At 64.9% G+C, this 57,459-nt stretch carries 56 protein-coding genes (1 of these 56 only partly in view); 26 read left to right on the top strand and 30 right to left on the bottom strand.

Features of this window, described 5'->3' with window-relative positions; genetic code table 11:
• The 4 genes from CH305_RS15855 to CH305_RS15840 all read left to right on the top strand — a co-directional run.
• Window positions 1-244: the end of an ABC transporter ATP-binding protein gene (locus tag CH305_RS15855; protein WP_094704234.1), read on the top strand. It extends 848 nt beyond the left edge of the window; the window shows 244 of its 1,092 coding nt (coding positions 849-1,092); the start codon falls outside the window, past its left edge; it ends in the stop codon at window positions 242-244.
• Window positions 241-1,011 carry an ABC transporter permease gene (locus CH305_RS15850; protein WP_032403829.1) on the top strand — a complete coding sequence of 257 codons (771 nt, stop codon included), beginning with the start codon at window positions 241-243 and terminating at the stop codon, window positions 1,009-1,011. Before CH305_RS15855 ends, CH305_RS15850 begins: the two co-directional genes overlap by 4 nt.
• A gap of 231 nt (window positions 1,012-1,242) precedes the next feature.
• Window positions 1,243-4,971: an ABC transporter ATP-binding protein gene (locus CH305_RS15845; protein WP_256983799.1), complete on the top strand. Its 3,729-nt coding sequence runs from the start codon at window positions 1,243-1,245 to the stop codon at window positions 4,969-4,971.
• Between the two features lie 110 nt (window positions 4,972-5,081).
• The gene (locus CH305_RS15840; protein ID WP_094704201.1) at window positions 5,082-8,903 is read left to right on the top strand and encodes a multifunctional oxoglutarate decarboxylase/oxoglutarate dehydrogenase thiamine pyrophosphate-binding subunit/dihydrolipoyllysine-residue succinyltransferase subunit; all 3,822 of its coding nucleotides are present in this window, start codon (window positions 5,082-5,084) and stop codon (window positions 8,901-8,903) included.
• A 225-nt stretch (window positions 8,904-9,128) separates the two neighbouring features.
• Here the strand turns inward: CH305_RS15840 and CH305_RS15835 are convergent, their stop codons facing one another.
• Window positions 9,129-9,779, bottom strand: coding sequence for a TetR/AcrR family transcriptional regulator (locus tag CH305_RS15835; RefSeq protein ID WP_037153351.1), 651 nt, complete (start codon window positions 9,777-9,779; stop codon window positions 9,129-9,131).
• Between the two features lie 69 nt (window positions 9,780-9,848).
• On the opposite strand from CH305_RS15835, the gene CH305_RS15830 reads away from it, so the two are divergent.
• Genes CH305_RS15830 through CH305_RS15820 form a run of 3 tightly spaced genes read left to right on the top strand, consistent with a single transcriptional unit; the run spans window position 9,849 to window position 13,216 of the window.
• Complete coding sequence (locus tag CH305_RS15830; protein ID WP_032403041.1) at window positions 9,849-11,420, top strand: NAD(P)/FAD-dependent oxidoreductase; 1,572 nt, start codon at window positions 9,849-9,851, stop codon at window positions 11,418-11,420.
• Window positions 11,417-12,250: an SDR family oxidoreductase gene (locus tag CH305_RS15825; RefSeq protein WP_032403040.1), complete on the top strand. Its 834-nt coding sequence runs from the start codon at window positions 11,417-11,419 to the stop codon at window positions 12,248-12,250. Before CH305_RS15830 ends, CH305_RS15825 begins: the two co-directional genes overlap by 4 nt.
• Window positions 12,251-12,262: 12 nt before the next feature.
• The gene (locus tag CH305_RS15820; protein WP_094704200.1) at window positions 12,263-13,216 is read left to right on the top strand and encodes an alpha/beta hydrolase; all 954 of its coding nucleotides are present in this window, start codon (window positions 12,263-12,265) and stop codon (window positions 13,214-13,216) included.
• On the opposite strand, the gene CH305_RS15815 is transcribed toward CH305_RS15820, so the two are convergent.
• Window positions 13,172-14,059, bottom strand: coding sequence for a glycine betaine ABC transporter substrate-binding protein (locus tag CH305_RS15815; protein WP_094704199.1), 888 nt, complete (start codon window positions 14,057-14,059; stop codon window positions 13,172-13,174). The two genes, CH305_RS15820 and CH305_RS15815, sit on opposite strands and share 45 nt — an antisense overlap.
• Window positions 14,060-14,265: 206 nt before the next feature.
• On the opposite strand from CH305_RS15815, the gene CH305_RS15810 reads away from it, so the two are divergent.
• From CH305_RS15810 to CH305_RS15795, 4 genes are read left to right on the top strand one after another with little or no spacing between them, the layout of a single operon-like run.
• Complete coding sequence (locus CH305_RS15810; RefSeq protein WP_094704198.1) at window positions 14,266-15,240, top strand: ABC transporter substrate-binding protein; 975 nt, start codon at window positions 14,266-14,268, stop codon at window positions 15,238-15,240.
• Entirely contained in the window at window positions 15,240-16,391 is a 1,152-nt protein-coding gene (locus CH305_RS15805; RefSeq protein ID WP_094704197.1) for an ABC transporter ATP-binding protein, read from the top strand. Before CH305_RS15810 ends, CH305_RS15805 begins: the two co-directional genes overlap by 1 nt.
• Entirely contained in the window at window positions 16,388-17,053 is a 666-nt protein-coding gene (locus tag CH305_RS15800) for an ABC transporter permease (protein WP_094704196.1), read from the top strand. Before CH305_RS15805 ends, CH305_RS15800 begins: the two co-directional genes overlap by 4 nt.
• Window positions 17,050-17,742 (top strand): ABC transporter permease, encoded by a 693-nt coding sequence (locus CH305_RS15795; protein WP_032403035.1) that lies wholly within the window; start codon window positions 17,050-17,052, stop codon window positions 17,740-17,742. Before CH305_RS15800 ends, CH305_RS15795 begins: the two co-directional genes overlap by 4 nt.
• Window positions 17,743-17,848: 106 nt before the next feature.
• On the opposite strand, the gene CH305_RS15790 is transcribed toward CH305_RS15795, so the two are convergent.
• The 4 genes from CH305_RS15790 to CH305_RS15770 form a co-directional block, all read right to left on the bottom strand.
• Entirely contained in the window at window positions 17,849-19,054 is a 1,206-nt protein-coding gene (locus tag CH305_RS15790; RefSeq protein ID WP_179278306.1) for an NADP-dependent malic enzyme, read from the bottom strand.
• A 267-nt stretch (window positions 19,055-19,321) separates the two neighbouring features.
• The gene (locus tag CH305_RS15780; RefSeq protein ID WP_094704194.1) at window positions 19,322-19,615 is read right to left on the bottom strand and encodes a hypothetical protein; all 294 of its coding nucleotides are present in this window, start codon (window positions 19,613-19,615) and stop codon (window positions 19,322-19,324) included.
• Complete coding sequence (locus tag CH305_RS15775) at window positions 19,612-20,226, bottom strand: MarC family protein (protein WP_032375910.1); 615 nt, start codon at window positions 20,224-20,226, stop codon at window positions 19,612-19,614. Before CH305_RS15775 ends, CH305_RS15780 begins: the two co-directional genes overlap by 4 nt.
• Window positions 20,223-21,059, bottom strand: coding sequence for a PHP domain-containing protein (locus CH305_RS15770; RefSeq protein ID WP_037153364.1), 837 nt, complete (start codon window positions 21,057-21,059; stop codon window positions 20,223-20,225). Before CH305_RS15770 ends, CH305_RS15775 begins: the two co-directional genes overlap by 4 nt.
• A 57-nt stretch (window positions 21,060-21,116) precedes the next feature.
• On the opposite strand from CH305_RS15770, the gene CH305_RS15765 reads away from it, so the two are divergent.
• Complete coding sequence (locus CH305_RS15765; protein WP_032375912.1) at window positions 21,117-22,205, top strand: magnesium and cobalt transport protein CorA; 1,089 nt, start codon at window positions 21,117-21,119, stop codon at window positions 22,203-22,205.
• A gap of 140 nt (window positions 22,206-22,345) precedes the next feature.
• Window positions 22,346-23,320 carry a lipase gene (locus CH305_RS15760; protein ID WP_094704232.1) on the top strand — a complete coding sequence of 325 codons (975 nt, stop codon included), beginning with the start codon at window positions 22,346-22,348 and terminating at the stop codon, window positions 23,318-23,320.
• A gap of 5 nt (window positions 23,321-23,325) precedes the next feature.
• On the opposite strand, the gene CH305_RS15755 is transcribed toward CH305_RS15760, so the two are convergent.
• The gene (locus tag CH305_RS15755; RefSeq protein ID WP_094704231.1) at window positions 23,326-23,910 is read right to left on the bottom strand and encodes a suppressor of fused domain protein; all 585 of its coding nucleotides are present in this window, start codon (window positions 23,908-23,910) and stop codon (window positions 23,326-23,328) included.
• A gap of 104 nt (window positions 23,911-24,014) precedes the next feature.
• Between CH305_RS15755 and CH305_RS15750 the strand changes: the two genes are divergently transcribed.
• From CH305_RS15750 to CH305_RS15735, 4 genes are all read left to right on the top strand, one after another.
• Window positions 24,015-24,731, top strand: coding sequence for a metallophosphoesterase (locus CH305_RS15750; RefSeq protein WP_032375944.1), 717 nt, complete (start codon window positions 24,015-24,017; stop codon window positions 24,729-24,731).
• Window positions 24,721-25,581: a hypothetical protein gene (locus tag CH305_RS15745; protein WP_032375913.1), complete on the top strand. Its 861-nt coding sequence runs from the start codon at window positions 24,721-24,723 to the stop codon at window positions 25,579-25,581. Before CH305_RS15750 ends, CH305_RS15745 begins: the two co-directional genes overlap by 11 nt.
• Window positions 25,582-25,724: 143 nt before the next feature.
• Window positions 25,725-27,161, top strand: a complete 1,437-nt coding sequence (locus tag CH305_RS15740) for an MFS transporter (protein WP_094609687.1) — start codon at window positions 25,725-25,727, stop codon at window positions 27,159-27,161.
• Window positions 27,162-27,354: 193 nt separating this feature from the next.
• Window positions 27,355-27,642 (top strand): hypothetical protein, encoded by a 288-nt coding sequence (locus CH305_RS15735; protein WP_094704193.1) that lies wholly within the window; start codon window positions 27,355-27,357, stop codon window positions 27,640-27,642.
• Window positions 27,643-27,705: 63 nt separating this feature from the next.
• On the opposite strand, the gene CH305_RS15730 is transcribed toward CH305_RS15735, so the two are convergent.
• The 6 genes from CH305_RS15730 to CH305_RS15705 form a co-directional block, all read right to left on the bottom strand.
• Entirely contained in the window at window positions 27,706-28,875 is a 1,170-nt protein-coding gene (locus CH305_RS15730; RefSeq protein ID WP_032375915.1) for an ABC transporter ATP-binding protein, read from the bottom strand.
• 5 nt (window positions 28,876-28,880) lie between these two features.
• Window positions 28,881-29,714: a carbohydrate ABC transporter permease gene (locus CH305_RS15725; RefSeq protein ID WP_032375916.1), complete on the bottom strand. Its 834-nt coding sequence runs from the start codon at window positions 29,712-29,714 to the stop codon at window positions 28,881-28,883.
• Window positions 29,714-30,664, bottom strand: coding sequence for a carbohydrate ABC transporter permease (locus CH305_RS15720; protein WP_032375917.1), 951 nt, complete (start codon window positions 30,662-30,664; stop codon window positions 29,714-29,716). The genes CH305_RS15725 and CH305_RS15720 overlap by 1 nt, the downstream gene beginning before the upstream one ends.
• Window positions 30,661-31,983 carry an ABC transporter substrate-binding protein gene (locus tag CH305_RS15715; protein WP_032403028.1) on the bottom strand — a complete coding sequence of 441 codons (1,323 nt, stop codon included), beginning with the start codon at window positions 31,981-31,983 and terminating at the stop codon, window positions 30,661-30,663. The genes CH305_RS15720 and CH305_RS15715 overlap by 4 nt, the downstream gene beginning before the upstream one ends.
• A 195-nt stretch (window positions 31,984-32,178) precedes the next feature.
• Entirely contained in the window at window positions 32,179-32,667 is a 489-nt protein-coding gene (locus CH305_RS15710) for a general stress protein (RefSeq protein WP_008714301.1), read from the bottom strand.
• 65 nt (window positions 32,668-32,732) lie between these two features.
• On the bottom strand, window positions 32,733-33,680 hold the full coding sequence (locus CH305_RS15705; protein ID WP_094704192.1) for a CoA ester lyase: 948 nt from the start codon (window positions 33,678-33,680) through the stop codon (window positions 32,733-32,735).
• 59 nt (window positions 33,681-33,739) lie between these two features.
• Here CH305_RS15705 and CH305_RS15700 point away from each other — a divergent pair, with 59 nt between their 5' ends.
• From CH305_RS15700 to CH305_RS15675, 6 genes are all read left to right on the top strand, one after another.
• Complete coding sequence (locus CH305_RS15700) at window positions 33,740-35,014, top strand: magnesium transporter MgtE N-terminal domain-containing protein (protein ID WP_032375920.1); 1,275 nt, start codon at window positions 33,740-33,742, stop codon at window positions 35,012-35,014.
• A gap of 20 nt (window positions 35,015-35,034) precedes the next feature.
• On the top strand, window positions 35,035-35,580 hold the full coding sequence (locus CH305_RS15695; RefSeq protein ID WP_094704191.1) for a DUF1003 domain-containing protein: 546 nt from the start codon (window positions 35,035-35,037) through the stop codon (window positions 35,578-35,580).
• A 122-nt stretch (window positions 35,581-35,702) separates the two neighbouring features.
• Window positions 35,703-36,575: a lytic transglycosylase domain-containing protein gene (locus CH305_RS15690; protein ID WP_179278305.1), complete on the top strand. Its 873-nt coding sequence runs from the start codon at window positions 35,703-35,705 to the stop codon at window positions 36,573-36,575.
• Window positions 36,576-36,636: 61 nt separating this feature from the next.
• Complete coding sequence (locus CH305_RS15685; protein WP_032375923.1) at window positions 36,637-37,773, top strand: Mrp/NBP35 family ATP-binding protein; 1,137 nt, start codon at window positions 36,637-36,639, stop codon at window positions 37,771-37,773.
• Between the two features lie 92 nt (window positions 37,774-37,865).
• On the top strand, window positions 37,866-39,323 hold the full coding sequence (locus CH305_RS15680) for an amino acid ABC transporter substrate-binding protein/permease (protein WP_037153377.1): 1,458 nt from the start codon (window positions 37,866-37,868) through the stop codon (window positions 39,321-39,323).
• A complete protein-coding gene (locus CH305_RS15675) occupies window positions 39,320-40,093 on the top strand; it encodes an amino acid ABC transporter ATP-binding protein (RefSeq protein ID WP_094704189.1) in 774 nt (257 codons plus the stop codon). Before CH305_RS15680 ends, CH305_RS15675 begins: the two co-directional genes overlap by 4 nt.
• Window positions 40,094-40,262: 169 nt before the next feature.
• Here the strand turns inward: CH305_RS15675 and tatB are convergent, their stop codons facing one another.
• The 4 genes from tatB to sigE all read right to left on the bottom strand — a co-directional run bounded on the left by tatB (window position 40,263) and on the right by sigE (window position 43,314).
• A complete protein-coding gene (tatB, locus tag CH305_RS15670) occupies window positions 40,263-40,712 on the bottom strand; it encodes a Sec-independent protein translocase protein TatB (RefSeq protein ID WP_032403023.1) in 450 nt (149 codons plus the stop codon).
• 18 nt (window positions 40,713-40,730) lie between these two features.
• Entirely contained in the window at window positions 40,731-42,263 is a 1,533-nt protein-coding gene (locus tag CH305_RS15665) for a S1C family serine protease (RefSeq protein WP_256983794.1), read from the bottom strand.
• An 81-nt stretch (window positions 42,264-42,344) separates the two neighbouring features.
• Window positions 42,345-42,671 (bottom strand): zf-HC2 domain-containing protein, encoded by a 327-nt coding sequence (locus tag CH305_RS15660; protein WP_032375948.1) that lies wholly within the window; start codon window positions 42,669-42,671, stop codon window positions 42,345-42,347.
• Between the two features lie 16 nt (window positions 42,672-42,687).
• Complete coding sequence (gene sigE / locus CH305_RS15655; protein ID WP_052058682.1) at window positions 42,688-43,314, bottom strand: RNA polymerase sigma factor SigE; 627 nt, start codon at window positions 43,312-43,314, stop codon at window positions 42,688-42,690.
• A gap of 239 nt (window positions 43,315-43,553) precedes the next feature.
• Here sigE and CH305_RS15650 point away from each other — a divergent pair, with 239 nt between their 5' ends.
• Window positions 43,554-44,165 carry an O-methyltransferase gene (locus tag CH305_RS15650; RefSeq protein ID WP_032375949.1) on the top strand — a complete coding sequence of 204 codons (612 nt, stop codon included), beginning with the start codon at window positions 43,554-43,556 and terminating at the stop codon, window positions 44,163-44,165.
• Between the two features lie 67 nt (window positions 44,166-44,232).
• Here CH305_RS15650 and glgC read toward each other — a convergent pair whose 3' ends face one another.
• The gene (glgC, locus tag CH305_RS15645; protein ID WP_037171542.1) at window positions 44,233-45,447 is read right to left on the bottom strand and encodes a glucose-1-phosphate adenylyltransferase; all 1,215 of its coding nucleotides are present in this window, start codon (window positions 45,445-45,447) and stop codon (window positions 44,233-44,235) included.
• A gap of 76 nt (window positions 45,448-45,523) precedes the next feature.
• Between glgC and glgA the strand changes: the two genes are divergently transcribed.
• Window positions 45,524-46,687, top strand: a complete 1,164-nt coding sequence (gene glgA / locus CH305_RS15640) for a glycogen synthase (protein WP_094704188.1) — start codon at window positions 45,524-45,526, stop codon at window positions 46,685-46,687.
• Here glgA and CH305_RS15635 read toward each other — a convergent pair.
• From CH305_RS15635 to CH305_RS29065, 12 genes are all read right to left on the bottom strand, one after another.
• Window positions 46,657-47,520, bottom strand: coding sequence for a methyltransferase domain-containing protein (locus CH305_RS15635; protein WP_094704187.1), 864 nt, complete (start codon window positions 47,518-47,520; stop codon window positions 46,657-46,659). The two genes, glgA and CH305_RS15635, sit on opposite strands and share 31 nt — an antisense overlap.
• Before the next feature lie 118 nt (window positions 47,521-47,638).
• Window positions 47,639-47,806, bottom strand: a complete 168-nt coding sequence (locus CH305_RS15630; RefSeq protein WP_008714277.1) for a DUF3117 domain-containing protein — start codon at window positions 47,804-47,806, stop codon at window positions 47,639-47,641.
• 96 nt (window positions 47,807-47,902) lie between these two features.
• On the bottom strand, window positions 47,903-48,511 hold the full coding sequence (locus CH305_RS15625; protein WP_032375930.1) for a DNA-3-methyladenine glycosylase I: 609 nt from the start codon (window positions 48,509-48,511) through the stop codon (window positions 47,903-47,905).
• Window positions 48,508-48,858 carry a DivIVA domain-containing protein gene (locus tag CH305_RS15620; RefSeq protein WP_094704186.1) on the bottom strand — a complete coding sequence of 117 codons (351 nt, stop codon included), beginning with the start codon at window positions 48,856-48,858 and terminating at the stop codon, window positions 48,508-48,510. Before CH305_RS15620 ends, CH305_RS15625 begins: the two co-directional genes overlap by 4 nt.
• Before the next feature lie 31 nt (window positions 48,859-48,889).
• Window positions 48,890-49,819 carry a glucosyl-3-phosphoglycerate synthase gene (locus tag CH305_RS15615; protein ID WP_032403017.1) on the bottom strand — a complete coding sequence of 310 codons (930 nt, stop codon included), beginning with the start codon at window positions 49,817-49,819 and terminating at the stop codon, window positions 48,890-48,892.
• Window positions 49,816-50,676, bottom strand: a complete 861-nt coding sequence (folP, locus tag CH305_RS15610) for a dihydropteroate synthase (protein ID WP_037153386.1) — start codon at window positions 50,674-50,676, stop codon at window positions 49,816-49,818. The genes CH305_RS15615 and folP overlap by 4 nt, the downstream gene beginning before the upstream one ends.
• 36 nt (window positions 50,677-50,712) lie before the next feature.
• A complete protein-coding gene (locus CH305_RS15605) occupies window positions 50,713-52,488 on the bottom strand; it encodes a long-chain-acyl-CoA synthetase (RefSeq protein ID WP_032403015.1) in 1,776 nt (591 codons plus the stop codon).
• Between the two features lie 92 nt (window positions 52,489-52,580).
• The gene (locus tag CH305_RS15600) at window positions 52,581-53,159 is read right to left on the bottom strand and encodes a TIGR00730 family Rossman fold protein (RefSeq protein WP_052077610.1); all 579 of its coding nucleotides are present in this window, start codon (window positions 53,157-53,159) and stop codon (window positions 52,581-52,583) included.
• A gap of 26 nt (window positions 53,160-53,185) precedes the next feature.
• Window positions 53,186-53,956 (bottom strand): TIGR00730 family Rossman fold protein, encoded by a 771-nt coding sequence (locus tag CH305_RS15595; RefSeq protein WP_094704185.1) that lies wholly within the window; start codon window positions 53,954-53,956, stop codon window positions 53,186-53,188.
• 10 nt (window positions 53,957-53,966) lie between these two features.
• Entirely contained in the window at window positions 53,967-55,052 is a 1,086-nt protein-coding gene (gene dapE, locus CH305_RS15590; protein ID WP_094704184.1) for a succinyl-diaminopimelate desuccinylase, read from the bottom strand.
• Window positions 55,053-55,062: 10 nt separating this feature from the next.
• On the bottom strand, window positions 55,063-56,007 hold the full coding sequence (locus tag CH305_RS15585) for an SMP-30/gluconolactonase/LRE family protein (RefSeq protein ID WP_037153389.1): 945 nt from the start codon (window positions 56,005-56,007) through the stop codon (window positions 55,063-55,065).
• A gap of 44 nt (window positions 56,008-56,051) precedes the next feature.
• A complete protein-coding gene (locus CH305_RS29065; RefSeq protein WP_155289287.1) occupies window positions 56,052-56,195 on the bottom strand; it encodes a hypothetical protein in 144 nt (47 codons plus the stop codon).
• 182 nt (window positions 56,196-56,377) lie between these two features.
• Here CH305_RS29065 and dapD point away from each other — a divergent pair, with 182 nt between their 5' ends.
• A complete protein-coding gene (dapD, locus tag CH305_RS15580; RefSeq protein ID WP_094704183.1) occupies window positions 56,378-57,331 on the top strand; it encodes a 2,3,4,5-tetrahydropyridine-2,6-dicarboxylate N-succinyltransferase in 954 nt (317 codons plus the stop codon).
• The last annotated feature ends 128 nt before the right edge of the window (window positions 57,332-57,459 follow it).

Here is a 57,459-nt window from a genome sequence, read left to right as displayed (position 1 = left end):
CACCGCAGAGCACGTCGATCTCGAGCAGGTGTTCCTGTCGATGACGGCGGGGCAGTACACCGCGGCACCGGTCGGTCAGAATCCGTACGGGCCGCCGCCGGGACAACCGCAGGGTTATGCGCAACCGCAGAACTACGGTCCGCCGCAGAGCTACGGTCCGCCCGGCTACGGCCCGCCTCCGGGTTACGGCCCACCTCCGCCCGAATACGGACCGCCGCAGAACTGGAACGGAGGCCGGCGATGAATGCGCTGCTGACGTCGGAGATCCGCAAGGTCACGACGCTGAAGTTCTGGTGGGCACTCGCGATCGCGCCGATCGTCGTCGGAATCTTCGCGTCCGTCATCACCTCGGTGATCGCGAACCAGTTGGGTCCGTACGAGGAGGACCTCGATATCTCGGGTGGTGTCGCCTCGATCGGCCTGTACGTCGCCGCCGGAGCCGCAATCCTCTTCGCCGGGATCTTCGGTGCCGTCAATGCCGGGACCGAGTTTCGCCACAAGACCATCACCACCAGCTTCTTGACGGCCCGCGGCCGCGACGGGGTGATCGCCGCCAAACTCATCGTCACCGCTCTGTTCGGACTCGGGTACGGCCTGGTCGTACTGCTGGCCAGCCTGATCTGTCTGCTGATCTTCAACGACCGGACCGTGATGCTCGACGGCCCGTTCATCGGTGTGGTCGCGTCGTGCCTACTGGCCGTCGTGCTGTGGTCGATCATCGGTGCGGGGCTGGGCCTGCTGCTGAAATCTCCGACGTGGGCGGCCATCGTGCTCGTCGCCTGGCTGCCGTTCGGCGAGGGTCTGCTCTCGCTGATCCTCTTCGGGGTGGGGTTGGGACCCGTTGCCACCGTGCTGCCGTCGAACCTGACCCTGCCGACGATGGCGGCCACACAATTGGACGACGCGGGCGATCTGGCGTCGTGGCCGTGGGCACCGCTGGGGCTCGCACTGTGGGCCGCGATCCTCACCGGCGGCGGCTGGTTTCTGGCCCGCACCCGCGACATCGACTGAGGTCGGAACCGGTACCCGCGATCTCCGACGAATGCTGTCGGTGATCGGGTCTACTTTGGTTTATCGATGGCACACAGTAATTCGGTGACGAACCGCGGCGCGGCAGTTGATCGCGACGCGGCGAACAACGGCACCCTCGTCGAGTCCGTTCCGCCACGTGATGATGTCCCGGCCGACAGCGCAGCGTCGAGCGCCCCACGTGGTTGGGTCCGCCGCCTGACAGCGCAATGCATGCTGCACCGGCGCACGGCGCTGGGCGCACTGGGTGTGACGATGATCGCCGCCGTCATCGACATCTCGTTCCCGCTGCTCACCAGAGTGGCGATCGACGACGCGACCGCCGGCAAAGGCGACGTGATTCTCACGGTCGCCGTCGCCATCGCACTGTTGGGTCTGGTGCGATTCGCCTGCCAGTTCGGCAGGCGCATGCTCGCCGGCAGGCTCTCGATCGACGTTCAGCACGATCTACGTCTGGATCTGCTTGCATCGTTGCAGCGGCTCGACGGTCGCAAACAGGACGAGATCCGTACCGGCCAGGTCGTGTCGAGATCGATCACCGACCTGCAACTCGTCCAGGGTCTACTGGCCATGGTGCCGCTCTCGGCCGGAGCGATACTGCAGTTCGTCCTCGCCCTGGTGGTGATGGCGTATCTATCGCCGTTGCTCACCGTCGTCGCAATCCTCATCGTTCCCGCGGTGAGCATCGTGGTCTACCGAATGCGGCCGACCCTCTTCGCCGCCACCTGGTCTGCTCAACAGCGTGCCGCCGATCTGGCGCAGCATGTCGAAGAGACCGTCACCGGGGTTCGAGTGGTCAAGGGCTTCGGTCAGGAAGCCCGCGCGGTCGATCGCATCGAACAGCTCGGTCGCACCTTGTTCGCCGAGCGCATGCGGTCGGCGAAGATCAACTCGCGGTTCGCGCCGTCGATGGCCACCATTCCGCAGCTCGGTCTCGTCGGAGTCATCGCCCTCGGCGGATACCTCGCGCTGCAGGGCCACATCACCATCGGCACGTTCCTGGCCTTCGCGACCTACGTCGCCACGCTGTCCGCCGTCACCAGGACCGTCTCGTCCGTGGTGATCATGGCCCAGCTCTCGCGCGCGGCGGTAGAACGCGTCTACGAGGTGGTCGACACCGAGCCGTCCGACCCGGAACCGGCGCGGCCTCTTCCGTTGCCCGACGGGCCTCTCGGGGTTCGAATCCGTGAGGTGACGTTCGGGTTCGAGCCCGAGCGGGACGTACTCACCGATCTGAGCCTGACCATCTCGCCCGGGGAGACCGTTGCCGTCGTCGGACATGCGGGTTCCGGGAAAACCGCACTCGCCCTCCTGCTGCCCCGCTTCTACCGCCCCGCCGAGGGGCACATCGAGCTGACGTCCGACGGCACTTCGATCGATATCGACGACCTCGACTCCACGTCACTGCGCGAGGCGGTGTCACTGGTGTTCGACGAGCCGTTTCTGTTCTCCGACACCATCGCCGCCAATATCGCCCTCGGCAGGCCCGACGCCACTGCCGACGACATCGAGCGCGCGGCGCGCCTGGCGCAGGCCTCCACCTTCATCGACGCATTGCCCGAGGGATACGACAGCCTGGTCGGCGAACGCGGGCTCACACTCTCCGGAGGACAGCGCCAGCGCATCGCCCTGGCGCGCGCATTGCTCGTGGAACCGCGAATTCTGATTCTCGACGACGCCACGTCCGCCGTCGACGCGGAAACCGAAGCTGCGATCTTCGACGCGTTGCGTGGTATCCGGACGCGGGCGACTCTCGTTCTCGCTCATCGCCGCTCGACCCTGACACTGGCCGACCGCGTCGCCGTGCTCGACAACGGTCGGATCATCGACACCGGGACGGTCGACGAACTCGACCGGCGCTGTCCGTTGTTCCGCGCACTCCTGGCCGGTGGCGACGACGAACCGGGCACCGAGCCGGCCCACGACCCGATCGAGCAGCCCTCTGCCGAGACGCTGTGGCCCGAGACCGCGCCTGAATCGTCGGCCGAGCCCAACAGCGTCGCAGCGCCCGGAGGCGGCGGTGGGCACGGAACTGCGATGGCGGGGGCGTTCGGCTCGCTGGCACCGACACCCGCCATATCCGCGGCCGTCGCGGCCCTGCCTCCGGCAACCGAGGACCCGGACGCATCGGGATCCGATCTCCGTCGACCCGACCCGGGATTCCGATTGTCGAGACTGCTCGGCCCGGTCCGGATGTTGCTCGCCGCCGTGGTCGTTCTGCTTGCACTCGACTCGTTGGCCTCCATCGCCTTTCCCTCACTCGTTCGCTACGCGGTGGACAGTGGAGTGGCGCGCGGAGACTCGAACACGCTGTGGATCGCCACGTCGATCGGCGTCGTACTGGCAGCGGCGAGTTGGTTCGTCGTCTGTTGGACGACGGTCATCACTGCGCGGGCAGGCGAGCGAGTGCTGTTCGGCCTCCGAGTTCGCAGCTACGCGCACATTCAGCGACTCGGCCTCGACTACTACGAGCGTGAGCTCTCGGGCCGCATCATGACTCGGATGACCACCGACGTCGATGCACTGTCGTCGTTCATCCAGACCGGGGCATCGACCGCTGTGGTGAGCGTGTTGACCGTCGTCGGTATCGCGGCCGCCCTGCTCGTCACGGACCTCACTCTCGGCCTGGTGGCCTTGGCGGTCGTGCCGCCCCTCGCCGTGGCCACCGTGATCTTCCGCCGGATCTCGTCGGCGGCGTACTCGACGTCCCGCGAGCGCATCTCGATCGTCAACGCCGACTTCCAGGAGAACGTCACGGGCCTGCGCGCCGCACAGGCGTACCGGCGTGAGGAGTACGCCGCATCCCGGTTCGCGGAACGCTCCGACCGTTACCGATCAAGCCGAATGCGCTCGCAGACCGCGATCTCGGTGTTCTTTCCGCTCATCACGTTGCTTTCCGACATCGCCCTCGCCGTCGTCGTGTTCGTCGGCGCACATCAGATCGCCACCGGCACCACCACCGCGGGCACCCTCGTGGCGTTCGTCCTGTATCTCGGACTGCTCTTCGGACCGATCCAGCAGCTCTCGCAGGTGTTCGACGGCTACCAGCAGGCACGGGTCGGCGTCGGACGCATCGGCGATCTGTTGCGCACCACGAGTTCGATCGAGACCGCCACGACCGCGAACACCACCGCGCTTCCTGGCGGACGCCTCCGTGCCGACATCGACCTCGTCGACGTCGGGTTTCGCTATGCCGGAGCTCACTCCGACGCACTGAGTGAGGTATCTCTCACCATCCCGGCCGGCACCACTGTCGCATTGGTCGGGCGCACCGGAGCGGGCAAGTCCACCGTGGTGAAACTGCTGGCCCGGTTCTACGATCCGACCTCCGGATCGGTGCGCGTCGGCGGAAACGATCTGCGCGACTATCGACTGTCCGACTATCGGCAACGACTGGGCGTCGTACCGCAGGAAGCGCACCTGTTCACCGGAACCGTCGCGTCGAACATCGCCTACGGCAGACCCGATGCCAGCCGCGCCGACATCGAGAACGCGGCTCGCTCGGTGGGCGCTCTGACCACTATCGCTGCACTTCGCGGCGGCATGAACCAACCCGTCGGAGAGCGCGGCCAGGGGCTCTCCGCAGGCCAACGGCAACTGATCGCGCTGGCGCGAGCCGAACTGGTCGACCCCGATCTGCTCCTCCTCGACGAGGCAACCGCCACGCTCGATCCGGCCACCGAACGCACCGTCCTCGCGGCGAGCAATGCCGTCGTTCGTACCCGCACAGCAGTGGTGGTCGCGCACCGATTGGCGACCGCCGCACGGGCAGATCTGATCGTCGTCGTGGACGGCGGACGTATCGTGGAGACCGGACGACATTCGGACCTTCGCGCCCAGGGCGGTTTCTACGCTCGGTTGTGGACTGCGGCCGAAACGAACCGGGGGAATAATTCGATAGTCCAAGGAGTCATCGACAACGAGGCCGATGGTTACCGGTGAGTACATATCACAGCTACGTCCCGGGCGCACGTGAGCTGGACCAAAGGTCTAGCCTGAACTTGTACGCGCGCTGAACGGGAACGAAGACAGAAACGAGGCGAACTACTGCCGTGAGCAGCAGCTCTACTACCCAATTCGGACAAAATCAATGGCTGGTCGACGAGATGTACCAGCGATTCAAGCAAGACCCTTCCTCCGTCGACGCGAGCTGGCACGAGTTCCTCACCGGTTACGACCCCGAGGCCGTGACCGACGAGACCACCGGCAGCTCGAACGGTGCGTCCGGTAACGGCAACGGCGCAGCCTCGAACGGTAGTTCGGCCAAGTCCGCTCCCCCCGCAGCACCCGCGCCTCCCGCCAAGCCTGCCGCCTCGGCTCCGCAGAAGGACAGCACTCCCAAGGCCGACGCTCCGAAGGCCGCAGCGCCCAAGGCTGCCCCGAAAGCCGCCGCCCCCAAGGCCGAGCCCGCAAAGCCTGCGGCCGCAGCAAAGCCTGCCGAGAAGAAGGCCGCTCCGGCGAAGTCAGCCCCGGCAGCAGCCGAATTCGGCGAAGAGTCGAGCAAGATCCTGCGCGGCGCAGCAGCAGCGGTAGCAAAGAACATGTCGGCCTCGTTGCAGATTCCGACTGCAACCAGTGTGCGTGCGATTCCGGCGAAGTTGATGGTGGACAACCGTCTGGTCATCAACAACCACCTCGCGCGTACCCGTGGCGGCAAGATCTCGTTCACGCACCTGCTCGGCTACGCCATCGTGCAGGCCGTCAAGGCGTTCCCCAACATGAACCGCCACTTCGCCGAGGTCGACGGCAAGCCGAACGCCGTCACTCCGGCCGCGATCAACCTCGGTCTGGCGATCGACCTGCCCGGCAAGGACGGCAACCGCTCGCTCGTCGTCGCTGCCATCAAGAACACGCAGGACTTCACGTTCACGCAGTTCTACAACGCGTACGAGGACATCGTCCGGCGCGCCCGCGACGGCAAGCTCACCGGTGAGGACTTCCAGGGCGTCACCATTTCGCTGACCAACCCCGGCGGAATCGGAACCGTGCACTCGGTGCCGCGTCTGATGAACGGCCAGGGTGCCATCATCGGTGCCGGAGCAATGGAGTACCCGGCAGAGTTCCAGGGTGCCAGCGACGAGCGTCTCGCCGAGTTCGGCGTCGGCAAGCTCATGACGCTGACCTCGACCTACGACCACCGCATCATTCAGGGTGCCGAGTCGGGTGACTTCCTCAAGACGATCCACAACCTGCTGATCAGCGACGAGTTCTACGACGAGCTGTTCCATTCGCTCAAGATCCCGTACGAGCCCATTCGCTGGCGCAAGGATCTGCCCGAGGGCACGGTCGACAAGAACACCCGCGTGCTCGAGCTCATCGCGGCGTACCGCAACCGCGGTCACCTCATGGCCGACACGGACCCGTTGCAGTTCACCAAGGACAAGTTCCGGATGCATCCGGACCTCGACGTGATCAGCCACGACCTGACGCTGTGGGACCTCGACCGCGAGTTCAAGGTCGGCGGATTCCACGGCCGGGACAAGATGAAGCTGCGCGACGTGCTCAGCGTGCTGCGCGACTCGTACTGCCGCCACGTCGGCGTCGAGTACACCCACATCCTCGAGACCGAGCAGGTCTCGTGGCTGCAGGAGCGCGTCGAGGCAAAGCACGTCAAACCGACTGTGGCGCAACAGAAGTACATTCTGAGCAAGCTCAACGCGGCCGAGGCGTTCGAGACCTTCCTGCAGACCAAGTACGTCGGGCAGAAGCGCTTCTCGCTCGAAGGCGCGGAAGCGGTCATTCCGATGATGGACTCCGTCATCGACCAGAGCGCCGAGTACGCCCTCGACGAGGTCGTCATCGGCATGCCGCACCGCGGCCGGCTCAATGTCCTCGCCAACATCGTCGGCAAGCCCTACTCGAAGATCTTCACCGAGTTCGAGGGCAACATGAACCCGGCCGCCGCACACGGCTCCGGCGACGTGAAGTACCACCTCGGTGCCGAGGGCACCTACATCCAGATGTTCGGGGACAACGACATCAAGGTCTCGCTCACCGCGAACCCGTCGCACCTCGAAGCCGTCGACCCTGTTCTCGAGGGTCTCGTCCGCGCCAAGCAGGACCTGCTGGACAAGGGCACCGGCCAGGGTGGCTACTCCGTCCTGCCGCTGATGCTGCACGGAGATGCGGCCTTCGCCGGCCAGGGCGTCGTCGCCGAAACGCTGAACCTGTCCGATCTGCGGGGTTACCGCACCGGTGGAACCGTGCACATCGTCGTCAACAACCAGGTCGGCTTCACCACGTCGCCGGAGTTCTCGCGTTCGTCCGAGTACTGCACCGATGTGGCCAAGATGATCGCAGCGCCGATCTTCCACGTCAACGGAGACGACCCCGAGGCCTGCGCCTGGGTTGCTCAGCTGGCGGTGGACTTCCGTCAGAAGTTCCACAAGGACGTCGTCATCGACATGATCTGCTACCGCCGTCGCGGTCACAACGAGGGCGACGACCCCTCGATGACCCAGCCGGCGATGTACGACGTGATCGACACCAAGCGCAGCGTCCGCAAGAGCTACACCGAATCGCTCATCGGCCGCGGTGACATCTCGCTCAAAGAAGCAGAGGACGCTCTTCGCGACTACCAGGGTCAGCTCGAACGCGTCTTCAACGAGGTACGCGAACTCGAGAAGTACACCCCGGAGCCCAGCGAATCGGTCGAACTCGACCAGCAGTTGCCGGCCAAGCTCACCACGGCCGTCGACAAGGCCGTCCTGCACCGCATCGGCGATGCGCACCTCGACGTCCCGGACGGGTTCAATGTGCACCCGCGCGTCAAGCCGGTGCTCGAGAAGCGTCGGGAGATGGCGCACGAGGGCAAGGTCGACTGGGCCTTCGGCGAGCTGTTGGCACTCGGATCCTTGGTGGACGAGGGACGCAATATTCGCTTCTCCGGCCAGGACACCCGCCGCGGCACGTTCACCCAGCGGCACTCGGTGATCATCGACCGCAAGACCGGTGCCGAGTACACCCCGCTGCAGAACATCGGCAGCGACAACCCCGGCAAGTTCATGGTCTACGACTCCGCGTTGAGCGAGTTCGCGGCCGTCGGCTTCGAGTACGGCTACTCCGTGGGCAACCCGGACGCCTTGGTGATGTGGGAAGCGCAGTTCGGCGACTTCGTCAACGGCGCACAGTCCATCATCGACGAGTTCATCTCCTCCGGTGAAGCCAAGTGGGGTCAGCTCTCCGACGTCGTGCTGCTGCTGCCGCACGGCCACGAGGGTCAGGGTCCCGACCACACATCGGGACGCATCGAACGCTTCCTGACGCTGTGCGCCGAGGGCTCGATGACCGTCGCACTCCCCTCGACCCCCGCGAACTACTTCCACCTGCTGCGCAGGCATGCGCGCGACGGCATCCGTCGCCCGCTGATCGTCTTCACTCCGAAGTCGATGCTGCGCAACAAGGCAGCAGTGAGCAACATCGAGGACTTCACCGACGGCAAGTTCCACTCGGTGTTCGACGAGCCCACCTACGACACCGGCACCGGTGATCGCAGCGCGGTCAAGCGAGTGCTGATGGTCAGCGGCAAGCTCTACTACGAGCTCCTCGCTCGTAAGCAGAAGGACAACCGCGAAGACGTCGCGATCGTCCGCGTCGAGCAGCTCTACCCCGTGCCGGTCCGTCGTATCCGGGAAGCGCTCGAAAGCTACCCGAACGCAACGGAATTCCGTTGGGTTCAGGAAGAGCCTGCGAACCAGGGTGCATGGCCGTTCTTCGGTCTCGCACTGCCCGAGCTCATGCCCGAGAAGCTGGTCGGCATCAAGCGCATCTCCCGTCGCGCAATGTCCGCACCGTCGTCGGGTTCGAGCAAGGTGCACGCCGTCGAGCAACTCGAAATCATCGACGAGGCCTTCAAGGCAGTCGGCGAAGACTAGATCTCCGATAACGACAGCGGCCCACTTCTTCGGAAGTGGGCCGCTGTTGTCGTTCCTGGGCCCCCGTTCCGCGTCAATGGACCCTTGCATACGTCTGAAGGGTGCAATGGTTCATTCACGCGCACCCCGGACACGAGTGAATGGACCCCTGCATACGTCTGAGCGGTGCAATGGTCCATTGACGCGGGCGGGGGCGGGGGCGGGACGTCACGATGGCTGGCGCGATCAGGCGTCGGCGTCGGAGTCGGCTCCCAGGAGTGCGGAGATCATGCTCGGTGCCAGGGCGACGGCAGGCAGGGCGTTGACATTGAGGTCGATGAGTTCGTCACGGCTGATGTGGGGATCCCGGAGCCAGGTGATGGTCGCTTCCTCCACGAAAGCGATCCAACCGCGGACGGCGAGGTCGATGGTGGGGGTCACGTCCATGTCGAGGCCGGCGAGTTGGACGAGAGTTCGCTCGGCCATGGTGGTGCGTGTCTGCTCGAACACCTCGCGCATCAGGGGGTCTCCGCTGGCGGTGCCGCGAAGCAGGGAGATGAAAGTGTCGCGCTTCTCGGTGACGTAGTCGACGTAGTTGGCGATGGAGTCGCGGAGAATCTCGAAAGGTTCGAGGTCTGGGTCGGGGGCGGTGCGCTCGATCATCGACCGGGAGGCCTCGCGAACTATTTCGAGGTGAAACTCCTGCTTGGACGAAAAATAGTGGAACAGTAGGCCTCGCGAGACACCTGCCTGGTCTGCGATGTCCTCGACGGAGATCTGCTCCAGAGGTCGGTCGGCGAGCATTTCGGTACCGAGCTCGATCAGCTGAGCTCGGCGTTGCTCGGGACTGAGTCTGGTCCTCTTCGTCGTCGCGCCGGGGCTGTTCACGAACGCCATGCAACCACCCTACTGAATATTAGTCAATAACTATTGACTCACACTCAATAAGCTTCTACGCTCCCCTACATGAGTCTTCCCGTAACAGACACTTCGGACCGTGCAACGTCGCCGCGTCACGTCGATACGCTGATCATCGGCAGCGGATTCGCCGGCCTCGGTGCGGCGATCAAGCTGACGAAGGCAGGCAAGAAGGACTTCGTCGTCATCGAACGAGGCCACGACGTCGGCGGCACCTGGCGCGACAACACCTACCCCGGTGCCGCCTGCGACGTGCCATCGCACCTGTACTCGTACTCGTTCGCCCTGAATCCCGACTGGACCCGGTCGTTCTCCACGCAGCCCGAGATCCAGAAGTACATCGCCGGGGTGGCGCGCAAGTACGGCGTCATGGACAAGCATGTGTTCGGCACGGATGTGACCTCGGCTCGCTGGAACGCCGAGACCAACCGCTGGGACGTCGAGACCACCTCCGGCAACTACACCGCGAAGATCGTCGTCTCGGCCGTCGGCGCGCTGTGTGAGCCGAACCTGCCCGACATCAAGGGCATTCACGACTTCGAGGGCGACGTGTTCCACTCCGCCCAGTGGAACCACGACGTCTCCCTTGCCGGCAAGCGCGTCGCCGTCATCGGCACCGGCGCGTCGGCAATCCAGATCGTGCCCGCCATCGCGGGCCAGGTGAAGCACCTCGACGTGTACCAGCGCACCGCGCCGTGGATCCTCCCGCGCGCCGATCGCCCGTACACCAAGCTCGAACGCTTCGCCTTCAAGCACGTTCCCGGCTTCCAACGTCTCTCTCGCGCCGGCATCTACGCGATGCGTGAGACCCAGGTCGTCGGACTGGCCAAGGCTCCGGCCTTCATGAAGCCCCTGCAGTGGGCGTCGGAGAACCACCTGCGCACCCAGATCAAGGACAAGGCGTTGCGCGCCAAGGTGACGCCGAACTTCCGCATCGGCTGCAAGCGCATGCTGATCTCGAATGCGTACTACCCGGCTCTCGCCCAGAGCAACGTCGATCTCGTCACCGACGGCATCGCGGAGGTCCGCAAAGGATCCATCGTGACCAAGGACGGCACCGAGCGGCCGATCGACGCACTCGTCGTAGCCACCGGCTTCCACGTCACCGACTCCCCCGCATACCAGGGCATCACCGGCAAGGACGGTCGCACGTTGGCCGAAACCTTCGACGACGGCGGCCAGCAGGGTTACAAGGGCGCAGCGGTGGCGAACTTCCCCAACATGTTCTTCCTGGTGGGGCCGAACACCGGCCTCGGACACACCTCGATGGTCTTCATGATCGAGTCGCAGATCAACTACCTGGTCGACGCGTTGAACACCATCGACAAGCATGACATCGGCACCATCGAGGTGCGCAAGGACGTGCAGGACGAGTACAACGTGACGCTGCAGGACCAGCTCTCCAAGAGCGTGTGGATGAACGGCGGGTGCGCCAGCTGGTACCTCGACAAGCACGGCAACAACACGACACTGTGGCCCGGCTTCACGTTCGAGTTCCGCAGAATGACCAAGCAGTTCGATCTGGATGCGTACCGTAGCGTCGCCAGCGCAGACCTCTCCTCCGGATCGTCGGCAGACACCGGCACCGGCAACAACACAGACAAGGTGGCCGCTCGATGAGCACATTCACAGGCAAGGTAGCCGTCGTCACCGGCGCGGGCTCGGGAATCGGCCGGGCATTGGCCCTCGAGCTGGCCGGGCGTGGAGCGAAACTGGCACTGTCCGACGTCGACACCGCCGGACTCGACGAGACGGTCCGACGAGTCGAGGCACTCGGCGCCGAGGTCAAGTCGGATTTCCTGGATGTTTCCCAGCGCGAGACCGTCCTCGATTATGCCGAGGCCGTCGTCGCGCACTTCGGCAAGGTCAACCAGATCTACAACAACGCAGGCATCGCGTACCACGGTGACGTCGACAAGTCCTCGTTCAAGGACATCGAGCGCATCGTCGACGTCGACTTCTGGGGAGTCGTCAACGGCACCAAGGCATTTCTGCCGCACATCCAGGCCTCCGGCGACGGCCACATCATCAATATCTCCAGCCTCTTCGGCCTGCTGGCGATCCCGTCGCAGTCCGCGTACAACGCAGCGAAGTTCGCCGTCCGTGGGTTCAGCGAGTCGCTACGCATGGAAATGCTGATCTCCAAGGCACCGGTGAAGGTGACCGTCGTCCACCCCGGCGGCATCAAAACTGCCATCGCGCGCAACGCCACCGTCGCCGAGAACTACGACCAGGCAGACTTCGCGAAGTTCTTCGACACCAAGCTCGCCAAGACCACCCCGCTCGACGCGGCCAAGACCATCCTCAAGGGTGTCGAGAAGGGCAAGGGACGCGTGCTGATCGGCTCCGATGCGATCGCCCTCGATCTCCTGCAGCGCATCACCGGCTCGCGATACCAGGGCCTGATCGTCGCCGTCTCCAGGCGCGCGCTGCCGCGCACCAAGAAGTAGGCGGGTCACGTCGTGAAAGCCTTCTACGTTCCCCTGCCGATCGTTGCGGCCGCACTGAAGCCGTTCTACCGACTCGCGCTGAATCCGCGGTTCTCGTTTCGCACCCAGCGGATGATCCTCGAAGCCGGGGCTCCGCTGCAGACGCTTCCGCACGGAACCGTCGCGCAGAAGTTAACGCTCGCCGGACGCCGCGCCGAGCGTGTCACCGTCGGGGCGACCGAACGCGACACCGCGATTCTGTATCTCCACGGCGGCGCGTACACGATCGGATCGATCAACACGCACCGCTCGTTGGCCGCGCACCTGGCCCGGGAATCGGCCAGTGCCGTCTACGTGCTCGACTACCGGCTGGCACCGGAGAATCCGTACCCGGCCGGTCTGGACGACGCCGTGGCGGCATTCCGCGAGCTGGTTCGTGTCCACGGCCTCACCCCGGATCGCATTGCCATCGCGGGCGATTCGGCCGGCGGCGGTCTGACGGTGGCCACCGCCCGACGTCTGGTGGACGACGGGACGAGCCCGGCTGCCCTCGGGTTGATCTCGCCGTGGGTCGATCCCGGTGCGCGCGACGCCCCGAAGGATCGCGATCTGGTGGTCAACACAGGCTGGTCGTACAGCTCGGCCGATGCGTATCTGGGCGCGGGGGATCCGCTCGATCAGGGCTTCGCACCACTTCTGGGAAACCTGGACGGCCTGCCCCCGATCGTCATGCACGTCGGCACCGACGAGGTCCTGTACGCACAGATCACCGCGTTCGCGGACAAGCTGCGCCTGTCCGGCGCAGAGCTCGAACACGTGGAGTACAAGAAGCTCTGGCACGTGGCTCATCTGCAGGCGTCGATCCTGCGTGAGGCGGCCGAGGCCGTCCAGCACATGGGCGCTTATCTGGGCCGCAAGGTCAGGGCCTCGACGAACGACGCCTCACAGGTTGTGCTCACCGAGCCAGCGGCCAGCGACATCGCCTGACGCAACACCACTACGGACCTCGCCGATCATGTCGGCGAGGTCCGCTGTCGTCAGCTCCCCCGCCACCACCGAGAACGATCTCAGAGCACTCTCGCTCAGCACCCCGTTGCGGTAGAGCGGAACGACGTTCTGCGCCGGATAGACGTGCTCGTCGTCGGGCAGCGTTGTCAGATCCTTCGCCAGTGGGCCGAACGACGCGGTGCGAATTGCGAGAGCATCCACAGCACCCGAATTCAGGTCGTCGACGGCGAACTCTGCGTCCGGGTACACCATGAACTCCGAGAATCCGGCCCCGGTGAAGCTCGGGCTGCCCACACCCTCTGTCCTCACGTCCATCGGATGCACTTCCCCCTCGACCGTCCCCACTGTCACATCTTCCCGACGCAGAAATTCGGCGACCGTCTCCCCGTCGTCCGACGCCGAGTCGGGAGCAACTGCAATCGCCAATCGATCCTCGGCCGTCGCGTAATCCCCCACCGACAATCCGGCGGGCAGTGAGCGGTTCAGCTCGGTGAACACGTCCTCGGCCTCGGTTGCGCCTGCGAGCGTGTCGAAGGTGTGCAACAGGTCGCCGGTCAGGTCGGGAACCATGGACACCTCGCCGCGATCGAGGGCCGCGAGGTAGTCGGCCCGATCACCGAGGCCGTCCTTCACTTCGACGTCCACCCCCGTCGAGCGCAAACCACCGGCGTAGATCTGCGCGAGCAGGCGAGAGATGTCCGAGCTGCCGGATCCGACGACGATGGGCTCACCAGCAGGGTCGGCCGACTCGGCGGTACTGCAGCCGCCGAGGAGTCCGGCGATCGATACCACCACCGCCGTGGCCAGAACCGACGAACGCACTGTATTTTCTCCTGTTCACTGCCCGTGTGGTTTACCGATCCCGACCGCGGGGCACTAGTGCGAACGAGACGGTAGTCGAACCAACCTTATGGGCACGCTGATTTCGACTACCATCCCGAGCAGCCCGAGTCCTGGTTCTTCCGATGCCCCCAGGGGCCCATCGGCGGAGATGGGTAGGACTGTGCCCGAACCGATGGAAGGACACCATGACCACCTCCCGAATCACGCGTGCGTTCTCCGCTCCGAAGGCGGTGGCAGCTGTTGCCGCACTCGCTCTCTCGGTCACCGCCCTGACCGCCTGCGGCGGCAATTCGGATCCACTGTCCAGCGGTGGAGGCGAGACCAACAGCGACACGAACTCCATCATCATCGGCTCCGCCAACTTCCCCGAGTCGGAGACCGTGGCGAACATCTACGCCGAGGCACTGCGCGCCAACGGTTTCGAGGTGAGCACCAAGCTCAACATCGGCAGTCGCGAGGCCTACATCCCCGCAGTGCGTGACGGGTCGATCGACATGATTCCCGACTACACCGGCAACCTGCTGCAGTACTTGGACGAGTCCGCGGCCGCTACGTCCTCCGAAGACGTGCTGGCGGCCCTGCCCGCCGCACTGGGCGACGACCTCACCGTGACGGCCCAGGCCCCCGGCGAGGACAAGGACGCCGTCGTCGTCACTCGTCAGACCGCCACCGAGCGCAACCTCACCACCATCGGCGACCTCGCGCCCTTCTCCTCGGACGTGACCTTCGCCGGTACTCCCGAATTCCAGGAGCGCGTCGGCGGTCTGCCGGGTCTGCGCGACAAGTACGGCCTGGACATCTCGGCCGGCAACTACATCCCGATCTCGGACGGCGGCGGGCCTGCCACCGTCGAGGCTCTGGTCTCCGGACAGGTCGTTGCCGCGGATATCTTCACGACCTCGCCTGCGATCGCGCAGAACGATCTGGTGGTGCTCGAGGACCCGGAGAACAACTTCGCCGCCCAGAACATCATCCCGGTGCTGCGTACGGCCAAGCAGTCCGACAAGCTCACCCAGGTTCTCGACGCAGTGTCGGCGCAGATCACCACCGACGAGCTGATCGCGCTGAACACCTCGGTGTCCGGTGACGAGAAGGTCGAGCCGGCGGCAGCAGCAGCGGCGTGGGTCAAGGACAAGGGCCTGGACCAGCCGGTCAGCTGATGATCACCTTCGAGCACGTCAACAAGACGTATCAGGACGGCACCACGGCGGTCGACTCCTTGGACCTGGTGATCGAGCCACACTCGTTCACCGTGTTCGTGGGGCCGTCCGGCTGCGGCAAAACCACCTCGATGCGGATGATCAACCGCATGATCACCCCCACCTCGGGCATGATTACGGTGGACGGTCGCAACATCGCCGACACCGATGCCGTGAAATTGCGCCGGGGCATCGGCTACGTCATCCAGAGTGCCGGGTTGCTTCCGCATCGCACCGTCGTCGACAACGTCGCCACGGTGCCCGTGCTCAACGGCGAATCTCGTCGCGCAGCACGGAACGCTGCACTCGACGTCCTCGAGCGTGTCGGCCTGGACCCGGCGTTCGCCTCGCGCTACCCCGCGCAACTGTCCGGTGGGCAGCAACAGCGGGTAGGGGTGGCCCGTGCACTGGCCGCCGACCCGCCGATCCTGTTGATGGACGAGCCCTTCAGCGCGGTGGACCCGGTGGTTCGCGAGGAACTGCAGACCGAGATGCTGCGCCTACAGGCCGATCTGAAGAAGACGATCGTCTTCGTCACCCACGACATCGACGAAGCCGTCCGGCTCGGTGATCACATCGCGGTCTTCGGACCACAGGGCCGACTGCAGCAGTACGACAAGCCCGAGACCGTACTCGCTGCGCCTGCCACCCCGTTCGTGGCCGGTTTCGTCGGTCGCGACCGTGGTTACCGAGGCCTGTCGTTCCGGTCGGCGCAGTCGGTGACGATGCACCCGATCCACACGGCCGTGCAGGACGAGGTGAGCAGTCTTCGACTCGACCAGGGGCAGTGGGTACTGGTGGTCGACTCGCAGCGGCGTCCGCTCGGGTGGATCGATGCAACCGGTGTCGAGAAGGTGCGCGACGGCCGAAGCATCGACGAGAGCACGGCGGCGGGCGGGTCGTTGTTCCTCGAGGGCGGAGATTTGCGCCAGGCACTCGACTCGGCAATCTCGTCGCCGTCGGGCATCGGGGTTGCGGTCGATTCGTCCGGGGCGGCAGTCGGCAGTGTCGACGGTGCGGAGATACTCGAAAACCTTGCTGCACAACGCAAGTCCGAGGACTCCGAGCGCAACCGGCACCACTTCCTCACGGCCGGGGACACAGACCAGTGACCTGGCTGTTCGACAATTTCGATGTCGTTCTCGGCTACACGAAGACACACCTGTACCTCTCGCTCGTCCCGCTGTTCGTCGGACTGCTGATCGCCATCCCGCTGGGCACCGTCATTCGCAACACCCGCTGGGTTCGTCGTATCACGTTGACGGTGGCCAGTATTGCGTTCACCCTTCCGTCGCTGGCCCTGTTCGTCACCATCCCGGCCGTGGTCGGTCTGCCCGTTCTCGATCCGCTGAACGTCGTGATCGCTCTGGCCGTCTACTCGACGGCGCTGCTGGTGCGCGCGGTTCCCGAGGCACTCGACTCGGTGCCGTTCGCCGTCGTCGATTCCGCCGAGGCGATGGGCTACTCGACACTGCGCCGAGCAGTGACCGTCGAACTGCCACTGGCACTTCCGGTACTCATCGCCAACATCAGGGTCGTCGCGGTCACGAACATCTCACTGGTCTCGGTGGGCTCGGTGATCGGTATCGGCGGCCTCGGTCAGCTGTTCACGCAGGGCTACCAGCGTGACTACCCCGACCAGATCTTCGCGGGCATCATGTCGATCGTGTTCCTGGCGTTGGTGTTCGACGCGGCCCTGTTCCTACTGGGTCGTCGGCTCACCCCGTGGACGCGCCTCGGCACGGGCTCGTCGAAGAAGAAGGCACGCGCATGAATCTGTTCTCGGAGGCGTTCTCGTACATCCTCGACGGCGGAAACTGGTCGGGGCCAACGGGAATCGGCGCACGGCTGATCGAACACATGTGGTACAGCTTGCTGGCGGTGTTGCTCTCAGCAGTGATCGCCGTACCCATCGGCCTGTTGATCGGTCATCTACGACGCGGCGAAGCGGTGATCGTCGGCCTCGTCAACGCACTGCGTTCGCTGCCCACCCTCGGCATCCTGGTGTTCCTGGTTCTGGTGATCGGGTTGGGACTGGTGCCGCCGATCATCGCGCTGGTGCTGCTCGGTATCCCCCCGCTGCTGGCCGGGACGTACTCCGGTATCGCCAACGTCGACGCGAACGTGGTGGACGCCGCCCGGGCGATGGGCATGACGGAAACCCAAGTCCTGCTCCGGGTCGAGATTCCGAATGCGCTCCCCCTGATCCTCGGCGGACTCCGCAACACCACTCTCCAGATCATCGCCACTGCGACGATCGCGGCCTACGTCAACCTCGGTGGGCTCGGCCGCTACATCTTCGACGGCCTGGCGCTGTACGACTACCAGCGGGTTCTGGTCGGCGCGATCCTGGTGGCCGTGCTGACCCTCGTCGTCGACGGACTGCTCGCTCTCGCAGTGTGGACATCCGTTCCGGGAACCGGACGGCTGCGCCGGATGCCGACCGGACTGGCGAAGGTCTGAATCGACTCGAACCGAAAGCCGCTCGACGAAGGCGTCTTCGAACAAAAGACACCGGCGAACCACTGGCCCTGGTAGGGCTGGGTTCGCCGGTGTTTCTTCCGTTTTCCTACGCGACGCCCTCGGCTCGCGCTGCTGCCGCAACTGCGTCCGCAACGGCCGGGGCGACACGAGGATCGAGTGGGCTGGGCACGATCTTGTCCGCAGCCAACTCGTCGCCGAGAACCGAGAGGATTGCCTCGGCAGCGGCGAGCTTCATGCCTTCGGTGATACGGCGAGCGCCCGCGTCGAGCGCACCCTTGAACACACCGGGGAAGGCGAGAACATTGTTGATCTGGTTCGGGAAGTCGCTGCGTCCGGTCGCGACGATGGCGGCGTACTTTCTCGCCACCTCCGGGTGGATCTCCGGGTCCGGATTGGACAAGGCGAACACGATGGACTCCGGGGCCATCGAGGCGATGCAGCCCTCGTCGACCTTGCCTGCGGACAGACCGAGGAACACATCTGCTCCGGCCAATGCCTCGGCCACTCCGCCGGACAGTGCACGCGGGTTGGTGCGCGCAGCGAGATCGGTCTTGACGCTGGTGAGGTCGTGGCGATCGGAGGAGACGATCCCCTTGGAGTCGAGCACCACCACGTCCGGGATGCCGGCCAGCAGGAGCATGTTGGCGCAGGCGACGCCCGCTGCACCGGCTCCGGAGACGACGACCTTCAGTTCGGACGTGCTGCGGCCCTGAACCTTCGCGGCCCCGTTGAGCGCAGCGAGGACGACGATGGCGGTGCCGTGCTGGTCGTCGTGCATCACCGGGCACTCGAGCGCCTCGATCACCCGGCGTTCGATCTCGAAGCAGCGCGGGGCCGAGATGTCCTCGAGGTTCACGGCACCGAAACTGTGCCGCAACCGCACGATCGTCTCGACGATCTCGTCGACGTCGTTGGTGTCGAGGACGATCGGGATGGAGTCGAGACCGGCGAACTTCTTGAACAGTGCGGCCTTGCCCTCCATCACCGGCAACGACGCCCGGGGGCCGATGTCGCCCAGGCCGAGCACTGCAGAGCCGTCGGAGATGACGGCGACGAGGCGATCGGTCCAGGTGTAGCGCTTGGCGAGCGCTGGGTCGGCCGCGATGGCGCGGCTGACCTGGGCTACCCCGGGGGTATAGGCGATCGACAGATCGCGCTGGGTCTCGAGCGGCGCCGCCAACTCGACCGACAGCTTTCCGCCGAGATGCCCGGCGAAGATCTCCTCGTCGGTGATCGCGGCCGGCACTGCCGGTGCCGAGTTCGGTGCTGTGGTGTCTTCGACTGCCGTCACGGTGAAAGCTCCTCGCACTGTCGACCTCGACCAGCAAGGCGACGCATGTCAACGAAGTGAGTGGTTCTGGGAATGGAGAGCGCTCGGAGTGCGCCAGTGCTGGCTGCAAACTGCCGAAAGCGTGTCTCGCAGGTGCGGCGGGTGTGCCGACACGATCAGCGATGGGCTGTAGCCCTATCGGTGGGCTCAGTGTGCCACACCGCTCGGCCACCTGACCACAGAGTCAGGAGCGAACCCCGTCTGCTGTCCTCATTGCCACCCCTGTCGTCATTGCCACCACTGTGTCCACAGCACCAGGCCGGTGACGACGAAGACGACGAGTGCACCGAGGAACGCGGAGAACCCGCGCCGATGATCCGCGATGCGCTGGGCGACGACGGCCACCACGGCGGCAGCGATGTGTGCAGCGACGGACAGACCCCCTGGCCCGGGGAATCCGCGGGAGTGTCCGAGATATTGAGTGACGGCGACACCGATCGCGAGCACCACCAGACCCGCGGTGACGACACCGCTGAACCCCCGCAGGAAGCGGAGCCCCGATCCCGCCCTGGCCCCGGTCATCCGCCGGCCACGAATCCGCGAACCGAATCCGCGATCAACTGCACCGCAATGGCGGCGAGCAACAAACCTGCGATACGCGCCAGCAGCGAGATGCCACCTTCACCGAGAAGACGGATCAGTACGGTCGAGAATCGTAAGATCAAGAAGAACAGCACGTGAATAGTGATGATGCCCAACGCAATTGCCAGTAACGAGCCCGCGTCACCGTCGGCCTGGCTGACGTAGACGATCACCGCGGCGATGGCACCGGGACCTGCCATCAGCGGAGTCCCGAGCGGCACGAGGGCGACGTTGACGTCCTCCGCCGCGGAGTCGCCGCCCGCACCCTTGCCGGTGAGCAACGACAGGGCGATGAGCAGGAGCAGCAAACCGCCCGCGCCTTGCAGTGCCGGGATGCCGATGTGCAGGTAGCTCAGAATCGCCTGACCGCCGATGGCGAACACCGAGATGACGGTCAGCGAGACGGCGGGTGCCTGCCATGCGGCCTTGTTGCGAGCTTCCTTGCTCTTGCGGCCCACCAGGGACAGGAACACCGGGATAGCGCCCGGCGGGTCCATGATGACGAACAGGGTGATGAGCACGGTCAGGTAGAGCGTCACATCGAAGGTCATGAGCGAGCCGCCGCAACTATTCGGTCGTATTGGTCCGGGGCAGTGGTGTATTCGCCGAGTTGCACCGTCTTGTTGGTCCCGTGGTAATCCGAGGACCCCGTGACGATCAGGTCCAGTTCGGCGGCGAGATCGGCCATCACCACAGTGTCCTCGGGCGAATGATCCATGTGATGGACCTCTACTCCGCCGAGCCCCAACGGCGTCAGTTCTCGAATGTGGTCCAGGTCGAGGATGCGTCCGCGCGCGCGGGCCCGAGCATGCGCCAGCACACTCACCCCGCCTGCTGCTGCGATCATCTGTACCGCAGCCTCGAGTGGAGTGTCCACCTTCTCCACGTAGTACTTGCCGCTGGTCGCCAACGGACCGGCGAACGCGGCGTTCATGTCCGGAACGTATCCGGCGTCGATCAGCGCGCGGCCGAGATGGGGACGTCCGGCTGCGGCACCGGCCGAGGCCAACACCGCGTCGGGATCGATCGGCAGACCGTCGGCCGCCATGTTCTCGGCGATGGCTCGCAACCTCGTCACCCGTTCGCCGCGCAGACGCGCTCGCTCGGCCGCGAACGCCTCGTTCTCGGGGTCGAAGAGGTACGCGAGCAGGTGCACGGGAACCGGTTCGCCGTCCTCACCGCGTCCGGTGCACGAGAGTTCCATACCGCGCACGAGCGTCAGACCGGGAGGAACGGCCGCGGCCGCTTCGTCCCAGCCCGACGTGGTGTCGTGGTCTGTCAGCGCCACCACCGACAGTCCCGCCGCCGACGCCGCCTGGACCAGCTCGGCCGGGCTGTCGGTACCGTCGGACGCCGTCGAGTGGGTATGAAGATCGATGAGCACCTCGACAGTGTTCCAGGCTCTCCGTCTCGTCGTTTTGCTGGCGTACGATTGCCCGCCATGCCGTCCCTTCCACCTCGACCGTCGCTACCGTCGCTGCATCGACGAGGACCCAAGGCCGCACACGATCCGGGCCCGAGAATTCCGGTGCCCACGGCCCGCGCGATCGTCGACTGCGCGGTGTACGTCGACGGCTCCCGATTGCCCGGCAGATTCACCCACACCTCGGCCATTGCGGAGGTCCGTGCGCGCGGCGAGGGGTTCGTGTGGGTCGGCCTCCATGCGCCCGACGACCATCAGATGAACGCGATCGCGCAGTGCTACGGACTGCACGAATTGATGGTCGAGGACACCGTGCACGCACACCAGCGACCGAAACTCGAACGCTACGACGACGTTGCATTCCTGGTGCTGCGCACGGTGAAGTACGTCGAGCACGAGTCGGTCACCACCGCCAACGAGATCGTCGAGAGCGGCGAGATCATGGTGATGGTCGGCAGCGACTTCGTCATCACCGTCCGGCACGGTGAGCATTCGGGGTTGGCCGGCGTCCGGCAGCGCCTCGAAGCGAACCCGGAACAGCTCGCACTCGGGCCGTCCGCGGTGCTGCACGCTGTGGCCGACCACGTCGTCGACGAGTATCTGGCGGTGACCGAGTCGATCGAGCGAGACGTCGACGGTATGGAAGAGGAGGTGTTCTCCCCGCACCACCACGTGCCCATCGAGAACATCTACCTGCTCAAGCGGGAGGTCGTCGAGCTGCGCCGATCGGTGACGCCGCTGTCGACGCCGTTGGCTCGTCTGGTGCAGGAACCGAGCGTGCCGAAGGCCGTGCGACGGTATCTACGAGACGTCCAGGACCACCACACCACCGTCGCCGAGCGGATCTCCGAGTACGACGAGGTACTCAGTTCGCTGGTCGACGCCGCACTGGCCCGGGTGACGATGCAGCAGAACCTGGACATGCGCAAGATTTCGGCGTGGGTGGCGATCGCGGCAGTGCCGACGATGGTCGCGGGCATCTACGGGATGAACTTCGACAACATGCCCGAGCTGCACTGGACCTACGGCTACCACCTGATCGCCGGGATCGTCGCCTGCGTCTGCATCGGATTGTGGCGCACGTTCCACAAGAACGACTGGCTCTAGCAGCCACGCTCGACGTTGGACGTCGTCCAACGTCGAGCGCCGGTTGTTGGTGATTGCCCCGAACGCCGCCGGGTGACGAACCGACCTGTCCTCGCCGGATGAGACTGCAGAAGCCCTGCATTGTCATTCGGAAGGGATCGATGAGAATCCGCACGCTGGTATCGGCCGTCGCCGTCGCCGTCGCCGTGATCTGTTCGTCCGCACCGGGGGCCGCGTCGGCTCAGCCGGTCAACGCCGATCCCGCCGGTCCGCCGCTGACCGTCGCGCAGGCCGATCTCGACAAGGCACTCACGTGCACCACGGATGTGCACGAGGCCACCCGCGATCCGGTTCTGCTCACCCCCGCTTTCGCCACCGATCAGCAATCGTTCGGTTGGAACTATCTGCAGTCACTGCCCGCCGCAGGGATACCGGTGTGCAGCCTCTCGCTGCCGGACGAAGGGTACGGAGACCTACAGGTCGCCGCCCAGTACGTGGTGCACGCGGTTCGGACGATGGCAGCCGACAGCGGTCGCCAGGTCGTCCTGATGGGTCACCAGCACGGCCCGCTCGACGAGCTGTGGGCGTTGACGTTCTGGCCGGACCTGCCTGCCCTGGTGTCGGATTTCATCTCCCTCGCCACCCCGTACAACGGCACCGACTCGGCCCGCTCGGGGTGCGACGACTCGCAGGAGTGCCCGCCGGCGAACTGGCAGATCGCCACCGGATCGAAGTTCCTCACCGCGCTGGCGGCCCGTCCGCTGCCGGTCGGACCCAGCTACACCTCGATCTTCACGCGCTTCGACGAGCTCATCTATCCGCAACCGCACGCCAGCACTCTCGCTGGAGCCGCGAACATCGCCGTCCAGGACATCTGTCCGCTGCGGCCCGTCGAACACTTCAACATCATCGGCGACAACGTCGCCTTCAATCTCGTCCTCGACGCGCTCGAACACGACGGACCTGCTGTGCGCGAGCGCATCTCGGACAATCTGTGTTTCACCACCGCGATGCCGAACCTGCGCTACGACGCGCGTGCGGCGATCACCGGACTGAAGTATCTGGCTCAGGTACCTCGGCACCTGTTCGACGATTCCGTCACCGCCGAACCGGAATCGGCGTCCTACGCGCGGTGACTTCGTCAGAGGCTGGCGGCAGACCGGTTGGGATCGCGGACGTCGATTCCCGCCTCGGCCCAGGCCTCACGCAGCGCATCGGCTCCGCGCAACCGCACCCAGGCTGCCTCGGTGCCGGTGATAGGGACGGCGGCCAGAAAGCGAACCGGATCGTAGGGCTCGGGCAATGTCAGGTCTGCGATGTCGCTCGCCCCGAGCAGCACAGCGGTGAACGGCGCGTTGGTCCACAGCGGCTCACTCAGATCGAGCAGCGCGTCCTCGACGAGTACGACGCCCTCCACCGCGGGTGACGCAGCAAGGACGGCCAGGCTCTTGTGCACGCCCGAGGCCACGCCTGCACCCCCTCGGAGAGTCAGCACCAGTTCGGCTCGGGGGCCACGCGAGGGATCTGCGACGAGTTCGTTGGGATCGGCCATGGGGTGCCGGGAACAGCCGAGACTGACGTACCGGACCACGTCGGAGTCCGCGCCGAATCTCAGGACGTCCAGCGGCTCGAGGCCGAGGAACGTCACCGACGCCGACGACGGATTCTCGTCGCCGATCTCGGTCAGCAGATGTGCGCGTACCGCTGCAATGACACTGTCACTCACGTGACCCATCCAACACTGTCGCTCACCTGACCCATCCAACACCACCGATGCCCGAGAAGTCCGTTCGGAGGTGCCACGCAGCGGAGGTGGGTACCGTCGTACCCGTGGTCTCCGTTCTCGCAGTGTCCGACGAAACGATCGAATCCCTGTGGAGTCCGCAGGTGAAGTCGCTCGGAGTCGACTTGATTCTCGGCGCAGGCGACCTTCCGTTCGACTACCTCGAATACCTCACCGATGCCCTGAACGCGCCGTGCGTATTCGTTCCCGGCAACCACGACGCGGACCTCACCGGCTACTCGGCCGGACGTGCGGGATGGATGCGCGCCGGGCTCCCCACCACCTGGCCCGGACCCGTCGGAGCCGTCAACGTCGATCGCCGAATCGTCTCCGCGGCGGGCCTGCGGATCGCCGGTCTCGGCGGGTCCATCCGCTACAACGGTGGGCCCAACCAGTGGACCCAGCGGCAGCAACGTCGACGCTCACGCACCCTGACTCGGACGTTCGCGTGGCATCGCAACGTCCGCAAAGACCTTCGGCCCCTGGACATTCTGCTGACCCACAGTCCGCCGCTCGGCGTCGGAGACGACACCGACCCCGCACACATCGGTTTCGACTGCCTCGACGAGGTGACGCGAAGACTCGCCCCACAGTTGTTGTTGCACGGCCATATTCATCCGCACGGCGCAACGCCGGAGGATCTGACCCTGCACGGCGCAGCGGTGATCAACACCGTCGGGTACACCCTGCTCGAGATCGAACCGGGCGGACAGAGAACCGAATTCGAGGCACCGAGGATCGTGAGGCGCAGGCATGGCACGTGACACCGGATTTCCGGCCGCCGATGCGGAGAACGACTTCACCCGCCAGCGCCGACGCGCCGACGTCGCCCGTCTGGTCGGATGGCTCCGGCGTCAACCCGACGACGTCAACACCATCCTGCCGTTCGACGAGGTGGTCGCCGCGCTCGGCAAGGTAGGCGAGCGTCACCTCGGACTGCAGGTCATTCGCGTCGAGACCATCGTCGGAAGCGTCGACCGCACTCGCGATTTCGACCGCTTCTTCCGCCCGACGTCGGCGCGCATTCGTGAACGCTGGCAGCGACTTGCAGCCGCTCAACGCCGCGGCGAGGCGATGCCCCCGATCCAGGTGTACCGCATCGGCGGCATGCACTTCGTCGTAGACGGCCATCATCGAGTGTCCATCGCGTTCGCCATGCACCGAACGTCGATCGACGCCGTCGTCACCGAGATCATCACGCGCATCTCCCCCGAGGGCATCACCCGACGCGGCGACCTGCTGATCAAGGATCACCGGCGCATCTTCCTCAGTCGTGTCCCGTTGGTGGGCAAGGCCCGCGAGGCCGTCCAGGTGACCGATCCGTTCGACTACGCCCAACTCAGCGAGTCGGTGGAGGCGTGGGGCTTCCGGTTGATGCAGGAGGTCGGTGAATTCGTCGACCGCGGTACCGTCGCGCGGCGTTGGTTCGGTGAGGAGTACCTGCCGGTGGTGCGCATGGTGCGCGCGGCCGAGATCCTCGAGGATCGCACCGACGCGGAGGCGTACCTCTGGATGAGCCGCGAGCGTTACCGCCTGGTGCGCGAACACGTCTGGAACGACGAGATCGTCAGCGAACTCCGGCAGAAAGCGCTGGGCAAACCCACCCGGCCGTAGTACTGCCCGCGTCGATGCTCGGCCGTCGTGGCAGCCCCGGCTCACTTCCCTGGTGCACCGATCTCTGATAGTTACTTAGATGCGTTCATCATTTTAATTTTTTGTTCCACCGCATAGTCGATAGGTAACGAGGTAGTTCTTTCATGTCCACCCGCCGCATACTGCTGCCCGGACTCTGTTTCATCGTCATGACCCTCGCCGTTCTGCAGACGATGGTGGTCCCCATCGTGCTGACCATCGGCACCCAACTCGGGGTCAGCACCACCGCCGCCGGATGGGTACTGACGGCCAATCTCCTCGCGGCGGTGATCGCCACCCCGGTCATCGGTAGGCTCGCCGACCTGCACGGTAAGCGTCCGGTGCTGATCGGTGTGCTCACCGTCGTCCTCGCCGGATCTCTGCTCGCGGCCCTGACTCACTCGTTGCTGTGGCTGATCGTCGGCCGGGTCCTGCAGGGCGTGTCCTACGCACTGTTCCCCATCGCGCTTGCCGTCCTTCGTGACGAGATGCCTCCTCGTAAGCTCGTGGGCTCGATGGCCGTCCTGTCCGGCACACTCGGCGTCGGCGGCGGGTTCGGACTGGTGTTGACCGGGCTGCTGACGGCCAACGGTGCCGACTACCACCGCGTGTTCTGGCTCACTGTTGCGTTCGTGGTGCTCGCCCTCGCGATCGCCTGGTTCGGTGTACCGGCACGTCCGAGAACCAGTGGCGGCACCGTCGACTGGTGGGGAGCTGCACTGCTCGCGGTGACTCTGCTTCTGCTGTTCCTCGCCCTGACCCAGGGCCGCACCTGGGGGTGGGGTTCGGTTGCCACCATCGGCTGCGCGGTTGTCGGTGTAGTCGCGGGGGCCATCTGGTGGAAGTTCGAGAAGCGCACCGACGAACCACTCGTCGCACCGCGCATGCTCACCCACGGCCCGTTGCTCGCCACCAACGTCGCCACCCTGTTCGTCGGAATCGGGATGTTCGTCAATTTCCTCGCCTGCTCGTACTTCGTGCAGACGCCACGAGCCGTGGCCGGGTACGGCTTCACCGCGAATGTTCTCCAGGCGAGCGTCGTCTATCTGCTGCCCGGCGCGGCCGTCGGAGTGGTCGCAGCCGTCGTCAGTGGCCGCCTCATCCGCTCGTTCGGGCCGCGCCGAGTACTGATCGCAGGAGCCGTGATCGGGTTGTTCGGATTCGTCTTCGTCGCGCTCGCCCACGATCACACCTGGCAGCTGATCACCGCAGGCATCGTCATCAACATGTTCGTCAGTCTTGCGTTCGCTGCCCTGCCGAACCTGCTCATGGCCGAGGTCAGCGCAGCGGACACCGGGGTGGCGAACAGCGTCAATTCGATCGTCCGGACAGTCGGTACCTCGATTGCCAGCGCCACGCTGTCCACCGTCCTGGCCATGTTCACCATCGACGGAACAGCCGTTGCCCGCGAGAGCGTATACACCGCAGCCTTTGTCGCAGGCGCGGTGGCCTGCCTTGTCGTCGTACTCGCTGCCCTGGCCATCAGGAGCACCCCCGCCGCTGGGGAATCGGTGCGAGTGGCCGAGTCCGAGCCGACCACCACGTCGAACATGCCGGTATGACGCACTGCCGACCGCCTCACAGCGGCCTGACAGGTGACACCCTCCTCCGACCAGGACATGGACCGTCCAACCGCTGGTCGAGGCCCCTGGCAGGAAACTCGTAATCTACTGGGAGTCAACGAATCTGCCTTTCCGGCGACCTCATGCGTACCTAGTGTCGTGGAGGTACGAACACCGACGAGAGGCACACCGAATGAACACCAAGAAGATTCTCACCCGCGCAGCAGTCACCGGAGCATTGGTGGCCATCCCCCTAGTGGCAGTCACCGGCACCGCGTCGGGCGATCCTCTGTGGTCCGACCGCGACGATCGTGACCACAGCGCGCCGCAGTATCAGCAGAACCAGCAGCCCGATCAGTTCCGCCTGCCCGAACTGTTCCCACAGGCACCGGCACCGCAGCTACAGAACCCGGCACCGAACGTGGTGCCGTTCGACTTCTTCCAGGGGTACCAGTTACCGACCACCGGTTCGGCGTTCTGAGTGCTGCGCAGTGGTGTGGTCGAGTGCCGTCTGGGGCACTCGACCACACCACTGCCGTAGGCACTACAGCGTCAGATTGGCACCCGAGGCCTGGTCGAACACCGAGATCTTCGCCGGGTCGAACCACAGTTCCACCTGACCGCCCTCGGCGGCCTTGGACTCGGCCGCCAGACGTGCAACGACCTGTGCGCCACCGAGATCGGCGATACCCGCATCGGCCGCCAGCTCCTGCAGCTCGCTCGACTCGACGCGGGCACCCTTGAGCGTGAAGTAGACGTACTTGTCGCTGCCCATCGACTCGAGCACGTCGACGGTGGCAGTGAAGGTGGCACCGCTCATCTTCTGGTAGCCGTCGATCAGCGCCGCGTCCTCGAAATGCTCGGGGCGGATGCCGACGACCACCTCGCGGCCCGGGTTCTTGGCCTTGATCGCATCCATCCGCTCGAGCGGGATGTCGATCTCACCGAGCGCGGTGGACACGCCGTTCGAGGTGAGCTGTCCGGGAACGAAATTCATCGAGGGCGATCCGATGAAGCCGCCCACGAACAGGTTTCGCGGCTTGTCGTAGAGCTCCTGCGGCGACCCGATCTGCTGCACCAGTCCGCCGCGCAGCACCACGACGCGATCGCCGAGGGTCATGGCCTCGGTCTGATCGTGCGTGACGTAGACGGTGGTGGTGCCCAGGCGCTTCTGCAGCCGCGAGATCTCGGCGCGCGTCTGCACACGCAGCTTCGCGTCGAGGTTGGACAGCGGCTCGTCCATCAGGAAGGCCTTGGGTGTGCGAACGATGGCGCGGCCCATGGCAACTCGCTGGCGTTGACCACCGGAGAGGTTCGCCGGCTTGCGGTCGAGGTGCTGGCTCAGGTCGAGGATCTTGGCTGCCTCCTCGACCTTGGTGTTGATCTCGGACTTCGAGAGCTTCGCCAGAGTGAGCGGGAAGGCGATGTTCTGACGCACCGTCATGTGCGGGTACAGCGCGTAGGACTGGAACACCATTGCGATGTCGCGATCCTTCGGAGCACGCTCGTTGACCCGCTCCCCCGCGATGCGCAGTTCGCCCGAGGAGATGTCTTCGAGTCCGGCGATCATGTTGAGGGTGGTGGACTTTCCGCAACCGGACGGCCCGACGAGGATGATGAATTCGCCGTCGGCGATGGTGATGTCGACGTCGCTCACCGCAGCTGCGCCGTCGGGGTAGAGCTTGGTGACTTTGTCGAGAACTATTTCGGCCATGACGGTTATCCCTTCACTGCGCCGGACGTCAAGCCCGCCACGATACGTCGTTGGAAGAAGAGCACAAAAATGATGATCGGGATCGTGATGACGACTGCTGCCGCCGCGATCGACCCCGTGGGCTCCTCGAACTGAGAGCTACCGGTGAACTGCGAGATGGCCGCCGGGACGGTGACCGAACGTTCCGTTGCCGTCAACGAGATGGCGAGCAGCAGGTCGTTCCAGGCGAAGATGAATACCAGAATGGCGGCGGTGACGATGCCGGGGGCAGCCAGCGGGGCGATGACCTTGCGGAACGCCTGTGCGGGCGTCGCGCCGTCCATCTTCGCTGCCTTTTCGAGCTCCCACGGAATCTCGCGGAAGAACGCCGAGAGGGTGTAGATCGCCAACGGCAATGCGAAGGTGATGTACGGAATGATCAGTCCCGGCCAGGTGTCGAACAGTCCGAGCGAGCGGGAGATGTCGAACAGCGGTGTCACCAGCGAGATCTGGGGGAACATCGCGATGAGCAGCGCTGCACCGACGAGTGCCTTCTTTCCCGGGAAGTCCAGGCGAGCAACGGCATACGCGGCCATCGTGCCGATCACCACGGCGATCACCGTGGTGATCAGTCCGATGCCGATCGAGTTCACCAATGCCGAGGTGAACTGATTGGTCGAGAAGATGCCCTTGTAGTTGTCGAAGGTGATCGAACGCGGAATGAAGTTGCCGTCGGCGATGGTGGCCGTCGACTTGAACGACAGGCTGATGATCCACAGCAGTGGAACGAGTGCATAGAGCAGGACGAGGACGTTGACTACCGTCCAACCGACCTTCTTGCGAGGCGTAACAGTGGTCATTACTTGCGGCCTCCGTCGTCGGATCCCGGTGCCGAGGCACCGAACAGCTTGATGAACACGAACGCGATGATCGCGACGCAGAAGAAGATCAGGATGCTGATCGCCGACCCGAGTCCGAGGTTGAATGCCCCGAACAGGTTGTTGTAACCGAGAATCGAGACCGATCCGGTTTCGTTGCTACCTCGGGTGAGCACGTAGATGTTGTCGAAGATGCGGAACGCGTCGAGGGTGCGGAAGAGCACCGCGACGAGAATCGCCGGCTTCATCAACGGAATCGTGATGCGCATCAACCTGGTCCACGCGCCTGCTCCGTCGACCTCGGCGGCCTTCAGCAGATCGTCGGGCACCAACGCCAGCCCTGCCAAGAGCAGCAGCGCCATGAACGGAGTGGTCTTCCACACCTCCGCCAACACGACGATCGCAAGCGACGGGAACTGCTCGGTGAGCGGAGCACTACCGTCGGGCAGCAGATTGGCGAGATATCCCGTGCCCGGGGTCCATGCGTAGTACCAGCTGTACGCCGCGGCGACGGTCACGATGCCGTACGGGATGAGCACCACGGTGCGCACCAGTCCGCGACCGAAGATGGTGCGGTGCATGACCAGAGCCACCGCGAGGCCGAGGACGAACTCGATGATCACCGAGATGATCGTGATGCCGGCCGTGACGCCGAACGCCGTCCACCAGTACCCGTCGGAGAGCACCGTGACGTAGTTGGAGATGCCGACGAATTCACGATCCTCGGGGAACGCAAGGTTGTACTTCTGCAGGCTGAGCCAGAACGCGTAGATGATCGGATAGCCGGTGACGGCGATCATCAGAATCGCTGCGGGTGCGATGAGCAACAGCCCCAGCCGCCGTTCGGCCTTCTTGCCGTCGGAGACGTTCTTCAGGGCTGCCTGCTTGTCCAGAGGCTGCGACTGGGGCTCTGAATCGGTAGGAGCACTCATGGAATCAACCCTTCGGAATTGACGGCCTTGGTGACCAGATCTGCGAGCTTGTCCACGTCGGCTACCGGATCGATGTTCTGCGGTGGGTTGAGCGCATCGGTCAACAGAATCGAGATGCTCTGGTAGGCAGGCGAAACGGGTCGCACAGCCGCCGATTCGATGGAACCGAGCACGCCTTCCCATGCGGGATAGGAGGCCTGGAACTCCGGATCGGAGTAGAGCGACTTCAGCACCGGCGGCACACCACCGTTGATGGCGTTGTTGCGCTGGTTCTCCTCGTTGGTGAGGCACTCGACGGCCTCCCACGCGAGATCCTCGTGCTGGGTCGTCTTGGCGACGCCGATGTTGAATCCACCGATGGTGACCTTCGCGGGCTCGCCGGGGTTCACCTCCGGGTAGGGCGCGCTACGGAAGACCTCGGCGATCCGCGCGTCCTGCTGGTCGGCAGGCACGTTCGCCAGATCGAGGAACGAGACGGCACCGGCGATCGCGTTCTCCTTCAGGCCGGGCAACACGAACGGGTAGTTGACCTGGAAGGCCATCCGTCCCGATTCCATCCCGAGCCGGGCCGTCGCCTCGTCGCTCTGCGAGACCGACGGGTCGTGGCCGTCGGCCGTGGCGACCCGCTTGATGATCTCGAGGGCCTTCTCGGTGGCCGCGCGATGCTCGGGAGTGTCGTTCAGCGTCACCGTCGTTCCGTCCTCGGCGACGACCGAACCACCCGCACTCTCGAGCAGCGAGTTGAACCACACCATGAAGCCCTCGTACTGCTTGGCCTGTACGCCGATCTGCCCTGGCTTGCCCGCGGCCGCATTGGCCTCGGCCACGTCGATCAGCTGATCCCACGTCTGCGGCGGTACCCCGTCCGGCACCTCGTCGGGCCGATACCAGAGCAACTGGGTGTTGGAGTTGAGCGGAACCGCATACAGCTGGTCCTGCCATTCCGCAGTGGCGAGCGGTCCTTCGAGCGTGGAGCCGTCGCGCAGCTTCGCGGACAGGTCTTCCGGGACGGGCAATGCCCATCCGGCTTCGGCGAATTCGGCCGTCCACACCACGTCGAGCGTCATCAGGTCCAGCGTCTTGTCGTTTCCGGCGAGGCGTCGGGCGAGCTGGAGACGCTGATCGTTCGCGCTCTTGGGCAGCGTCCGCTGCTCCACGCGGTATCGACCGTTCGAGGCATCCGAACACACCTGTGCCGCAGCGGCGTACTGCTCTGCGCCGTCTGCGGCGGTGTAGAAACTCAGAACCGGAACCGAACTGTCGGACGAACCACACGCTGCGAGCAACGGACTCGTGACCAGAGCCGCTGCTGCCAACACCCCTATTCTCGTCGCTTTGCCACGCCTACGACCACGATGTCTCGGCACTTTCCGCCTCCGTACGTTCAATTACTCGCGCAGCACACTGTGTGGGACTGCCGTGCACGAAAGAAACGTAACCGAACTCACTGGCATAGAGGGCGATTTGGGGCTATTCCGTTACCTGTCGGTTGCCTGGTCGTCCACCAGGTGTGATCAGATCGACAGTTTGGCGAGCAGGTCGCGTGCTTTCTCCGCCGTTCGAGGCTCGCAGAGGACGTCGTATCGACCCGCCACCAACTGCATGCTCGACGCGAAATCTCGCTGCCCCTTGGTGGCCGCGTACGGAATGGACGCCGAGATCAAGCCGAAGATGATGCCGCCGCCGACACCGATGAGCAGGGCTCCGAAGATGTTCTCGCTGAAGATGCCGAGCACCAGGCCGAGGAACACTCCCAGCCACGCACCCGAAACGATGCCTCCACCAATGACTTTGGGCCACGTGAGGCGGCCGAGGACGCGTTCGACCTGCATCAGGTCGACGCCGACGATCGTGACGTCCTGCACCGAGAACTCTTCGTCGGAGAGATAGTCGACGGCGCGCTGCGCCTCGGCATAGGTGGGGTACGAACCGATGGGCCAACCGGAGGGCGGCGTCGGCAGTCCCTGCCCTGGGCGACCGGACTGAGAGAGGGGATTGGTCATGGCTCCATTGTGCCCCGAAACGGACACCGTCACACCCATTGTTCTGTCCGCGAACACGCCGTGGATCAGGAGGTGGGCGGCTCGAACGTCGTCGTGCGTGTCAGACCGGCCGCGCGCCCCTTCGCCGAGACGACCAGAGCCATCTTGCGGCTCGCCTCGTCGATCATCTCGTCGCCGAGCATCACCGCCCCGCGAGCGCCGCCCGCCGCGGAGGTATGGAACTCGTAGGCATCGAGAATCATCTCGGCCTTGTCGTAGTCGGATTGGAGCGGCGCGAAGATCTCGTTGGCGGCCTCGATCTGCGTCGGATGCAGTACCCACTTACCGTCGAAACCGAGGCCGGCCGTGCGGCCCGCCGCCCGACGAAAGGCGTCGAGATCGCGAATCTGCAGGTACGGGCCGTCGATCGCCTGCAGTCCGTGGGTCCGTGCGGCGAGCAGAATGGTCATCAGAATGTGGTGATAGGCGTCGCCGGTGTCGTATCCCACCGGCTGTTCGCCGACGACGAGGGTGCGCATGTTCACGCTGGCCATCAGATCCGCGGGCCCGAACACCAACGTCTGCACCCGGGGGCTCGCGGTCGCGATCTCGTCGATGTTGCGCAGGCTGCGTGCACTCTCGATCTGCGGCTCGATCCCGATCGCACCGACGTCGAGACCGTGTTCCTTCTCGAGCTGAGTGAGAAGAAGATCCAACGCCTGGACGTGCGCGGCGCACTCGACCTTCGGCAACAGGATGGCGTCGAGGTTGCGGCCTGCACCCGAGACGACGTCGCCGTACGTCCACTGCGTCGTCCAGTCGTTGACGCGCACGACCTTGATCTGATCGCCCCAGCCATCGGAGTTGAGCGCATCTACGATGCGCGCCCGAGCCTCGACCTTCGCGATGGGGGCGACGGCATCTTCGAGATCGAGGAAGATCGCGTCTGCAGGCAGACCCTTGGCCTTGGCGATCATCTTGTCCGAACTACCCGGAACGGCCAGTACCGATCGCCGTAGGCCCGACGCATTCACCGCAGCACAACCCCTGTCTGATTCATGTTCTGTATTGCCCAGCCTCTAACCTTGCCATCATGGCAGCACTGAGTAAGGTATTCGCGGCCAGGCTCGCAGGCCTGGGTGTCCTGGGCCCCGACGGCGAATCGATCGGCCGGGTTCGCGACGTGGTCATCTCGATGCGCGTCGGCAGAGCGCAACCGAGAGTCCTCGGCCTGGTGGTCGAATTGGCAACTCGCCGAAGAATTTTCGTGCCGATGCTCCGCGTGACCAGTATCGAGCCCAACTCCGTTCAACTCACGACCGGAAACGTCAGTCTGCGCCGATTCACCCAGCGCGCCAACGAGATTCTGGTGTTCGCGCAGATCCTCGACTCCAAGGTGCGCGTCGACGACCCCGAGCTCGACGAGCTGCACGACGCCGATTCGATCGTCGTCGACCTCGGTATCGAGCTCACCCGAACGAGAGACTGGGTGGTCGCCCGAGTGGCTGTGCGTAAGCAGCGTCAGCGCCTCGCCCGCCGCGGCGCGATCCACGTCGTGGACTGGCAGCACGTGCAGGGGCTCACGCAGAACGAGCTGTCGATGCCCGATCAGGGTGTGGCGCAGCTGCTCATGCAGTTCGAGGATCTTCGCGCGGCCGACGTGGCGAACGCGATGCGCGAGCTGCCCGTCAAGCGCCGCATGGAGGTGGCGCGAGCTCTCGACGACGAGCGGCTCGCGGACGTCGTTCAGGAGCTGCCCGACGACGATCAGGTGGAGTTGATGCACTACCTCGGCGTGGACCGTGGTGCCGACGTGCTCGAGGCCATGGACCCGGACGACGCCGCCGACCTCCTGGGCGAGCTGCCCGAGACCGAGGCGGAATCGCTTCTGCGCCTGATGGATCCGGAGGATTCCGCGCCCGTCCGTCGCCTGCTCGAGCACTCCCCCGACACCGCCGGTGGTCTGATGACCCCCGAACCCGTCGTTCTCACCGCCTCGACCACGGTGGCCGAGGCTCTCGCTCGGGTGCGCAACCCCGACCTGACGCCTGCGCTGGCCTCCCTGGTGTTCGTCGTGCGTCCCCCGACCGCGACACCGACCGGCCCGTATCTCGGCTGCGTCCATTTGCAGCAGCTACTACGAGAACCCCCGGCGAGCCTGGTCGGCGGAGTGGTGGACAGCGCTCTTCCGCGATTGTCCCCCGACGACAGCCTCACCGCCGTCACGCGATACTTCGCGACGTACAACCTCGTCTGCGGCCCGGTGGTCGACGACGAGGACCACCTGGTCGGGGCCGTGACCGTGGACGACGTCCTCGATCACCTGCTGCCCGAGGACTGGCGAGATCAGGAAGTGGCCGGACAGTGAAAGAAACAGCACGCCAGAGAATGGACACTCCGCGTGGATCGCGGATGTTCAACGTCAACCTCGACTTCGATCTCGGCAAGTCGGGCGAGAAAGCCGCCAGATTCCTCGGCACCGGGCGCTATCTCGCTATTCAGACCGGCATCGTCATCGTCTGGATCTTCCTCAACGTCGTTGCGGTCAATCTGCAGTGGGACCCCTATCCCTTCATCCTGCTCAATCTCGCCTTCTCGACTCAGGCCGCCTACGCCGCGCCGCTGATTCTGCTGGCCCAGAACCGGCAGGACGACCGCGACCGCGTCTCCCTCGAGGAGGATCGCTCGCGCGCCCAACAGACCAAAGCCGACACCGAATTCCTGGCCCGCGAACTCGCTGCGCTGCGTATCGCCGTCGGTGAGGTCGCCACCCGCGACTACCTGCGCCGCGAACTCGACGAGATCAAGGCACTGCTCGAGCACGCAACCGGTCAACCGGTCACCTCGCCGAAAAAAGCACGCAAGAAGGCCGCCGCGCGGGTGCAGGACGACGCCGGTGCGCCGGACGCGCCCGATAACGATCCGGTGCCCTGACCACACGGCTTCGCCGCTGATAACAGCCCGATAACAGAACAGTCTCGAATCAGGTACCCTCGATCCCGGTCATCAGCTCGGGCCCCGGACGTCGTCCGGGGAAATCAGGAGGTACAGCACGCGTGGGTCGTCACAGAAAAGCATCGACTTCCAAGGTTCGACGGAATTCGGTGATTGCTCTGGCAGGTCTCGTCCCCGCAGGACTGGTCACCGCCGCCACCAGCGCCGGAGCCACGGAATACATTCCGTTCGTCAGCGCGAAGACCTCGCCTGCTGCGCAGGAATCGAACTCGGTGGTCGAGACCCCCCAGCCGATCACTCAGGACCAGCAGGCTCAGCCGGTGGCGCAGGCCGAGCTTCCGATACCGGCACCGGTCCCTGCACCCGCGCCGGCCCCTGAGATCCCGCCCACACCGGAGCTCCCCACCAACCTGGCCGTCAGCCCCATCGCGATTCCGGTGGTCAACGTCGCCGCCTACAAGAACGCCGAGCGGATCCTGGCCCAGCAGCAACCCGGCTGCGGCATCAGCTGGACCGTCATCGCCGGCATCGGCCGCGTCGAGTCCACCCACGCCAACAACGGCAAGGTCGACGACTCGGGCGAACTGCACGAGCCCATCCTCGGACCGGTTCTGAACGGCACCCTGGCAGGCAATCAGGTGATCCGCGACACCGACGGCGGCGCACTCGACGGCGACACCCAGTACGACCGCGCAGTGGGACCGATGCAGTTCCTGCCCTCGACGTGGAACCTCTATCACGCCGACGGCAACGGCGACGGAGTCTCCGACCCACAGAATCTGTACGACGCAGCCCTGGCCACCGGCATGTACCTGTGCGACGACGGCACCAACATGCGTGATCTGGGATCCACCACCAGAGCGATCCTGCGCTACAACAATTCGATGGCCTACGTGGCGAACGTGCTGGCATGGTCGGCCGGATACGCCACCGGCATCGTCCCGACGTCGGACCAGCTCCCGCGCATTCACTGATCGGGTGTCCGCACCTGCCCTGCTGTCCATCGACGCAGTGCCCACCGCCTAGCATGAGGCAATGGCTGTACTGACCGAATCCGACGTTCGGACCGCGCTCACGAAGGTGATCGACCCCGAGATCCGCAAACCCATCACCGATCTCGGGATGGTCAAGAGCATCGATGTATCCGCCGACGGTTCCGTCGGTGTCGGCATCTACCTCACCACCTCCGGCTGCCCGATGAAGACCGAGATCAGCGATCGCGTCAAGAACGCCGTCGCCGACGTCGCAGGCGTGGGCACCGTGACAGTCGAGCTCGACGTCATGAACGACGAGCAGCGCACCGAACTACGCAAGTCCCTGCGCGGCGATTCCGCCGAGCCGATCATCCCGTTCGCGCAACCCGGATCCCTGACCCGCGTCTACGCGGTGGCGTCGGGCAAGGGCGGCGTGGGCAAGTCCAGTGTGACGGTCAATCTCGCGGCATCACTGACTGCTCGTGGGCTGTCGGTGGGGGTGCTCGACGCCGACATCTACGGCCATTCCGTGCCTCGTATGCTCGGCAACGACGCGCGGCCGACGCAGGTCGAGAAGATGATCATGCCGCCGCAGGCGCACGGCGTGAAGTTCATTTCGATCGCCCAATTCACCCAGGGCAACACTCCGGTCGTCTGGCGCGGACCGATGTTGCACCGCGCACTACAGCAATTCCTGGCCGACGTCTTCTGGGGCGACCTGGATGTGCTACTGCTCGACCTTCCCCCCGGCACCGGAGACGTGGCAATCTCTGTTGCCCAACTCATTCCGAGTGCCGAGATCCTCGTGGTCACCACTCCGCAGCAGGCCGCGGCCGAGGTTGCCGAGCGAGCTGGAGCAATTGCCCTGCAGACCCGCCAGCGCGTCGCAGGCGTCGTGGAGAACATGTCGTGGCTCGAACTACCCGACGGCACCCGCATGGACATCTTCGGATCCGGTGGCGGACAGGACGTATCGGACAGACTCACGAAAGCTGTCGGTGCCAGCGTTCCCCTCTTGGGCCAGATTCCCTTGGACACCGCCGTCCGCGAGGGTGGTGACGCCGGGATGCCGATCGTATTGAGCAACCCGGAATCGCCTGCGGCACAGGCATTGGAGGCCGTCGCCGCGAAGTTGGCAGTCCGCGAACGAGGACTGGTCGGAATGTCGCTCGGAATCGACTCGGCCCGCAAGCTCTAGAAACGACGGTTATACCCGACAAACGACGTCGGGAACAGGGTAGAAGCCTTAGGATTTGCCTTCAATCCTACTGTCGATAGAGAGTGGCCTTCATGAAGAAGCCGCATCGGATCAGGCCGGTCGTCGTTCCGGTTCTGATCGCCCTGATGATGACCCTGCTGGGATCGCTGCTCGGTCCTGGCCTGGCATCCGCACAACCCGCCCCGCCCGCGCAGAACTACTCGATCGCGACCGACACCACCTTCGCCCCGTTCGAATTCCAGGACGAGAGCGGCAAACTCGTCGGAATCGACATGGACCTGCTGGCCGCGATCTCGGTGGATCAAGGCTTCGACTACACCGTCGAGCAGGTCGGGTTCGATACCGCGCTCCAGGGCGTCACCAGCGGCCAGTTCAACGGAATGATCGCCGGCATGTCGATCACCGACGAACGCAAGGCCACCTTCGACTTCTCCGAGCCGTACTTCGATTCCGGTGTCCAGATGGCAATTCTGGATTCCAACGACGAGATCACGGGCTACGAGGATCTGCGCGGTAAGTCCGTCGCAGTCAAGAACGGCACCGAGGGCGCGACCTTCGCCGCGTCGATCGCAGATCAGTACGGCTTCACCATTCGCAGTTTCGACGACTCGGCCACCATGTTCGAGGAAGTGCGCACCGGCAACTCGGCGGCCGCCTTCGAGGACTACCCGGTGCTCGCATACGGCATCACCCAGGGCAACGGATTCAAGACCGTCACCGAGAAAGAAGCCGGTGCCAGTTACGGATTCGCCGTCGCCAAGGGCACCAACGCGCAACTGCTCGAACAGTTCAACACCGGCCTCGAGAACCTGCGCGCCAACGGCCAGTACGACCAGATTCTCGACACCTACCTCAACGCCGACGCCTCCACCGCAGACACGTCCATCCCCGGCCTGATCGCCAGCAGCTGGCAGTTGCTGCTCAAGGGCTTGTGGCTGACCATCGTGTTGACCGTCATTTCCATCGCCATCGCGTTGGTGCTCGGCGGAATCTTCGGCCTGTTCCGTGTCTCGACCAACATCGTGCTCCGCGGAATCGGCACCACCTACGTCGACATCTTCCGTGGCACACCGCTTCTGGTGCAGGCATTCTTCATCTACTTCGGTGTGCCCGCGGCGCTGAACTTCCAGATGTCGGCGTTCACCGCAGGCATCATCACGCTCTCGCTCAACGCCGGTGCCTACATGGCCGAGATCGTCCGCGGCGGCATCCTCGCCGTCGACAAGGGACAGATGGAGGCCTCGCGCAGCCTCGGCATCAGCTACCTCAAGTCGATGCGAAAAGTGGTGATGCCACAGGCAATTCGCACGATGATCCCGTCGTACATCAATCAGTTCGTCATCACGCTCAAGGACACGTCGCTGCTCTCGGTCATCGGCCTCGCCGAGCTGACGCAGACGGGTCGTCTGATCATCGCTCGTAACTTCGAGTCGTTCAACATGTGGCTCATCGTCGGCGTCCTGTACTTCATCATCATCATGGCTCTCACCAAGCTGTCGAACCGGCTCGAGAAGAGGATCAACAAATGAGCACCGAACTGACCAAGGACCTGCCGGTCGACAACGGTCCGGGAACGAAGATCTCGATCAAGGGCCTGCAGAAGGCGTTCGGCGACAACACGGTTCTCAAGGGCATCGACGCCGAGATCGCCAACGGTGAAGTGGTGTGTGTGATCGGCCCCTCGGGCTCGGGCAAGAGCACGTTTCTGCGCTGCCTCAACAAGCTCGAAGACATCACCGCCGGATCGGTCGTCGTCGACGGCACCGACCTCACGGGCAAGAACGTCGATCTGGACAAGGTGCGCCAGAACATCGGCATGGTGTTCCAGCACTTCAATCTCTTCCCGCACATGACCGCCCTCGAGAACGTCATGCTCGCGCCCGTCGAGACCAAGAAGATGTCGAAGTCGCAGGCGAAGGAGTCGGCTGCGAAGTTGCTCGAACAGGTCGGCCTGTCCGAGCGCGCCGACTACAAGCCGGCCAATCTCTCGGGCGGGCAGAAGCAGCGCGTCGCCATCGCCCGAGCATTGGCCATGAGCCCGTCGATCATGCTGTTCGACGAGGCAACCAGTGCCCTCGACCCCGAGATGGTCGGCGAAGTACTGCAGGTGCTGCGCGACCTCGCCAAGGGCGGTATGACGATGGTCGTCGTCACCCACGAGATGGGCTTCGCCCGCGAGGTCGCGGATCGAGTGATCTTCATGGCCGAGGGCGTCATCGTCGAGGAGGGAACCCCCGACGAGTTGTTCGGTAACCCACAGAACCCACGTACCCAGGACTTCCTGAACAAGGTGCTCTGAGCCCGCCCGCTCTCCCGTTTGCGTCAATGGACCACTGCCGCGCTCAGACGTGTGCAGTGGTCCATTCACGCAGCAGCGGGGTGTGGGTGAATGGACCATTGCCGCGCCCAGACGTATGCAAGGGTCCATTCACGCGGACGGGTGAGACCGAACGAGGAAGGGTTCAGGCTTACGTGGCGTCGGCGTCGATCGGCGGAGTCTCGCCCGCTGCGAGTTTCGGCGCGTCCTTGCTCATCGACACCCCACTCTGAGGAGTACCTGTCTGCGGCGTCGGTCCGCCGAGGTTCTTCGGCTTGGTGTCGAAGGGCTTGCCCTTGAAGGTGTCGTCCAAGGGGTTCTTGAAGATCGAATCGTCGCCGTCGAGCAGGTGCTTGGTGATCACCGCACGCGGCGTCATGCCCCGGAGCTGGTTGAGGTCGGCGAGCGGTTTGCGAAGGTCCTCGAAGTCGGTACCCAGCTCGTCCTTGAGCTGCTGACTCGCGCCGTTGGCGTAGTCCTTGACCTGGCGGATGGACTTGGACACCCAGCTGATGGCGCCGGGAAGGCGATCCGGACCGAGGATGACCAGAGCTGCTACGAGGAGGATTACGAGCTCTCCCCAACCGATGTTGCCGAACACGCCTGCCAGCCTACGTCGTCAGTCCGAAACCGGCGTGACGGAGACGTCCACCAGCCGTCCCGAACGGACGAGTTGCACGGGTACCGCTTGACCGATCGTGGTCTCCTGCACCGCGACGACCAGTTCGTCCGCGTCTCCGACAGTGCGATCGCCGACCTTGGTGATGACGTCTCCTTCGACAATTCCGGCCTGCTGCGCCGGGCCGTCGGTGCGCACGTTGGCGACTTCGGCACCGGCCGAGGTGTCGTTGATGACCGAGCGGGCGTTGATGCCGAAGTCCGGATGTCTCATGACGCCGTCCCGGATCAGGCTCTGTGCCACCTCGGTGACCTCGTCGACCGGAATCGCAAAGCCCAAGCCGACCGATCCGCCGCTCTCGCTTCGGATCGCCGAGTTGATGCCGATGACGCGGCCCTCGAAGTCGATGAGCGGGCCACCGGAGTTACCGGGGTTGATAGCGGCGTCGGTCTGTACGGCGTCGATGACCGCATCGGTGTCGGTGCCCTCCCCCGACAACGCGACGGGACGGTCGAGCGCGCTGACGATGCCGGAGGTGACCGTCTTGTTCAATCCCAGGGGCGATCCGACGGCAATGACGTCCTGACCGACGCGAACGTCGCCGGAACTACCGAGCTGGGCCTCGGTGAGGTTGCCGACCTCGGTCTTCAGGACGGCGAGGTCGGTCTTGGTGTCGCGGCCGACGATGCGGCCGGGCACCTTGGTGCCGTCGGAGAAGGTGACTTCGAGTGTCGAGTTGTCCGGGTCGGACGCGGCAAGCGAGATCACGTGGTTGTTCGTCACGATGTAGCCGTCACCGCTGATCACGACGCCCGAGCCGGTGCCCCCGGTCTCCCCGAGCGTCACCTGGATCGACACGACGGACGGAAGAACCGCGTCGGCGACCTTGCTGATCTGCCCGCGCGGGATGTCGTCACCGCTGGACTGGGTCAGTGTCACTTTTTGGCTGGTCAGTGCGCCGGTCACCTCGGCGGTCAGGCGACCGAACAGGCCACCGACCAAGCCGATGACGAGTGCGAGGACACCGAGTACGACGAGAGCTCGGACCGATACCGACCGTCCGAACAACACGTCGCGGACGCCGAGTTTGGTTCCGGGAGGAAGCACAGGAGGTGGTGGAGTATCGACCGCTGCGCTGCCGAGAGATACCCGGGACGCGGGATCACGCCACGGATCGGCCGGCTCCGACGCGGCGGTGTCGCCGTCGTTGTGTCCGTCGGGATCACGCTGGAGCGATTCCTGAGCGTCGTCCGGACGTCCGAATGCCTCGGCGAGGATCGGATCGGGTGGTCGAACGGACACACGCGACGGCAATTGCTCGCCGGGGCGGCGCGGCGAGAACGAGCCGTCGACGTCCTCGGGACGTCCGAACACCGAAGCCGACAACGGATCGACGGAGGGCCGATACACCGGACGCGGTGGCAACCGTGGACCGTCCGGACCGTTCTGCACGGCCTCGAAATCCGACGGGTCGGTGCCTGCGGTCTCGGTGCTGGTCGAATTCGATGTCACGCGTCCGGTTACCCCTCGCATACGTCGGTGTGAGAGTTCAGTATCACTCGAGCGGTCGACTCGGCTCGATGCAGGTGAGAAGTCGGGCAGATCTCGATGTCGTCAGCGTCGGCGACGACGCACAGCGGCGACGGACGACATGAAGGTTCGCTTGGTGTGGGCCGGCCGATCCTCGCCGGCGCACGACGGGATCTGGCTGAGCAGGCCGAGCAGAGAGTGCGGCATCGACATCTCACCCGCCCCGCGCAACGCTTTGCGCGCTTGCTGCTGAGCCTCGACCTCGGCCGCGCATTCCGGGCATTCGGCGAGGTGGTGGGCAGCACGAAGGTACGCGGGCATCCGCAATTCGCCGTCGACGTATGCCGCAACGGCCTCACTGGCCAGATGTTCGGTGGAGCTGAACTGCCGGGGCTTGCGCGCCTGCGTCATCCAACCCTCCTCGTAGCTAGTGGACACTTGCGTGACCGGAGTCGACCTTCCCGTGCACTCGAAGGTACTCGCGTAGCGCCTGGCGTCCACGGTGAATGCGACTGCGGACCGTTCCGAGCTTGACGCCCAGTGTCGCACCGATTTCCTCGTACGACAGTCCTTCGATGTCGCACAGCACAATTGCGGCGCGGAACTCGGGTGCCAGCGAGTCGAGTGCCGACTGCAGATCGGGGTCGAGCCGCGCGTCGTGGTAGATCTGCTCGGGGTTGGGCCGGTCGGAGGGGACGCGGTCGTAGTCCTCGGGCAGTGCTTCCATGCGGATGCGGCTACGGCGACGGACCATGTCCAGGAACAGGTTCGTGGTGATGCGGTGCAGCCAGCCCTCGAAGGTGCCGGGCTGGTAGTTGGACAGGGAGCGGAACACCCGGATGAACGTGTCCTGAGTCAGGTCTTCGGCATCCTGAGCGTTACCGGACAGGCGGTAAGCCAGTCGGTAGACGCGGTCGCCGTGCTCGCGAACCAGCTCGTCCCAGGACGGCATGGTGGAGTCCTCGCCGGTCGCATCGAACACTGCGGTTCCGCTGAGGTCCTCGGGCGCGGGTACGGACTCGGGTAGACGCGCGGTGTCGCGATCGCCGTTGATCTTGTAAATAGCTGGATCCTCCTGCTCAGGACTGCGTACGTCCTTCTGACTCAACCGACGACTACCCTCGGATGTTCCAGCTCACACTTCGCAATCGAGACGGACCTTCGATTCCTCCATAGCCTGACCGACCCGCGTGTGGGTCCGGTATGAATCACCTGAGGCGCACCTGAGAATGTGTGCGTGAGATCGAGCCTCCGGCACGATAACCTCGGGGCGTGCCGACCAACGCCGAGAAGATGCTCGCCTACGCCGAAGACTCCGCTCAGGAGGACGAGGTTCTCATCGCAGCCAGAGAGCGCGCCATCGACCTCGGTGCCGCCCCGGTACCGCCGTCGGTCGGGGCGATTCTGAGTATCTTCACCCAGATGCTCGGGGCCAAGACGGTCGTCGAGATCGGAACGGGCGCAGGAATCAGCGGGCTGTGGCTGCTCGACGGGATGCGCGCCGACGGCGTTCTCACCACGATCGACACCGAGCCGGAGCACCAGCGTGCGGCCCGAGAAGCGTTCCGCGCCGGAGGAATTGCACCCTCACGCACCCGGTTGATCAATGGCTGGGCACTGGACGTGCTCCCCCGATTGGCCGACGACACCTACGACCTGGTGTTCATCGACGCCAGTCCCGCGGACCATCCGCACTTCGTCGCCGAGAGCGTTCGACTGCTCCGCCCCGGTGGAGTTCTGGTGCTGCACAACGCGTTGCTCGGTGGACGAGTCGCCGATCCCACTCAGCGCGACGCCACAGCGGTGGCCGTTCGATCCGCCGCGCGAGCGATCGCCGAGGACGAGCGGCTCACGACGGTGCTGCTGCCCCTCGGCGACGGTTTGATCTGCGCGTCGAGAGCGTGAGTGCGCTCCGCGCAGTGGTGCGGTTATGTGCCCTCCGCGGCACCTAACCGCACCACTGCCGCAGGCTCTAGATCCAGACGCCCTTACCGACCGAGACGACTCCCCCGGCGCTGACGTTGAAGCGTTCGCGATCGCGTTCGTGGTCCACACCGATGATCTCGCCGTCACCCACGACGACGTTCTTGTCCAGGATCGCGTGCCGGACGACGGCACCCTTACCGATCTTGACGCCGGGCATCAGGACACTGCCCTCGACGGTCGCGCCGCTGTCGATCATGACGTTGGAGCTGAGCACCGAATTGCGGACGGTGGCAGCAGACAGGATGCAGCCGGCACCGACCACCGACTCCTGAGCCAAGCCGCCCTGAACGAATTTCGCGGGTGGCAGGTTCTCGGCCGATCCACGGATGGGCCAGCGTCGGTTGTACAGATTGAAGATGGGGTGCACCGACACCAGGTCCATGTGGGCGTCGTAGAAGGCGTCGATGGTGCCTACGTCTCGCCAGTACCCGCGATCGCGTTCGGTGGCGCCGGGCACGACGTTGTCGTTGAAGTCGTAGACCGACGCGACGCCTGCTTCGACGAGCGCCGGAATGATGTCGCCGCCCATGTCGTGGTCGGAGTCGCTGTTCTCGGAGTCGGCCTTGATGGCGTCGACGAGCACCTTGGTGGTGAAGACGTAGTTGCCCATGGAGGCATAGGTGACATCGGGGTCGTCGGGGGTTCCGGGCGGTTGAGCCGGCTTCTCCAGGAACTGGGTGATCTTGCCGTCGGAGTCGGAGTCGATGCACCCGAAGGCGAATGCCTCGCTGCGCGGCACCCGGATACCGGCAACGGTGACGCCTGCACCGGAGTCGATGTGCTGCTGCACCATCTGCTCGGGGTCCATCCGATAGATGTGGTCGGCACCGAACACCATGATGTATTCGGGGTCCTCGTCGTACACCAGGTTCAGTGACTGGAAGATGGCGTCGGCGCTGCCGGTGTACCACCGGGGCCCGAGTCGCTGCTGCGCCGGCACCGGAGTGATGTACTCCCCGGCGAACCCGGACAGCCGCCACGTCTGCGAGATGTGGCGGTCCAGTGAATGGGACTTGTACTGGGTGAGCACGCAGAGCCGGAGGTAACCGGCGTTGACGAGATTGCTCAGCACGAAGTCGATGAGTCGGTAGGCGCCCCCGAAGGGAACGGCCGGCTTGGCTCGGTCGGCGGTCATCGGGTAAAGACGTTTACCCTCACCACCGGCAAGCACGATCCCTAGTACGTGCGGTTGTGTCCTCACCCACTCAACCTATCCGCACCGAGAGAACCTTGCGAGCAGTACACGCACAACTGCTGGGGAATGTAGGTTCGTTCACGTGCGCGTAGCAATGATGACCAAGGAATATCCCCCGGAGATCTACGGTGGCGCAGGAGTTCATGTCACCGAGTTGTCCGCGCAGCTGAAGTCACTGTGCGACGTGGACATCCACTGTATGGGCGCGCCCCGCGACACTGCGCAGGTGCACGACCCGGATCCCGCTCTCGCCGGAGCCAACGCTGCGTTGACGACGTTGTCGGCCGAGCTGCGAATGGCGAACGCGGCCTCGGGCGCAGACGTGGTGCATTCGCACACCTGGTACACCGGCCTCGCGGGCCACCTCGCAGCCGAGCTGTACGACGTTCCCCACATCCTCACCGCCCACTCGCTCGAACCGCGCCGGCCCTGGAAGGCCGAACAGCTCGGCGGCGGATACCGCATCTCGTCGTGGTCCGAGCGCAACGCCGTGGAATACGCCGACGCCGTCATCGCCGTCAGCGAGGGCATGGCCAAAGATGTGCTCGACGCCTATCCGCGACTCGACAAGAGCCGGGTTCACGTGGTGCGCAACGGAATCGACACCGAGCGCTGGTTCGCCGATCACGGCACCTCGACGCTGGACGAGATCGGCGTCGATCGAAGCAAGCCGATCGTCGCCTTCGTCGGGCGCATCACCCGACAGAAAGGCGTCGGGCACCTGATCGCGGCCGCCCACCACTTCGATCCGTCCATCCAGCTCGTGTTGTGCGCAGGCGCGCCCGATACACCCGAGATCGCTGCGGAAACCGAGCGCGCGGTGGCACTGCTCGCCGAACAGCGGGGCGGCGTGTTCTGGGTCAAGGACATGCTTCCCACCGACAAGATCCGCGAAATACTCACTGCGGCAGCAGTATTCGTGTGCCCGTCGGTATACGAGCCGCTCGGTATCGTCAATCTCGAAGCAATGGCCTGCGAAACCGCCGTTGTGGCATCGGACGTCGGCGGTATCCCCGAGGTGGTCGACGACGGCCGCACCGGACGCCTGGTGCACTACAACTCCTACGAACCCGACGTATTCGAGCGGAATCTGGCCGACACCGTCAACGCAGTCGCCCTCGACCCCACACTCGCGACGGCAATGGGCAAGGCAGGACGCGAGCGCGCCGTCGCCGAGTTCTCGTGGGCGTCGATCGCGCAGCAGACCCTCGCCGTCTACGACGCAGCGTTGGCGCGGCGGCGATAGGTCGACACTGTCACCGACGCGGTGACCTCGATGCCGTCCGGTAGCTGCGCCAGCGCTGCGGACCGCGACTCGGGGTCACCGTGCCGCGCCGACGGGCCCATTCCGATCAATGTCTCGATGTCGTGGTGCGAGAGCATCATCGAGTACTCGAGCGGGGATTCTGCCACCGGCTCGAACAAGCCGGACAGCGATTCACCGAGCCTGCGCGTCTTGTTCTCTTCGACGCCGATGAGGCCCAGTGGGCCCCGCAGCTCGTGCTGGTGACGCGCAGTGGGTGTCACGACCACGAGCACGCCGTCGGGTACGAGAACTCGGCTGAACTCGGCGGCGTTGCGCGGAGAGAACACACACGTCACTGCGGACGCGGTTTCTGTTCGCACCGGTAGGCCACTCCAGATGTCCGCGACCACGGACCCCAGACGAACGTGTGATCGCGCAGCGCGGCGTGCAGCGAACTTCGAGACGTCGACGCCTACGCCCCGGGCATCGGGACGGGCGTCGAGCACAGCCGCGAGATAGTGACCGGTACCGACCCCGACGTCGAGTACCACTTCGCTGTTCGACGGAACGGCAGCCGAGACCGCTGCTGCGATCGGGTCGAAATGGCCCTTCCCCAGGAACGTGTCGCGAGCGGCGATCATCTCCGCCGAGTCACCGGTGAACTTGCCGCCGTCTCCGGTCGACAAACTGACGTAGCCCTGACGAGCCACGTCGAACGAATGTCCTCGATCGCACAACAGCGTCCGATCGGTATCGCCGAAGTCCATGCCGGATTCGAAGTCGCGCGCCCGGCATTGCGGACACAGCAGCAGATCGACGACATCGGTCAGCATCGAGCACCTCTCTCACACCGGAACGACCGCCCTTCGCCACGACACTCGTCGCCACAACACAAAGCCCCGCTTGCCGGTACGGCGAGCGGGGCTGAGCGACGAGCGATCGACGTGACTATCAGCCGGTGACACCCTTCAATTCGTCTCCGAGTGCCGCGGCCTCGTCGGGGGTCAATTCGACGACCAATCGGCCGCCCCCCTCGAGCGGGACACGCATGACGATTCCTCGTCCCTCTTTGGTTGCTTCGAGGGGACCGTCCCCGGTCCGGGGCTTCATCGCCGCCATCCTCTGCTCCCTCCAGATCTGCGCCCATCAGCACGGCGCCTCGGCCTAAAAGATAAATTTCGTCGCGGGGCGACGGGTGTTGAGTCCTATTCTTCCCTATCGACCTCGATACCGGGAATCGGAGTCGGTATTCGTGACCTGCACACAACACCCCGACAGGTGATCGTCGACCATTCCGGTGGCCTGCATCAAGGCATAGGCGGTTGTCGGACCGACGAACCGCAGCCCCCGACGCTTGAGCTCCTTGGCCAGAGCCTTCGACTCGGAGGTCGAGGCAGGCACGTCGGAGGACTCCGTCAGCCGCCCCGGCCTGGGTTCGGGCGCAAAGGACCAGAGCAGGGTGTCGAGGTCGGTGTCGTTCAACTCGACGATGACACGAGCATTGTTCACTGCAGCGTCGATCTTGAGGCGATTACGCACGATCGACGCATCGTTCATCAACCGTTCGACATCTGCGGTGCCGAATCGTGCCACTCGTTCCGGGTCGAAACCGGCGAATGCGCTCCGGAAACTCTCGCGTTTGCGCAGGATCGTGATCCACGCCAGGCCGGACTGGAACGCCTCGAGACACAGCCGCTCGTACAGTTCGTTTCGCCCGTGAAGAGGCTGCCCCCACTCGGTGTCGTGGTAATCCCGATACAGCTCGTCGTCGGTGGCACCCCACGGGCAGCGCAGCCTGCCGTCCGGTCCGGCGACAGCGCTCACCGCTCGCCCGGTTCGGTCGTGCCCGGCTCGTGGTCGACAGAGGGCCTGAACCCCAACTGTGTGCCGGCCTCCGCTGCAGACAACCGCGACCGAAGCATGTCGATTTCGCCGCCGAGCCGTTCGAGTGCCCAATCGACCTCGCTCGGCTTGTACCCCCGCACGGTCTGCTGGAACTTCAGCGCGCGCACGTCGGTACCGGTGACGCCCTCCGCAGGCAGCACGGTCGCGGTGGTTCCCTCGGGCAGTGGGCCCAGTTCCTCACCGCGACCGAACACCGTCGACGCCACGAAGAACAATGCAGCAGCGACGACGGCAATGACGACGACGTAGATCAGCAGCGTCAACATGCCACGATCTTGTCACGCCCGCCCGACACGCCTACTTCAGCGAGTTCATCGCCGGTCGATCCATCAGCGACACCTCGGTCGAGAACGGCTGGAAGGAATCACCGTCCACCCGGAACTGCATCAGCCCGGCACCGGAATCGACCATGCCGCACCGGTTCAGCATCGTTCCGACGATCTGTCTGCTCATCGCCCCGAGCTCTACCAGCGGACGGTTGCGGTGCTTGCGTACGCCGAGATTCACCTGACCGATCGCTTGCAGACCGAGCCTGTCGTACGTATCGAGCAACAGCCCGATCTCCACTCCGTAGCCTGGCGCGAACGGCACTGCGGACAGCAGTTCGCGAGTACCCGCGTATTCCCCGCCGAGCGGCTGAATGACGCCCGTCAATTCCGGTCGCAGTGCAGCGAGCAGTGGCCTGGCCACGAGCTCGGTGACACGTCCACCGCCGTTGGCATCCTCGGTCCCGCTGACCCGCAGCGGACGCCGGTAGTAGCCCTTGACGAGGTGGATGCCGTCGCCCATCAGCAGCGGGCCGAGCAATTTCGGTACGAACGCCGGATCGGGATTGATCAGATCGGAGTCGACGAAGGCGATGAGATCACCGGTCGACGCTGCGACCGATCGCCACAGCACCTCACCCTTGCCCGGCACCGGGTCGATCCCGGGGACCGCTTCCTCGCGGCTGATGACTCGCGCGCCTGCCGCCGTCGCCCGGACGGCTGTTTCGTCGGTCGAACCGGAGTCCAACACGATCAGCTCGTCGACGAGTCCCCCGAGCAGGGGATGAATCGTGTCGATGACCGCGGCAACGGTCTGTTCCTCGTTCAGCGCCGGGAGTACCACCGACACCGTCCGGCCCGCCTTCGCGGCTTCCAGTTCGGCGATCGTCCAGTCGGGGACGTCCCAGCTGTTGGTCTCGGACCATGCCATGGTCACGTCCGTTCGATCCGCAAGTGTCATGCCAGACCCCTGACCGTCCGCGCCGGGGTTCGGAGCCCCTGGATCGCTGCCACCATGTCTACGACTCTTCTGGTCGACGCAACCTCGTGCACCCGGAACATTCGGGCTCCGCCTGCTGCGGCCAATGCTGTCGCTGCCAATGTTCCCTCCAACCGGTCGACGAGCTCTACCCCTAGAGTCTCGCCTACGAAGTCCTTGTTGCTCAGCGCCATGAGCACAGGCCACCCGGTGTTTACAAGATCGTCCACGCGCCGCAACAACTCGAGCCCGTGATAGGTGTTTTTCCCGAAATCGTGCGTCGGATCGATCAATATCGAATCTTTCTTCACCCCCTCGGCGACAGCATTCTCGGCGGCTGCGGTGACTTCCGCGATCACGTCCGCCACCACATCGGCATACCGAACCCGATACGGACGCGTCCGCGGCACGGCACCACCGGTGTGCGAACAGACGATGCCGACACCCTCGGAGGCCGCGACGCGCACCAACTCGGGGTCTGCCCCGGCCCAGGTGTCGTTGATCAGATCCGCGCCCACTCCGCAGGCCAACCTGGCGACTTCGCTACGCCAGGTGTCGACACTGATCAGCAGCTCGGGATAAGCACCGCGGATGGCCTCGACGAACGGAACGACACGTCGGATCTCCTCGTCGGCGTCGACGATGTCGCCCGGACCGGCCTTCACACCGCCGATGTCGACCATGTCGGCACCCTCGGCGACTGCCCGGTGCACCGACGCCATAGCGGCATCGTCGGTGAAATTCGCACCCCCGTCGTAGAACGAATCGGGGGTGCGATTGACGATGGCCATCACCAAAGCGCGGTCGTCGGCAACCGGTTTGCCGCAGAGGGTGCTCATGAAATCAATAGTGACACGCGCGCATCTTTCGGGTGCTCAGCCTTTGGGAGCCTTACCTGCGGCCACCTCGTCGACGTACCCGTCGTACGCCTTTTCGTAGCCACCGGACTTGCCGCGCAGCACGTACAGATCGCTGGCACTGTCTTCCTCGTACCCGAGCTTGCGAAGGGCCACCTTCTGGCTCTTGAACGTCGACGTCTGCTCCAGGCTGTCCACGACACGCACGAACAGCGGCACCGCGTAGCTCGGCAGCTTGTCGTAGAGGTGCTCGGCGACCGATTTGCCGTCGAAGGTCTCGCCTTCGCGCAGCGTCACCGCCGCCATGCCGGCCTTGCCGTCGGTTCCGTCGATATCGACGCCGTACACGACGGCACCGTCGACCGAGGAATGTCCGCCGAGGGCACCTTCGACCTGGGTGGTGGCCACGTTCTCGCCCTTCCAGCGGAAGGTGTCACCGAGGCGATCCACGAACGCGACGTGCATCCAGCCCTGCTTGCGGACCAGGTCGCCGGTGTCGAACCAGGCGTCACCGTCCTTGAAGCCGTCGCGCACCATCTTCTTCTCGGTGGCCTTGTCGTCGGAGTAGCCGTCGAACGGTGCCCGGTCGGTGATCTTGGACAGCAGCAATCCGATTTCCCCGTTGCCGACCTTGCGGAGCTTGCCGTCCTGGCCGCGCTTGGCCTTGCCGGATTCCTCGTCGTACTGCACCACGGCGTACGGAAGCGGGCAGATGCCCGCGGTCTTCTTCATGTTCAGGGCATTGATGAACGCGATGTTGCATTCGCTGGCGCCGTAGAACTCGGCGACGCGGGAGATACCGAATCGCTCGGTGAACTCTTCCCAGATCTCCGGACGGAGGCCGTTGCCGACGATCAACTTGACCGAGTTGTCGCGATCGGAACTCTTCTTCGGCTGCGTCAGCAGGTAACGGCACAGCTCGCCGATGTAGGTGAAGGCCGTGGCCTTGTTGACCCGGATGTCGTCCCAGAAATTGCTCACCGAGAACTGCTTGCCGATGGCCATGGTAGCTCCGCCTGCGAGCACCGAGGACAGCGTCACAGTCAGCGCGTTGTTGTGGTAGAGCGGCAGGCAGCAGTAGATGACGTCGTTGCTGCGCAACCGGACACCCATGTTGCCCAGACCGGACATCGACTTGAGCCAGCGGAAATGGCTCATCAGGCTGGCCTTCGGCATGCCGGTGGTACCCGAGGTGAAGATGTAGAACGCCTTCTCCTTGGCCTGGATCTCCGCGGTGACCTTCGGGTTGGCCGTGGACGCCGTTGCGGCCAGCTCGGCCAGCTTCTTCAGTGGCAGCACCGCTCCCACCTTCGGCTCCGTGTCGAGCGAATCGAGAGCTTCCTGCGCGTTCTCGTCCAGTACCAGGACCTTCGCGTCGAGAATCCCGAGGCTGTGCTCGAGCACGTCGCCGCGCTGGTTGTAGTTCAGCATGCCTGCCGTGGCACCGAGCTTGACGGCAGCGAGCGCGGCGAACAGCGCCTCCGGACGGTTCTTGCTCAGCACGCCGACGACGTCACCGCGCTGTACACCGTGGTCGGCGAACACTGCGGCGTACTGGTTGACCAGCTCGTTGGCGTCCTTGTACGAGGTCGACTCACCCTCGAACCGCACGAACGGGCGGCTGCTGTTCTTGGCAGCGGCCTCCTGAAAGATCAGGCCGATCGACACCTTGTGATCGGGCTTGCGGGTGAAACCCGCCAGACCCTTGAGCAGGCTCGGCACCTCCGTCACCATTTTCGGCAACGCGACCGCGAGGTCGGTCACTCCAATTTTCTGACGGGCATCGACAGCCATGAACTCCCCTTCGAAGACAGTGTGAGATTTCTTACCCTACTTGAGAGTAACAACTTTGAGGAGCTCACTCCGCGGGCACGGTTCGTGACCTGTCACAACGTTGCGCACGCATCCAGTGCCGAATCGACCGTCGTCGTCCTGACCAGTGCGTCGAGTGCTCGCTGTTGCACGAATCCGGTCGACCGGAGACCGTCGATCCACTGCATCATCCCGTCGAAATGGCCGAACGGATCGAGCATCACCATCGGCTTGCTGTGCATGCCCAGGTAGCCCGCAGTCCACGTCTCGAACAGTTCCTCGAGCGTTCCGATACCGCCGGGCAGCGTGATGAACGCGTCGGCGCGATCCTCCATGATCTTCTTGCGCTCGCGCATCGTGTCGGTGACGATCAGCTCATCGGCATCGACGTCGGCGACCTCGCGGTGCACGAGCGCCTTCGGGATGACGCCGACGGTGTTCCCGCCTGCCGCTCGCGTCGCCGCGGCCACCGCGCCCATCATCGAGACGTTGCCACCGCCCGAGACGAGTTGCCAGCCACGTCGGCCGATCTCGGTTCCGACGTCACGAGCGAGTTCGATGAACGAGGAGTCGACGGGACCCGACGCGCAGTAGACGCAGACACTGAGCGTGTGTCCCCCAGTTGCTGGGTTGCTCGCTGCTGGGTTGCTCACTGCTGGGTTGCTCGCTGCTGGATTGTTCACTGCTGGGCCTCGCGGACGATGCGGACGGCCTCGTCGACGCTGTCGGTGCAGTGGATGAGATCGAGGTCCTTCTCGGACACCTTGCCTTCTTTCACGAGAGTCGTCTTGATCCAATCGAGCAGTCCCGACCAGAAGTCTTTGCCCAACAACACGATCGGGAACTTCGTGACCTTGGCGGTCTGCACCAGGGTCAGCGCCTCGAACAGTTCGTCGAGGGTACCGAAGCCGCCGGGTAGGCATACGAACGCCTGGGAGTACTTGACGAACATGGTCTTGCGAACGAAGAAGTATCGAAAGTTGACGCCCAGATCGACCCACTCGTTGAGTCCTTGCTCGAACGGCAATTCGATGCCCAATCCGATCGAGTATCCGTCGGCCTCGCTCGCACCGCGGTTGGCACCTTCCATCACGCCCGGCCCGCCGCCGGTGATGACGGCAAAGCCCTCACTGGCGAGAGCGGCCCCGAGCTGCCGGGCTCGGGCGTACTCGGGATGGTCGACGGGGGTGCGGGCCGAACCGAATACCGTCACAGCTTTCGGTACCTCGGCGAGAGCGCCGAATCCCTCGACGAACTCACTTTGGATGCGCAACACCCGCCAGGTATCGGAGTGAATCCAGTTACCTGATCCTCGCTCGTCGAGCAGGCGTTGATCCGAGGTGGACGTCTCGGTGTTTCGGCCACGCCGGAGTACTACGGATCCCTTGTGCTTGGCCGGCTTCTCGGTGCCGTGTTCCTCGAAACTGCTTGGGCCCTCGACGCTGTTCATGGCGTCCAGGCTATCCGGCAGAGAGGTAGCTCCGGAGAACCTGTGTGACGTGGCTGATCTGCTCGACGGGGACGCGTTCGTCCCGCTTGTGGGCGAGGTTGGGATCGCCGGGCCCGTAATTGACCGCCGGGATGCCAAGTGCCGAGAACCGAGACACGTCGGTCCAGCCGTATTTCGCCCGAAACTGCCCGCCCGCGGCCTCGATCAGCGCAGCCGCCGCGGGCTGGTTCAGACCGGGGAGGGCACCCGGCGACGAGTCGGTGACCTCGAAGCCGAGATCGAGCCCGTCGACCACCTCACGAACGTGCTCGACGGCCTCGGTGACACTGCGATCCGGTGCGAACCGGAAATTCACGTCGAGTTCGGCGGCGTCGGGAACGACATTTCCCGCAACCCCACCGGAGATCCGAACTGCTTGCAGCCCTTCGCGATACACGCAGCCGTCGATGTCGACGGTGCGAGATCGATACGCAGCGAGCCGGTTGAGTACGGCACCGAATTTGTGAATTGCGTTGTCTCCCAGCCAGGAACGGGCACTGTGCGCCCGCGTCCCCGATGCCGTCAGCCGGACCCGCAGCGTCCCTTGACACCCGGCCTCGATGAAACCGCCGGACGGTTCACCGAGAATGGCGACGTCGGCTTCGAGCCACTCCGGCAGTTCTCGCTCGATGCGGCCGAGTCCGTTTCGCGAGGCCGCGATCTCCTCGCAGTCGTAGAACACCAGAGTCAGCTCGTGCGCGGGGTTGTCGATGGTCGCCGCGAGATGCAGGAACACGGCGTCCCCCGACTTCATGTCGACGGTTCCGCACCCGTGCAGGATGTCGCCCTCGGCACTGTCGTGTTCCCGCCTCGACGGCACGTTGTCGGCGATGGGCACCGTGTCGAGATGGCCGGCCAGCATCACCCGCGATCCGAGTCCGCGGTTGGTTCTGGCCAGAACGGCGTTGCCGCTCCGAATGATCTCGAAGCCCGTGGTCTGCTCGCGGAGCGCCTGCTCCACCTCGTCGGCGATGCGCGATTCGTCCTCACTCACACTGGGGATGTCCACCAGTGCAGCAGTGAGATCTATCGGGTCGGCATGAAGTTCGAGCGTCACGCCGACAACCCTAGGCTTTGGGTCCCGGAATCTCGCGGACCACGCCGTCGAAGCCTGCACCGAACAATCGTCCGCTCGAAAAACCCTGTTCGGAGCGACCGTAAGCGACAACGCTCGTCAACCGGGTACCGGTGCCGATCACGCAGGTGGCCCCCGGCGCATCGATGCGGACGACGGATCCGCCGGCATTGAGCGGCACCACGGGGCGTCCGGCGGAATCGAGAGTCAGGCCGTCCGGCGCTGCGAAGGAGCCCAGTCCCGACAGGTCGAGCAGGCTCTCCGGTGCCGACGGGTTGGCAATCGGAATTCGGCTGACCCCTGGGTTCACGAATGTTCGCGAGACGTACAGATACTGATCAGCGGCGTCGAGGACAGCGCCGTTGGCGCTCGGAAAGCGAGCCCAGTCCGGGTCGACGGAACCGTCGGGACCGATCCGACCGATGAGCGAGCCGAAGTCGTTGGTGGCGTACACAGTTCCGTCTGCAGCGACAGCGAGTCCGTTGGCAGCACTCAGGCCGGTCGCAAACGGGGTGACGGCAAGCGTGTTCACATCGAGTCGAACGATGCCGGCCGCCTTGACGAGGTCGCCGACGAGGACGCGAGGGTCGGCCCCGTAGCCAACCAGGAGTGTGCCGTCGGGCATCCAGGCCAGAGCTCCGCCGCCGCCGCTCGGAACCTTCGCGATGGGGTACGCGGCCCTGCCCGGCGCATCGATGCGGTACACCCGGCCGGAGACGATGTCGGTGACGTAGGCGCGGCCCGACGCGTCGACGGCCAGGCCTTCGAGTGCTGCCCCGGGAATTCTCGTGACCACGGCCGACGAACCGCCGGCTCCGGCGCAGTTGGGATCGGCGGCAGCGGTGCCCGAACCGACAACGGCGCTGCTCACGGCGATCAGCGCCGCAGCGATCACTGTTACTGCCGAACGCGTGCGTGTGGACTTGCTCGAACTCATGACGCCCCCAGACTCGGCGACCCCCTGTCAGCCGATGGGCATGTCTACCACGCGCCTGCGACAACCAAACCCAGGGCGACTCCGAGGACGATCGTCGTGGCCAGCGTCGTCACCAATCCGGTGAAAGAGACGCCGTCCGCCACCACCGCGGCGGCTCCACGGCTGCGCGAGCCGATGCGGGTGGTCATCGGAGAAACTCTGTCAGCTCCCCCGCCCTCTACCCGTCCACCCGCATCCCGATGCGATCACACTCGACAGTCGAATCGGTAACGAACCGACGCGGCATCAGGATCGGATTCCGGAAACCAGTCCGCGTACCCGCGATGACGGGTGAACCCGCGCACGAAACCCACCGCGTATTCTTCCTGCCGTGAGCGCACAGGGAGCATCAGCAGTAGGTATTGCCAACATCACGACGTCGGGTGTCGTTCTCGACACCTGGTTTCCGAGCCCCGAGCTCGGGTCGGGCTTCGAGACCGGCACCACTCGACTCGAGGGATCCGACATCCCGGAGGAGTTCTCTTCTCTCGTCGGACCGGACGACGCGCGCGGTGTCGAGGTCGTTGCGGTTCGCACCAGCATCGCTTGCCTCGACGACGCCCCGATCGACGCACACGATGCGTATCTGCGACTGCATCTGCTCTCGCACCGGCTGATTCAGCCGCACGGGCAGAACCTCGACGGAGTGTTCGGCCTGCTCGCCAACGTCGTCTGGACCAACTTCGGCCCCGCAGCGGTCGACGGCTTCGAAACGGTGCGCGCGAAGCTTCGCGCCCGCGGGCACGTGACGGTGTACGGCGTCGACAAGTTCCCGCGTCTGGTCGACTACGTCGTTCCCACCGGAGTTCGCATCGCCGACGCCGACCGCGTGCGCCTCGGTGCTCATCTGGCCAGCGGTACGACCGTCATGCACGAGGGCTTCGTCAACTTCAATGCCGGGACGCTCGGCAACTCGATGGTCGAGGGGCGCATCTCCGCCGGAGTCATCGTGGGCGACGGTTCCGACGTCGGCGGCGGCGCGTCGATCATGGGCACACTCTCCGGCGGCGGCAAGAACGTCATCTCCGTCGGGAAGAGCTGCCTACTCGGTGCCAACTCCGGACTCGGTATCTCTCTCGGTGACGATTGCGTCGTCGAGGCGGGCCTGTACATCACCGCCGGCACGAAGGTCAGCGGACCGGACGGAACTGTGGTGAAGGCGGCGACGCTGACCGGAAAGTCCAACCTGCTGTTCCGCCGCAACTCGCTCTCGGGCGCGGTCGAGGTGGTGCCGTGGAAGGGCACAGGAGTCGAACTCAACGCAGTGTTGCACGCCAACGACTGAGAGCTGCGTTCTCGAATTAGCTTTACAGCCAACCTCTTCCAGCCCCGCACCGTGTTCTCGGTGCGGGGCTGGATTGTTTGTATGGGCTTACGCGATGTGGGGCCCGGCTCGGGCGTGGGATTGTCTGG

Origin of the sequence: Rhodococcus sp. 15-649-2-2, from assembly GCF_002258645.1 — a bacterium.
Lineage (GTDB): Bacteria > Actinomycetota > Actinomycetes > Mycobacteriales > Mycobacteriaceae > Rhodococcoides.
Note: the sequence above shows the minus strand (reverse complement) of the source record. Positions and strands in the feature narration are given on the sequence as shown.

Bases quoted from the DNA above. Each gene is read 5' to 3' on its own strand.
- CH305_RS15605 (WP_032403015.1), bottom strand. From the start codon at position 52,488: ATGGCTGTCGATGCCCGTCAGAAAATTGGAGTGACCGACCTCGCGGTC.
- CH305_RS15850 (WP_032403829.1), top strand. From the start codon at position 241: ATGAATGCGCTGCTGACGTCGGAGATCCGCAAGGTCACGACGCTGAAG.
- CH305_RS15760 (WP_094704232.1), top strand. From the start codon at position 22,346: ATGAGAATCCGCACGCTGGTATCGGCCGTCGCCGTCGCCGTCGCCGTG.
- CH305_RS15660 (WP_032375948.1), bottom strand. From the start codon at position 42,671: ATGACGCAGGCGCGCAAGCCCCGGCAGTTCAGCTCCACCGAACATCTG.
- CH305_RS15685 (WP_032375923.1), top strand. From the start codon at position 36,637: ATGGCTGTACTGACCGAATCCGACGTTCGGACCGCGCTCACGAAGGTG.
- CH305_RS15620 (WP_094704186.1), bottom strand. From the start codon at position 48,858: ATGTTGACGCTGCTGATCTACGTCGTCGTCATTGCCGTCGTCGCTGCT.
- CH305_RS15835 (WP_037153351.1), bottom strand. From the start codon at position 9,779: ATGGCGTTCGTGAACAGCCCCGGCGCGACGACGAAGAGGACCAGACTC.
- CH305_RS15810 (WP_094704198.1), top strand. From the start codon at position 14,266: ATGACCACCTCCCGAATCACGCGTGCGTTCTCCGCTCCGAAGGCGGTG.
- CH305_RS15680 (WP_037153377.1), top strand. From the start codon at position 37,866: ATGAAGAAGCCGCATCGGATCAGGCCGGTCGTCGTTCCGGTTCTGATC.
- CH305_RS15675 (WP_094704189.1), top strand. From the start codon at position 39,320: ATGAGCACCGAACTGACCAAGGACCTGCCGGTCGACAACGGTCCGGGA.
- CH305_RS29065 (WP_155289287.1), bottom strand. From the start codon at position 56,195: ATGACCACCCGCATCGGCTCGCGCAGCCGTGGAGCCGCCGCGGTGGTG.
- CH305_RS15695 (WP_094704191.1), top strand. From the start codon at position 35,035: ATGGACACTCCGCGTGGATCGCGGATGTTCAACGTCAACCTCGACTTC.
- CH305_RS15700 (WP_032375920.1), top strand. From the start codon at position 33,740: ATGGCAGCACTGAGTAAGGTATTCGCGGCCAGGCTCGCAGGCCTGGGT.
- CH305_RS15845 (WP_256983799.1), top strand. From the start codon at position 1,243: ATGCTGCACCGGCGCACGGCGCTGGGCGCACTGGGTGTGACGATGATC.
- CH305_RS15665 (WP_256983794.1), bottom strand. From the start codon at position 42,263: ATGCGAGGGGTAACCGGACGCGTGACATCGAATTCGACCAGCACCGAG.
- CH305_RS15710 (WP_008714301.1), bottom strand. From the start codon at position 32,667: ATGACCAATCCCCTCTCTCAGTCCGGTCGCCCAGGGCAGGGACTGCCG.
- CH305_RS15795 (WP_032403035.1), top strand. From the start codon at position 17,050: ATGAATCTGTTCTCGGAGGCGTTCTCGTACATCCTCGACGGCGGAAAC.
- CH305_RS15735 (WP_094704193.1), top strand. From the start codon at position 27,355: ATGAACACCAAGAAGATTCTCACCCGCGCAGCAGTCACCGGAGCATTG.
- CH305_RS15730 (WP_032375915.1), bottom strand. From the start codon at position 28,875: ATGGCCGAAATAGTTCTCGACAAAGTCACCAAGCTCTACCCCGACGGC.
- folP (WP_037153386.1), bottom strand. From the start codon at position 50,676: ATGAGCACCCTCTGCGGCAAACCGGTTGCCGACGACCGCGCTTTGGTG.
- CH305_RS15635 (WP_094704187.1), bottom strand. From the start codon at position 47,520: ATGCTGACCGATGTCGTCGATCTGCTGCTGTGTCCGCAATGCCGGGCG.
- CH305_RS15740 (WP_094609687.1), top strand. From the start codon at position 25,725: ATGTCCACCCGCCGCATACTGCTGCCCGGACTCTGTTTCATCGTCATG.
- CH305_RS15725 (WP_032375916.1), bottom strand. From the start codon at position 29,714: ATGACCACTGTTACGCCTCGCAAGAAGGTCGGTTGGACGGTAGTCAAC.
- CH305_RS15720 (WP_032375917.1), bottom strand. From the start codon at position 30,664: ATGAGTGCTCCTACCGATTCAGAGCCCCAGTCGCAGCCTCTGGACAAG.
- CH305_RS15825 (WP_032403040.1), top strand. From the start codon at position 11,417: ATGAGCACATTCACAGGCAAGGTAGCCGTCGTCACCGGCGCGGGCTCG.
- CH305_RS15595 (WP_094704185.1), bottom strand. From the start codon at position 53,956: ATGAACAGCGTCGAGGGCCCAAGCAGTTTCGAGGAACACGGCACCGAG.
- CH305_RS15630 (WP_008714277.1), bottom strand. From the start codon at position 47,806: ATGGCGGCGATGAAGCCCCGGACCGGGGACGGTCCCCTCGAAGCAACC.
- CH305_RS15615 (WP_032403017.1), bottom strand. From the start codon at position 49,819: ATGACACTTGCGGATCGAACGGACGTGACCATGGCATGGTCCGAGACC.
- CH305_RS15805 (WP_094704197.1), top strand. From the start codon at position 15,240: ATGATCACCTTCGAGCACGTCAACAAGACGTATCAGGACGGCACCACG.
- CH305_RS15650 (WP_032375949.1), top strand. From the start codon at position 43,554: ATGCTCGCCTACGCCGAAGACTCCGCTCAGGAGGACGAGGTTCTCATC.
- CH305_RS15775 (WP_032375910.1), bottom strand. From the start codon at position 20,226: ATGACCTTCGATGTGACGCTCTACCTGACCGTGCTCATCACCCTGTTC.
- CH305_RS15780 (WP_094704194.1), bottom strand. From the start codon at position 19,615: ATGACCGGGGCCAGGGCGGGATCGGGGCTCCGCTTCCTGCGGGGGTTC.
- CH305_RS15585 (WP_037153389.1), bottom strand. From the start codon at position 56,007: ATGAGTTCGAGCAAGTCCACACGCACGCGTTCGGCAGTAACAGTGATC.
- CH305_RS15745 (WP_032375913.1), top strand. From the start codon at position 24,721: ATGGCACGTGACACCGGATTTCCGGCCGCCGATGCGGAGAACGACTTC.
- CH305_RS15830 (WP_032403041.1), top strand. From the start codon at position 9,849: ATGAGTCTTCCCGTAACAGACACTTCGGACCGTGCAACGTCGCCGCGT.
- CH305_RS15765 (WP_032375912.1), top strand. From the start codon at position 21,117: ATGCCGTCCCTTCCACCTCGACCGTCGCTACCGTCGCTGCATCGACGA.